Below are 57,671 nucleotides of genomic sequence, written 5' to 3'. Positions count from 1 at the left end.
CATCATGGCGGTAACGCTCGGATTATTAACCGTCAAAGAGGGATTCGGCGAATTCGCCAATCCGATTATTTTCCTGTTCCTCGGCGGTTTCGCGCTGGCTTCTGCGCTACATAAGCAACAAGTAGATCGCGCCATCGCCGCCAAGGTGCTGCGTCTGACTCGCGGGAAGATCAGTCATGCATTGATTTTACTGTGCGCGCTCAGCGCTCTACTGTCTATGTGGATCAGCAATACCGCCACCACGGCGATCATGATGCCGCTGGTGCTGGGTCTGCTCAGTCAGGAAGATGACCGCCCGGACAATCCGCGCGTATTCGCACTGCTGGCGGTCGCATACTCAGCCAGTATTGGCGGCGTCGCCACCTTGGTTGGCAGTCCGCCCAACGCCATTGTCGCCGCCCAGTTGAATATGACGTTCAGCGATTGGATTCAACTGGGCCTGCCCATCACACTGATGTTATGGCCGGTCATGTTGCTGATTCTCCGCAAAACCTTGCAGCCGGACCTCAGCGGGCGCGCCCAGAGCGCAATGTCCGCCGACTTCACCTGGACCCGCGAGCGTATGCTGCTGCTTGGCGTGTTTATCGGTACAGTCGCGATGTGGCTACTAAGTAAGCCGTTGGGGGAGTTGATTGGCATAGAGAAGGACTTGGATAGCTGGATTGCGATCCTCGCCCTGGCCGCACTGACCATCACCAAGGTCGTCAACTGGAAGGATATCAGCGCGACAACAGACTGGGGCGTGCTGTTGTTATTCGGAGGGGGGCTGACCCTGAGCGTCGTGCTGAAAAGCTCAGGCGCCAGCCAGTTGCTGGGAGAGTCGTTAGCGACGCTGGTCTCCGCCTGGCCTGCGTTTTTACTGCTGCTGGCGATTACCGCCTTCGTCATTTTTCTGACCGAGCTGTCCAGCAACACCGCCACCGCCGCATTACTGGTTCCAATTTTTCTGGCGTTGCCGACGGGCCAGTTAGGCCCCAGCCAGACCGCCCTGACCATCGGAGTGGCCGCCTCCTGCGCCTTCATGCTTCCGGTGGCGACGCCCCCCAACGCCATTGTGCACGGGACCGGATTAGTTCCCCAGAGAACCATGGTTAGAGTGGGCTTTTATCTTAATCTCACCTGCGCATTGTTGATCAGTACATTTATTTTCTTCATTGCTTAACGGCAAAACCACCGCTGGTTCGCTAATAGGCCGCAACCAGCGCAACGCCTTGCGCGGCAGATCGAAATACAAAGCCAGACCAACCAGAATAAGACAGCCGCCCAGCAATACCGTGGGGTGGATGGTCTCATCATTCAGCGTCACCCCCAGCATCAGCGCCAATACCGGCGTCACCAGCGTCGCCATGGCGACGGTGGAAGGCTGTAGCTTCTGCAGCACGTAATAATAGGAGAAGAAACCCAACACCGAGCCAATCAACGCTAGATACACTACCGCCCACAGGCCGCGATCATTCAGTGTAATGTGAGGCGTCTCTCCGTCCATCAACGCCCAAAGAATAAAGTAGCCAGGTAGCGCCAGCAGAATAGAACCCAAGGTCAGCGCCAGCGGATGCGGGGTTGCTTTCTGCTTCTTCAGCAGCACTCCGCTGAGGCTGAACAGCATGACAGCCCCCAAAACCAGCATCAGGCCAAACACGATAGAGCCGGTGGCGTGCAGATCCTTGCCAAATACCGTCACCAAGCCGCTTATGGCCAGGGCGAGCGCCAGCCACTGGCTCTTCTGAAAGCGAGCGCCGTCCAGCAGATAGACGCCAAGCAAACCGGACATAATCGGCGACAGCCCGTACATCACGGAAATCAATCCGGAAGGCACGGTTTTCGAAGCGAAGTAGGTCAGCATCATCGCCCCAAACACCCCCATGGTTCCGCACAGGTAGCTATAGAGCGAATCTCTGTCCCAGTGCAGAGGAATTCGATACAAGCGAATGATGACGCCGGTGACGACCGCCGCGATCGTCATGCGCAGGCCCACCGCCACCGTCGGGTGAAAAGACTGACTGCTCCATACGACTCCCAAAGGCGTCGTAGCCCAAACCAAAATCACCATCGCATAAGCAAGAATAACCACCGCCAACCTCCGCGCCTTTCCTTAAACACAGTCGCATCGCCAATACAGAACTATCGCAGTCGGGGATATTTAGATCGGGCCCTGAGGGCAAAAAAAAGCCGCAGGGGAAGAACCGCTGCGGCGTCAAGAACTGTTACGATCCCGCTATTTCACCACCGCCGCATGCGCACATCGCAGAATGGACGCGCAAGACATTGCGGGCAAAGTGAAATAATGAAAACGCACTGTCGTATACATCCGCGTATGGTGGTCTTCCGGCCTTATACCGACAATACGCAATAACCACATAAGCGCCCGCCGCCGGGGCGTATACGGTGAACGGACGCTGACTTTCCGAAGCGATATTTGCTAAAGTCTGATGTAACTGCGTCCAGGGAGCCAAGACTCCATATAACCAAAAATTCATGACCGGCGTATGAACCGGCCAATAATGGACGACATTAGCGCTGAAACATAATTAGGGTCGCCGATGACAACTACAATAAAGCCCGAGTCTTTAACTTTGATAAAAGCCAAGATACTGCCGCCGCCGAGGCCTGCGCATCTGTTGGAGCGGGAAAAGTTCGACGATCTGTTGCACGAGATCGACCCGGTCAACCTGACTCTGGTGCAGGCTCCTGCGGGTTACGGCAAAACCACAATGATCGACGACCGCTTGAGCGCGCTGGGCGCCAACGCCGCCTGGTTCCGCCTCGACGCCCAGGATAATCTGAGCGAACAATTCGCTTTCTATGTCGCCCATTCACTGAATGAGGCCACCCGAGGCGCCTGTCCGGAAACCCTGCGCACCCTGAACCAACAAGGCTATCCGACCTTGCAGACGTTTCTCACAGACCTGCTGTCTGAACTGCCTTTGGAAGGGGATCCTTTACATCTGGTTCTAGATGACTACCACCTGATCAGCAATCCAGAGATCCACAGCGGAGTGATGTTCCTGCTGCGTCACCTGCCTCCTTATATCACCCTGGTGTTATTGTCCCGCACCACGCCGCCTATTGGCGTAGCGCAGCTACGCATGCAGGGGCGGATGCTGGAAATCACCGCCAAGGACCTTTCCTTCAGCGCCGACGAGGCGCAGGCGTATTTTGAGCAACGCCTGCGATTTGAAGTGTCCCGGGAAAGCATCGAACGCGCCAACCGCCGCGTCGAGGGCTGGGTATCGGCCTTGCAGCTATTGGCGGCGACCGCCTCCACTGGGGTGGAATTCAACGAGTATGTGGAGCAATTACACAGCGGCAACCACTATATATTCGACTACTTTGACGAACTGACCCGCACCAGCATCGACAACGAGCAGCGCCTGTTCCTGCTGCGCACCAGCGTGCTGGAGCGTTTCAACGCGCTGATGGTCATGCGCCTGGCGCAACAACAGGATGGCCAGTTCCTGTTGAACTCGCTATTGAACCTGGGATTATTCATCGTGCCGCTGGACAGCAGCGGCCTGTGGTTTCGTTATCATCCGTTGTTTTCCGCTTACCTGAGGCATATGCAAGTCTGCGTGCTGCCAGACGAAACCGCCCAGCTCCACCAGCGCGCCAGCGACGCTTGGCGTGAGATGGGCTTTTTCGAGGACGCCGCCCGTCACGCAGTACTGGCCAAAGACCAGCAGCGCATTAAGAACATCCTACTGAGCTGCGGACGCGACTTTTTCACCGAAGGCCAGTTCAACCTGCTGCAACGCTGTTTCGACGCGCTGAATAAAGAAGTCATCGCCGATCACCCTATTCTCACCCTGCTGCGCGCCTGGGTGGCGCAAGGCCAGTACCAATGGTCTGAAGTGGAATCCTGGCTGAAAGCGGCGGAGCAGCATTTGAAAACCCACTGCAGCGAAGAAGAATGGGAAGCCATTACCGGAGAATTCAACGCCGTACGCGCCCAGGTGGCCATGAACGTTGGGGACGCGGAGCGGGCGCAAACCTTCGCAAAATCCGCGCTGGCCCATGATCCTGTGTATCTGCCCACCTCTCGCACCGCGGCGTCTTCGGTTATTGGCGAATCCTTGTTTGTGCAGGGCCACCTCAAGGAAGCCATTAGCCGCATGCAGGACACAGAACAACTGGCGTTGGCGGAACATGCGCACCAGAACGTGATTTGGGCCTTGTGTCAGCAATCAGAGATCAGCGTCGCCCAGGGCTATCTGCAGAAAGCCTACAACATCCAGGAGAAGGCGCTGCAATATGCGGAAGACCACAGCCTGGAGCGTCTGCCCATTCTGGAGTTCCTGTACCGCATACGCAGTCAGATCATGTGGGAGTGGCACCACCTGGAAAGCGCGGAGCGATGCGCACTAAAAGGCATCGAGATTCTGGAAAGCCAGGGTGAGCGCTGGTTCATCCAAAGTTACGTGATGCTGGCGAAGATCGCCCAGGCGCGGGGGCGTCAGTCGTTATGCGCTGACTACGTGCAGAAGATTCACAAGATGCTGGCCTCCGGCGAATACCATATCGACTGGACCGCCAACGCGCACGCCGCCATGCTCTCTTATTGGGACGCGGTGCGCGATAAAGAATCCATTCAACGCTGGTTGACCGCGGCGCCGGAGCCCACGCCGGAACAGGCCACCAACCACTTTACCCAATGCAATATCCGCAACTGGGCGCGGGCCTACGTCAGTCTGGGAGATTTCGACAAGGCGCTGCCGCTGTTGGAAGGCATCCAAAGCATGGCGGAGCAGTTTGGCCTGAAAACCGATATCAACCGCAACCATATCCATTTATCGCAGCTTTACTGGCTCAACGAGCAACGTGAAGACGCCCTGCGCCACATGGCCATTGCACTCAAACTCGCCAGCACCACCGGCGCGGTGGGCAGTTTCCTGCGCATCGGCAAGGTGCTGATCAACATTCTCAAAGCCTTGATCAGCGAAGAGCAGTTGGATGAGATGGAAAAACAGCGGGCGGAACGCCTGATCCAACTGGCGCAACAACAACGGGACTTCAGCCGCGCGATTCGCATTTCGCTGGACGAAGCCATCATCCAGGATATTATCGACCGCCCTGACGTGCCGGAACTCATCCGCACCTCTCCCCTCACCCGCCGGGAGTGGCAAGTGCTCAGCCTTATCCATGCAGGTCTGTCCAACGACCAGATCGCCGAGCACATGAAAGTGGCTCCCACCACCGTGAAAACCCACATCCGCAGCCTCTACCAGAAGCAGAACATCACCCACCGCTCCGAAGCCATCAATCTGGCGCGGGATCTGTTGAGTAAGATACAGGGGGAGTGAGCGCAGCTCCCCCTCATACCCACCCTCCGCCTCCTCCTCCCCCCTCATCCCCACTACTACGCCAAGAAAAAAGAGGGAGGGAGGATGTTCGGCCGGTTCGCCGCAGGCACCATCTCCATAACTGTAAAAATAACAACGTCTTCCACTTTTCTGTGGGTGCAAGTGCGTTACCTGGTTTGGAGTTGTTAAGAGAGGCGACATGCAGGTTGATCGTGATTGGTGGCGCGGCGCAGTCATCTACCAAATTTATCCCCGTAGTTTTTTTGATTCCAACGGCGACGGCATCGGCGACCTGCCGGGCGTCACCGCAAAGCTGGACTATGTCGCCAGCCTGGGAGTGGACGCCATCTGGTTGTCTCCTTTCTTCACTTCCCCCATGAAGGATTTTGGTTACGACGTTTCCGACTATCGCAACGTCGATCCTATTTTCGGAACCCTGGAAGATTTCGAGACGATGGTGGCGGAAGCACACAAGCGCGGCCTGAAAATCATCATTGACCAGGTGCTCAGCCACACTTCCGACCAGCACGCCTGGTTCAAGGAAAGCCGCAGCAGTCGCAACAATGCAAAAGCGGACTGGTATGTGTGGGCGGAAGCGAAACCCGATGGCACGCCACCGAACAACTGGGTATCCGTGTTTGGCGGTTCCGCCTGGGCGTGGGACAGCCGTCGTCGTCAGTACTATTTGCACAACTTCCTGACCAGCCAGCCTGACCTGAACTTCCACAATCCTGACGTGGTTGAACAAGTGCTCAGCGATGTCGAGTTCTGGCTGCAAAGAGGCGTGGACGGCTTCCGTCTCGACGCCATCAACTTCTGCTATCACGATAAGCTGCTGCGGGATAACCCAGCCAACACCGAGGTGGCGGAAGGCTCTATCGGCGTGCGTAAAGAAAACCCCTACGCCTATCAGCGTCATCTTTACGACAAAACACAACCTGAGAACCTGCCGTTCCTGCAACGGGTGCGCGCCCTGTTAGAGAAATACCCGGGTACAACCACCGTGGGCGAAATCGGCGACGACAACTCCCTGGACACCATGGCCGCTTACACCTCCGACGGCGACAAGTTGCACATGGCGTACTCCTTCGATTTCCTGACCGAACAGTGCGACGCCAAGTTTCTGCGCAAGACTGTAGAAACCATCGAGTCAAAACTGGTGGATGGCTGGCCTTGCTGGGCGATCGGCAACCACGATGTCGCCCGCGTCGCCACGCGCTGGTGCGGACAGGAAGCGCCGCTGGCGTTGAACAAAGTCTTCATGACGATGCTGCTGACTCTGCGCGGCAGCGTCTGCCTCTATCAGGGTGAAGAACTCGGTCTGGTGGAAGCGGAACTGGAGTATGAGGATCTGGTCGATCCCTACGGCATCGCCTTCTGGCCGGAATATAAAGGTCGCGATGGCTGCCGCACGCCCATGCCCTGGAGAGCGGAGCAAGAGCATGCAGGCTTCACGAGTGGAAAGCCCTGGCTGCCGGTGTATCCAGAACATGTCGCCGCGGCGGTGGCTGAGCAAGAAGATGCGGAAGATTCGCTGCTGCACATCTATCGTGAATTCCTGCATTGGCGCAAAGCGCAACCTGTACTGCATAAAGGCGACGTCCGCTTCCTGCCAAGCCCGTCGGACACGCTTCTCTACGAGCGCAGCCATAACGGCGAACGCATGATGGTGGCGTTGAATCTGTCCGGGCAAAGCGTGGACATTGAGCTGCCCGCCGGCGCCAAAACGGTAGTGAGCGAACTCAGCGTACTTAACGCGGAATGGAGCGACGCCCGCGTCCACCTTCCCGCTTACGGAATCGGTATTTGTCAGCTGGCGTAAGCAACGCCGGCAATCAAGTTAAGAGGGTCCAGCCATGGCCAGCGTCACGCTAAGAAATGTCTGCAAAAGTTATGACACGGTAGAAATATCCAAAGACATCAATCTGGATATCGAGGACGGCGAATTCGTCGTCTTCGTCGGTCCGTCCGGCTGCGGTAAGTCCACCTTGCTGCGCATGATCGCGGGTCTGGAGGAAATCACCTCCGGCGACCTGTTCATCGGCGAAGAGCGCATGAACGAAAAGGCGCCCATGCAACGCGAAGTGGGCATGGTATTCCAATCCTACGCCCTTTATCCCCACATGAACGTGGCGGAAAACATGGCGTTCGGTTTGAAACTGGCGAAGACCGCCAAGCCCGAGATCGACAAGCGTGTGGAAAACGCTGCGCGCATTCTGCAATTGGAGCACCTGCTGCAACGCAAGCCGAAAGACCTGTCTGGCGGACAGCGTCAGCGGGTGGCCATTGGCCGGACCATGGTGCGCGAGCCCAAGGTGTTCCTGTTCGACGAGCCGCTCTCCAACCTCGACGCCGCTCTGCGCGTACAGATGCGTATTGAGATATCCAAGCTGCACAAACGTTTGCAGAGCACCATGATCTACGTCACCCACGACCAAGTGGAAGCCATGACCATGGCGGACAAAATCGTCGCGCTGGATCACGGACGCATTGCGCAGGTCGGCAAACCACTGGAGCTGTACCACTACCCTTCCAACAAATTTGTCGCCGGGTTTATCGGCTCGCCCAAAATGAACTTCGTCACCTGCACGGTGTTGGAAGCTGGCGCTCAGTCCGTCAAAGTCTCCCTGCCCGGAGCCATCGACGTTGTCGTCCCGGTCAATGGGGCGGGACTGAAAACCGGAGATAAAGCGACCCTGGGTATCCGCCCCGAGCATTTCGTCAGCGCGGAAGAAGGCGAAGTCATTCTCAACGGCGTGGTCAATGTGGTTGAGCGCCTCGGCTATCAGACTCTGGTGCACGCCGACGTAGAAGGCTTCGACAGCACCCTGACCTTGCGCACGCCAGGCGCCAATCCCGTGCGGGAAAACAACCCGATTGCTTTGGGACTTAAGGCGCACAACTGTCATCTGTTCAAAGAAGACGGCAGCGCCTGTCCACGTCTTTATGTGGAGCCCGGCGTAGAGCTGTAGGCGCACACAGGAACAAACGCCAAAGAATTACTGCGACCGCAGTGATGCGACGGATTAAGCGATTCCTGTGTCGCCCACTCCGTCTATGTAAGCACCTCGACCCTGAGTGTTTACTCAGCGCTTTGCCCGGCCTTCGCCGGGTTTTTTTCGTCTGCGGTATGTGTTTCCGGAGGGTCGTCGCCAGCCTCCAACGCCACCTGCTCCTTGAGCAAGTCGGCGGCCCCGGAAAAATCAAACCCCGTCTCTTCATCCAGTTGCTCCGGGTCGAAGCGCACGCCGCACCCCGCCTTGACTAACTCAGCCGGTTTGCTCCGCCCTGTTTTCTTCGACATTACCTCTCCTCAGCCCATCAGGATCTTGGAATGGAATAAAGCAACACCTGCTTTTGCTGGATTTCCAGCTTTTTACAGGCTTTCCCGCCCAACTTCTCCGCCACGCGCCGCGAGCGGGCGTTCATTGGGTGGATCAGGCTGACCAGAGAGGACGCGCCCACATGGGAGTACGCCACGTCCCTGATCGCTTGCGCCGCTTCATAGGCATACCCCTGCCCCCAAGAGGCGCGGCGCAATAACCAGCCGATCTCCATGCCCGGCCATCCCTGCGGATAATAGAGTCCCGCGCGGCCCAGCAAACGCCCGCTCTCAATCTCCTCCAACGCCCACAAACCGTATCCCCGCAAACGCCAATGCCCGAGCATCAGCGCGAGGCTTTTCCAGGCTGCATCCAAATCATATCCCTGGCCGTTCGCCATGTACCGCATCACTTCGTCGTCAGCCAGCATCCTGGCGTAATCCGGCAAGTCCGCTTCCGTGAACTGGCGCAACCTTAAGCGCTCCGTCATCAGCGTAAGCGGCGCTTTAATCTCAATACTTTGCATAGGTTTCGCGTCTTTCCATAGAGTCTGTACAGATAATGGCTTTATTCAGCTTTCTACTACACTTGAATGAAGTTAATTAATTATATGCATCCTGGGTTAAGTCAGTTATTTATTATAGATATATCAACAAATTGATTTATAAACATATTTCCTAAAAGTGAGTGATAACAGACAGATTTAACTAGACTTAAAAGTGGAACACCTGCAATTGGGACAGCAATGAACGCACTGGAACAAGAGTTCGGTTTTCAAGATATCGTAGAGAACGCCGCTGATGGCGTATTGGTCACCAAAGCCTCGCCCCTGGACGATCCCGGCCCAGAAATCGTTTACGCCAACAGCGCCATGGAGGAATTGTCCGGATACAGCAGAGACGAACTGATCGGTTCCACTCCTAGAATGCTGCAGGGTCCACTCACGGATGCAAGCGCCTGCCGACGCATTCGTCGCGCCCTGCAGGAAAAATCACAAGTGCGTTGCCGGCTGCTGAACTATCGCAAAGACGGCGGTCAGTATTGGATCGAAATCAGCATAATGCCCTTATTGGACAAAAGCGGCTCGGTCAGCCATTTCGCCGCCATACAGCGGGATATCAGCGCCTACGTAAAACTGGAAGAGCATTTCTCCAAAGCCGCCGGCAAGGACGAAACCACGCTGCTCTCCAATAAAGATAATTTCCTTGATGGACTGGACAAAGAGTGGCGGCGCGCTTACCGGCATCACTCACTGTTCTCGCTTCTCACTTTTCAAGTTGACCAGTTCAACGCATCCCTCACGCGTGACTCAGAGCAAAGTCAGCAAATGCTGGCGCTGATCGGCGCGACCTGCAAAGCCGTATTCCGCCGCGAAGACACGCTTGGTCGTATCGGCGAAAACGAATTCGCCGTTCTGATGCCGGAGACAGACTTGCGCCAGGCCGGACTCGCCGCAGAGAGACTACGCAGTAAACTCTCTGCGCTGGTGGATCGTCACCCCAGCATTCGGCCGCCATTTACAGTCAGTATTGGCATTACACAGAATCAATTATTGGATGAGCGCCCGGAAAGTGTCCTTAACCGCGCCCGCCAGGGCCTGATCAAAGCCGGCGCTCAGGGCGACCGGGTGACGGTGGTGGAAATCTGACAGGCGAAACAGGGCGTAAGATCAGAACAAACAATAGAGGCAAACGGATGAGCAAGGCAGAAACACCTATGGAACTGAGCGAAGAACAGTGGCTGCACATCAACGAAACCATCACCATGCTCACGCTGGCGGTGGCGCAAATCGAAGCCTCCATTTTGGAAAGCGAGAAGTCATTCAGCCGCCTGACTCAGTCCTTCACTACCATTGTGGAAACCGTCAACGCCGCCCCCGATCCCTCTACACAGGCCAATGAACTGAAACTGCAATTGGACGGACTGAGAAAAGACGTCCATAACGCCGTGGTCGACTTCCAGTTTTTCGACCGCCTGGCGCAACGCCTTAGCCACGTAAAGGAAAGCCTCGGCGAACTGGGCGGACTCCTGCAGACGCGCGAACGTCTGGACAAGCCGGAAGAATGGAAAAACCTGCAACAGGATCTCAAAGGCCGCTACACCATGGCCTGTGAGAGAGAGATGTTCGATATGATTCTCAACGGCGTCGCCATTGAAACCGCGCTGGCTCACTTCAAAGCCAACTATCTGGATGAAATGGCTCAGCAAAACGAAGACGATGGAGAGATCGACCTGTTTTAAACATTTAAATCCCCGCACTCTACAGCGCTATTTTCTCCTTTTTCATGATGGGTGTTAGTCCTAAAGGACGATTGATCAAAAAACAGACACAAATACAATAACGCCAATATTATTTCTGTTTGTAACCCGGCCTCTTCTCATAGCAATTCAGGTTCCCCGACCCCGATTTACCTGAGCCTTCGTACGTCCAGAAGCGGCCTCTAACAAGGGATGTTTCCTGCATGCATTACCCCCGTCGCTTCCAAGTCAAACATCACTTGGATATCGTCGCCGATGAGCTGACGCGCATTGAGTCGCCCACCACCGCCATTGGCTATATCGAGAAGTGTCTGAACGACGGAGACGGGCGCGGTAAAGATTTCGACGCCTTTATCGCCTCGCTGCAGGGAAGTCATTTCCAGTCCACCTCCAACAAGTTTCCCGGCCGCACCGCAGCGGCGTTCAATAGCTGGCGCAACACCCTGATTCGCGAAGCGCGCCATGGCAATGTGCTGCTGGTGGTGGATAGCGCGGAAAAACCTTTCCATCCACTGATTATTGAGAAAGACAAAACGCTGACGCCGGGGCAGTCCAACACCCACGTCGCCACCCAGTTGCTGAATCGCCTGAAGCCGGTGAAAACGCCGTCGCCGAAACGTCCGGCGGGGACCGCCGCAGGGGGCGCGGCCGCCTCCAATCCCATGGCGGAAAGCCATCCGTCGTTCAACGGCAATGTAGGCTGGGCCAGTGAAAAGAGCCCAAAAACCAGCTACGGCGCGCCGCCGCCTCCTGCTTCGTCAGCGCCCAGTCCTGAAGAGACGTCCGTCAGCGACGCCAGCGGCCACAACGACAATGGCGACACGCAAACCGCCAACGACGAAGCCTGCGTCAGCGGCGATCCTGTGAGCATGATCACCGGCGAGGAGCTGCTGGATCTGGTGGACTTCACCTTACCTGGTCCCATGCCTTTAGCATGGAAGCGCACCTACAAGTCGTCCAACAACCATCAGCGCGGCCTGGGCGTGGGCTGGACGCACCTGTTGTGTCAGACCCTGGAAGAGGACAACGGCCGCATCACCTTCACCACCGACGAAGGCCGTTATATCGACTTCCCGCGTCCCCTGATCGAACAGTCCAGCCGCAACGCGGCGGAGCGCATGACCCTGCACCGATTGGACGAGAACACCTACGCGCTGCAGCAGATGGGACAACCGGATAAAGTCTTTGTCGGCGGCAACGGCGCCTACCGCCTGGAAGCCCTGGTGGACGCCCTGGGCAATCGCATCGACATTGCTTACTGGCAGGACGTGGAAGGTTATGCGCGTCCCATCACCATCCTGCAAGCCAGTTGGGGACCGCGCCTGCATATTCTGCATAACGCCCAGGGGCTGATGTGCGAAATCCAGTCGATCCAGTCCAACGGCGCCGTCGTTACCTTGGCCACCTACGACTATGACGAGCAGCAGGACCTGATTCGCGCCGCAGATCGAGCCGGCGCCAGCGAAACCTACGCCTACCGCCATCACGTCATCACCCGCCGCACTCTGAAGACCGGCTTCAGCTTCTATTTCGAATGGAGTCAGTACAGCCCGAGCGGCAAGTGTCTGCGTCAGTGGGGCGATCGCGGCATTTACGATTACCGTTTTGAATGGGATATCGCCAATAAAGTCTCCCACGCCTTCGACAGCAACGGCGGCAAAACCACTTACTACTACGACCACCGCGGCAAGATCATTAAGGAAATCGATCCCGAAGGCGGGGTCACGCGCATGGCCTACAACAAACAGGGCCAGTTGATCGAGCACATTGACCCGGAAGGCGGCGTCACCCGTTACGTCTACGACGAGCAGGGATTACTGACGCAACTGACCGACGCCACTGGCGCGTCTTACAAAATCCGCTACAACCACCGCGGCCAGCCCGTGGAGATGATCAATCCCCTGGGCCACAGCTGGCGTCGCGAGTACAACGGCCAAGGGCTGCTGACCTGCGTCACCGATCCCCTGGGCAACCAGGCCCACTACGCCTATAACGAACGCGGCCTGCCGCAGACCATCACCGACGCCGCCGGCAACGAAAAAACCTTCGTCTGGAATGCGCTGGCGCAATTAGTCAGCGAGAGCGTCAACGGCCGCCGCACCGAGTACCTGCTGAACGAAGACGGCGATATTAGCGCGGTTGTGGACGCGGACCAGCGCACAACCGAATACGAATACGACCTGCTCGGCAACGTCACTCGCGTACAGCATCCGGACGGCTCCGCCGTGCAGTTGCGCTACAACGCCAACAGTCAACTGACCCACTTTATCGACGCCGCCGGTCGCTGTACGGAATACGTATACGACGGCCTGTCCCAGGTGCGCAAAAAGATCGACCCCAACGGACAGGTGTTTGAATACCTGTACGACAAAGAACGCAACCTGATCGGTCTGATCAATGAAAAGGGCGAGCGCTACAAACTGGGCTACGACCGCAATGAACGCCTCATTCGGGAAATCGGCTTCGATGGGCGGATTCAGGAATACCAGTACAACCGCGCCGGGCATTTGGTCTCTCATCTGGAAGGCGTCCACATCGACCTGCCGTCGGAACAGGCCAACACCACCCGCTTCAGCCGCGACCCGTTGGGCCGGCTGCGGGAAAAACACAGCCCGGACGGCGAGGTCAGCCAGTTCCACTACGATGTGGCGGGACGGCTCACTGAGGCGAGCAACCCTCACCGACAATTGCGCTTCGCCTACAACGCCCTGGGGCAGTTAACGGAAGAGCGTCAGGACCAGCATGTGCTGCGCCATGATTACGATCCCCTGGGCCTGCGCACGCAAACCCAGTTAGCGGACGGAACCCGGCTTAACTTCGCCTACGATCAGCATGGCCTGTTCAGCGAAGCCCGCTACAACGACAACCTGCTGACGCAAATCACCCGGGATGAGCAGGGGCGGGAAATCACACGCCAGCAGGGCGCACTGCAATCCCAGTACGAATACGACCTGATGGGCCGCCTGAGCCGCCATCGCGTCGGCCATGAAGCCAACAAAACGCAACTGATCGACCGTCATTATCAGTACGACCACCATGGCAATCTGGCGTTGATCGACGATCTGCAAAAAGGCGCGACACGCTACCATTACGACGCCCTGGACCGTCTCAAGCAGGTGGAGAGTTACTGCAACGAGCAGTTCGACTTCGACCCGGCGGGCAACATCCTGAGCGGAGAAAGCGATAGCGCGGTGAAAAAAGGCAACCGCCTGCAATTCCATGGCGACCGCCACTTTGACTATGACGACGCCGGCAACCTGATCCGCGAACGTCGCGGCAAAGGCGGCAAACTGGAAACCCGCTACCTCTACAACAAGCAGAACCAGCTGATCGCGGTGGAGAAAGACGGGCAGCGCACCGAATACCGTTACGACGCCCTGGGCCGCCGTATCTCAAAACAGGACGCCTTCGGGCAGACGGAATTCCTGTGGAACGGCGACGTGCTGCTGTCCGAACAACGACAGCACCTGCGCAAGCTATATATCTACGAACCCGACTCATTCCGCCCGCTGGCGTTCATCCAGGACGAAAAAGTCTATCACTACCACCTGGATCACCTGGGCACGCCCCAGGAAATGACTGACGCCGAAGGAACCCTGGTCTGGTCCGCCCGCTACAAAGCCTACGGCGCCCTGGCGTTACAAGACGTAGAAAGCGTCCACAACCCGCTACGCTTCCAGGGGCAATACTTTGACGAAGAAACCGGCTTCCATTACAACCGCCACCGGTACTATGATCCCCAAAGCGGCCGCTTCATCAACCAAGACCCCATCGGCCTCCTGGGCGGCGCCAATGCCTACCAATATGCGCCAAATCCGGTGGGATGGGTTGACCCGTTGGGGTTGACGGCGAAGCCGGGAGATTGTCCTCCGACTTCTCCTGCACTCAAGGACAGTGTTTACAGTGCTGAAAATATCGCACAGCGTGCAGCTGAGTTTAACTACCTGCGAGAGTTGGATATAAAGAATAACGCCATGTTATCAGCTCAACAAAGGGCTAAGCTGATCATGGAAGATATAGCGCAAATGCCTGCGCTAAAATCAATCATTGCAAAAGTCAAAGAAATGGACCCTAGCGCCAAAGTTGGCTTTAGAGGAAGTATGACCACAGGTATGAAAGGACCACACAAGCTGGGCCAGGCGAAGCAGAGAGTAAAATTCGATGAAAGCGTTGCTTTCAAAAATGATAAACCCTATACAGATGAGCAGGGTTGGGATGTCGACTTTTTTGTTGTTAGTGACGCAATGAGAAGTAATCGCAATAGATGGCAAGGACTGAGGTCTTTAGCTTCTGATGATTTAATAAGTGACATAGACGATCTAAACCTTCAATTAAAAAGCAAGTATCCGAAAGGTCAATCGATAAAAAATAGATCATACAAAAATGAACACGATGACCCAACTGGATTTAGAACGGAGGAAAAAATAGATTTTAGAATATGGAATAGTGAAGAAATATCAAAAAACATGAAAGACGGAGACACTCCCTCTTTCATAGACAGCCAATAACTATCTGGAGCCACAAGTGAAACACCCTGGATTTATAGGAATGATATGTATTGAACCAGAGTTCGAAATACATACAGTTTTTGAAAAGATAAAAAATACGTTTAACTTTATAGAATTCAAAGAGATTCAAAGAGATGACGTTATCTCCTTTATTGCAGAGGATAGTAATTTTAGAGTTGCCCTATACGGAGCCCCTCAAGACACCCCTAATGCATTATATGGGCTTGATTATGTAAGCTACACAGACTCGTTACTGCCTTCAGACCTTGAAAAAGAAATAAAAGAAAAAAATGATTTCGAAATACATGTTTTCTCCAAAAGATATGAAATATCATCTCAATTAGCAAGCTGGATAAAAAGAAAAACAAATCTTAATGCATTCAAATAAAAACAATGCAAAGCTCAAATAGTCAAAAAGCAGAAGCCAGTATAATCACAAACAGCACCAATGGAATTCTAAGCATCACTGTCATTTTTAGTAACATAGGAGAAACAAGCTACTTCCTGGACAAAAAGCTTACCTTCCATAATGGCATATACACAATTTCATGCTTGTCATTAAATGCAGAAGGAAAAGAGATAAAAAGAAGGATAAATATAAAAATAAAGCCGTCTTCGTTTCCTGATGACTATATAGAAATCAAGCCTCATAGTTCATACAGGGGCAGCCTTGTTCTAAATGAGTACTTCAATCTACCTGAGTCCGGAAGCATTTCGATACAGTACCAGGCTTCGGCCAGAAACCCTGTAACAGGGGATATTGACGTCATTAAGTCAGCCATAACAGAAATAGAAATTGGAGACTAAGGCATCTCTGATGCAGCGAGTATTATCATTCAGTCACTAAGAGTGATCTGAAATACTCCATATAAACTATCCCAAAACTGCCCCTGCACTACTCCGCCTATTAAAATCCCAGATTTCCACCATTACGCTTACTGCCCCGAAATGCACGGCGACTCAAACGTTCGGACGATTGGCTGGTTGGGGGATTCTGTTCCGAGTATTGGACCCAATCCTGATTTCGTGTTGGAGATTCTGCAGCATTTCTGGCAATGTCATTTTGCCCATGATGGTGAGTTGGGCAAACATGCGTGTGAGATGTGTGATGCTGACGAGAGGTTCCACGGGGAGTTCTGGGTTGAGATAGGCGATATTCGCTATGTTCTGCCTTTGGCGGTTTTTCATTATATAAACGCCCATGACTATCAATTACCTCCTCAGTTTGTAGAGGATTTACTCCTGCACTGGCGCTCCGAGGCGTCGTTATCCTGCCGGGATGGAAGTTGCGCTGCGAGAAATCAGGACAGAAAGGGCTTTGAATGGCGTAGTGAGGTCAGTTGTATTCCCCATGGGCCTGTGAAAAAGTGGTGGCGTTTCTGGCGCCAATAATTCTGTGATACGGATAGCACTTAGCAGCTTAGGGTATTCGCCTTCCATTCACTGCCTACAGGACACCGATATGAAATTGCCAAAAGCCTTTCTTCCCTTCGTCGCGCTGGTCGCCGCCTCTTCCCTATCGTTCGCGTCCGATGAGGCGCCGGGTTGGGTGACGGAGGGTCCTTACGTCGCGGAGAAGGCGTTCTCTTTTGAACTCCCTCTGGAGGTTCTGGCTAACAAGTTATTTGTTGAAGTGGAAGTTGGCGGCGCGCCTCGGCGTTTTGTTTTTGACACCGGTTCGCCGTCGATGATGAGTGCGAAGCTTGCGCAGGAGTTGGGGCTTAAAGCCATCGACAAACGGCAAGGGCGAGATTCTCACGGGGCGATCGTGGAGAGTGAGATAGTGCAGGCGGATTTGAATGTCGGGGGAACGGTTTTTCATAAAACGCCGCTCTTCGTAGCGGATTTTCCAAAGACGGCGCAGTGCTTGTTTGATGGCGTACTCGGCTCTGAAGTGCTGCCGCTTTGCGCCTGGCAGATTGATTTATCCTCCTCCGTACTGCGTTGTCATTCCGAGTTATCGAAGCTCAACCACCTCGATAAAGCCAAAAAGCAGACTCTGTATGATTTTGGTTATCCGCATGCGCCGATATTCGATATTCAGTTCGCGGACAAGGCCAAAAGCAAGGCAATGTTTGATACCGGTTCGCCTGAGTATCTGGCGGTTTCTCCTCCTGATTTTGAGGGCGCAAAGCGCAACGGCGGCGTTGGAGCCAGCCTCTCGGGCGCAGGCTCTCTCGGCGGTTCGTTGGGCGGCGCAGCGCCAAACAAAGAACAACTGCAGATGCAATTTAAAAACCTGGCGATCGGCAATGTTGAGCTGGGACGGGTCGGCGCGCTGTTGCGGGAATCGCCGCCCAGTCTGATTGGCGCATCCGTGCTGGAGCACTTCATCGTCACGCTGGATTCACGGTCTTCCTCTGCTTACTTTCTCCCGTATCGCGATGGGCCTTTCTCGCGCTCGTCGTATGGATTTGCCATGAGCTTCGAAGAGACGCCAAGGGTTTCCCTGGTTTGGAACGATTCACCCGCCAAGGCTGCGGGCTTGCAGGTCGGTCAACCCATCACGTCCATTAACGGAGAGCCGGCCAACGCCTCTTGCGAAGGCATTCGTAGCGCCATGCGCGCGATGTCGGAAGGCGACGTTATTGAACTCACGTGGGAAGGCGGCGCAGCCAGGCTAAAAAGGGAAAGAACGTTAACGGACTGATCCCCGTTAACGTTCGAATGTAGAGGCAATGCAGAAGCGCGGCTTTCCGCACTCCCCTCAGTAATACAAAAACAGCTTCAAATCATCAAAGTACACGTCGTTGTCGTTACCGGCTTTGCGTAAGCCTCCCATGCTCACGCGCAGGGTGCGGGCGCCGCTGGGAAGTTGGCCGGAAACTTGGCGGGCTTCCCAGGATTGTGACCTGTTGCTGGTTAGGACGTCATCTCCCGCCCAGGCCAATTCAGCGCCGCCAGCGTCCAAGGCGATCAGTTGCAGGCGCGGCTCATCGTTTCCGCTCCAAGTGGAGAGCATGGCGCTGAATTCCGCGTAGGCGTCGCCAGTATCTATTTCCGTGGCGTAGGCGGACAGGTCAATTTCCTGTATGACCTGTTCCTCGCAGCAGTCGGAGGGCGCGCCTTTGCCGAAGCCGCGTCCGGCGAAATAATAGGTTCCTTCAGCGGGACCAAAACCACCGTTGTCGTTGGCGGTGATGGCGTTCATCATGCCTTTTTGCAGATTCCATCCGCTCATGTCCCCGGCTTCCGCATCGCCATTGAGAATCAGGTTATCGGTGCGGGTTCCGGCGATATCGAAACTGGCGACGTCACTCCAGGCGGACCAGTTCATATGTTCATCCCGCACTCGGGCGCGCCAATACCAGGTCGTCCCCGGACGCAACGCCAGCTCCGGCCGACTTTGGCCTGCGTAGGCGTCATAGCTGGAAGTATGCGTATTCTGCTCGCTGTAGCGCTTGTTCCAGCGATAGTAGTCATCGCCGCCGACGCGCACGGGACCGACGCTCAACATGTCGCTCAGCTGCAGATTAAAAATATCCGCATCCGCCTGCGTATCGATAGCGACATAGCCGCTTTCATGATCGCCCTCGACCTCATCGGCGGGACCGTAGTACAGGTTCTGACGGCGCGTGCGGTTGCCCCAGATATCGTAAACCGCGCCGTCAAACTCGGGACTTTCCGACACTTGCCAATGAACCGCGCGCACCACATCCGGCATAGCCACCTGCACACCCAGCTCCACGGCGCTGGCGTCCTGCTCGCCAGTTCCCGCCGTGACCAGAGGAAGATTGATATTGTCCTCGACGGAGAAGGTCAGGCTGTCCACCACAGAGAATTCCGTGTCGCCGTCAAAGCCGCCTTTCTTGCGCTCCAGCGTCATCGTCGGCGCGTCGCCGAAATGGAAGGTCAGCAGGTTGTAGCCGAACTCGCTGCGGCTGATTTCGAAGGTGTCGTAATCGCGGACCTGCTTGGCCTGATGATCCGCATCGTCCAGCGGTTCGATGTAGCCGGAAGCGCTGGCGGCGTTGAGCCACAGGTGATTCACATCCCGCGACTGTCCGCGGGAGTAAGCGTGAGTGTGCCCGAAAAGATGCCCGGTCACGGCGCCAGTACGGGCGCTATACTGCTCCAGCTCCGCCACCATTTCGCAACTGCCGATGCTCTCGCCAACGTTCCACATTTCCGAAAGACAACCATGATGGAACATTCCCAACACAAACTGCCTGCCCTGTACTTCCGCGTCATTCAGGGTTTCTTTCAGCCACTGCCGTTGCACCGCCAGGGTATCCCGGTTGAACGCGCCATGGGCGCCGGAGATCGTGTAGCTGTCCAGCCCGACCAGACGCAGGTCCAAATAGTCGAGGTAGTACCACTTGTCTTCGTAGCCGATAGAGCCGTTTTCCGGCGGCGCCATGTAGCTGCGGTACAGACGTAATTCCGCATCGCTATAGTAGTCATGATTACCGGGTACGGTTACCAGCGGCACATAAGGCGTAATGGCGGCGAGGCTGCCGAACAACTGCTCGCGCCAGTGCTGGCGATTGCCGCCCACTTGCACCACATCGCCGGAAATCGTGATGGCGGCGATATTTTCCGCGCAGGTCTGCGGTTGCGCGGCGTCACATTCATGCTGTAGAAAACCCTGGTTCACCACATTGGTGAGCACCTTGGCGTACTCATCCCGATCCAACTGGGTGTCGCTCAACGCGATGATGCGCGCCTGCTCCACGCCATCCCCCGCCTGGGGCCAGGTTTTGAAAGCGTAACGCGGCGTCGCCCGCTGTTCTCCCAACACCTTGGTGACCACGTAGTACTCATACAACGTATTGGAGCTGAGCTGATGTATCGGCGCTTTGCGCACCAAGCCGTCAAGGGAATGGGACTCCGCGCTGACGCGAGTGAATTCGCCCTTGCCGTCGAAGGGGCGCACCCATACTTCCGCATTGCTTTCTCCGGTTTCGAACATCACCGTCATTTGGTCAGATGCGGGAGCCTGCAGATAGGGTTGCACGATAAAATCCGGCGCGGTGGCGCTGCTCGGCGGCTCGACATCAGAGCCAGGCGGGTCGGTGGGGTCCTGGTCGCCGGAACAGCCGGCCAGAGCGAAGGCGAGACCGCAGGCCAACCAAGCAAGTCGTTTATGAAGCATGAGATATTCCTTGTAGGTTATGAATCCGGCAGCCAAACAGCGTCCCTCTGTTTGTCTGAAGCGACAGGGCCTGCATGTATCAGGTCCTGCCTTCGCGGCTTGCCGCCCCGCAGGCGCTTCCCTGCGCCCGGTTACCAACACGTCAATATCAGCGTCGTGTTAATAACTGGCGAATCATCTGGTTCGGACCAAGATAAGGTTGGAATATTTCATTGGAATTTCCATAAAATTTCATAAACAAGGCAGTTTTATGACCGCTGGTGCGAACCAGATTGTCATATTTATGTCACGCCGATTCGCTGTAATGCGCCAAAGCCAACACCGGACGCGGGTCCGCGCCGGAAAAGACGTAAGGAATGAATTGTGAATCAGGCAGCCGCTTATCTGTCTCTCGCCGCCAAACTGCAGCAGCGCATTCTCAACGGCGAATTGCCCGCCGGCAGCAAGCTTCCCTCGGAACGCGCCTTATGCGCCCTATTCGAAGTCTCCCGCGTCAGCGCCCGCGACGCTCTGCATGCGCTGGAGTCACAGGGATTGATCTATCGTTTGAATCGTATGGGCTGGTTCGTGGCGCCGCCGGTGTTTATTTACGATCCCACCCGCAGCAGCAGTATTCAGGAAGAGGCGATCAACCAGCATCGAGCGCTGACCACGGAACTGCTCAGCGCCGGGCGGGAGACGCCCCCGATTCAGGTCAACAAAGCGCTGAAACAGGCGCCGACGCAGAGCGCCTTTGTCGTCACCCGTCGCCGCGCGGTGGACCAACGCTGGGTACTGCTGGAAGTCTGCTACTTTCGGGAATCCGCCTTCCCTGATCTGCTCTCCCATGATCTGGCCGGGTCCCTCACCGCACTGGTGCGGGAACAATACGGCTATCGGGCCAGAGAGCTGGACGTCAGCATCTCCTCCTCGCCTCTCAGCCACAGCCATGCGCAACATTTGCAGGTGCGGGAGGGCAGCCCTTCTCTAAAACTGGAGCGTCAGGTTAAAGTCGCTGGCGAACCTATCGCGCTGGAGCGAGAATTCTGGCTGCACGACGCCATTGAAATGCGAGTGAAAGGACAAGGTAGCTGAGGCATGCGCGAAGACACCGACGTAAGATTTATCTCTCTCAAGACACACCAGCTCAGCGAGGCGTTCGCCGCTTACAAAGCGGGGCTCTATACGTCCATCGACACCGCATTCGGGTGGGATGAGGACTATCAAACTCAGCGCTTTTACAGCCACTACGCCGTGGAGGATCTTTATTGGATCGTCAGGGCGGACTGCCGGATCGGCCTGCTCTGCTATCGCTTGCATGAAGACGCGCTGCATCTGCATTTGGCGTTAATCTTTAGAGAGGCGCAAAGTCAGGGACTGGGGTCGCAAGTGATGGCGCAGTTACATCGTCTGGCGCAAGAGACGCAGCGCCGAATCACCCTTTCCAGCTTCAAAGACAACCATGGGGCGATTCGCTTCTACCATCGCCATGGCTACCGGACCACCGGGGAAGACGCGCATTTTGTGGAGCTGGAGCGCGGCTGGGATTAGCGCGCCTAGCCAGGGTTCTCCGCATACCAGCGCTTCACCGAGGCGGCGATTTTTTCCAGGGGTAACACGTCATCGGCGGCGTTGAGTTTCACCGCCGCGCCGGGCATGCCCCACACCACGCTGGAGGCTTCATCCTGGGCGATAGTGTAGGCGCCCGCTTCGTGCAGGCGCAGCAGTCCGGCGGCGCCGTCTTTGCCCATGCCGGTCAATAGCACCGCCATGGCGTTGGCGCCGGCGGCGTTGACCACGGAATCAAATAACACATCCACGCTGGGGCGATGTCGATTCACCGGCGGGGTTTCACTGAGTCGACACACGTACTTGGCCCCGGTGCGCACCACTTCCAGGTGATACTCGCCAGGCGCGATGTATACGCGTCCCACGGTGATGGGGGCGTTGTCGTAAGCCTCCTCCACTTTCATGGGCAAACGTCGGTCCAGACGCTCCGCAAAGGAGCGCGAGAAAGCGCCGGGAATATGCTGGGTGATGACGATGCCCGGCAGATCCATGGTCAATCCATCCAGCAGGTCGCGAATGGCGTCCAGACCGCCGGTGGAGGCGCCGACGGCGATCAGCTTATCCGTGGTGGCGAAAACCGGTTGCGGCTTCTCGCCGGCGGCGACTTTCTGGTGCTGCGCCTGCAGTCGCTGCTGCTTGAGCAACAGTTTTTCCTGAGAGATGCGCGCAGCGGTGATGACCTTATCGATGATTTCCTGGGCCTTTTCCTCAATGCCTTCGCGCAGGTCGATCTTGGGTTTGGCGATGAAGTCCACCGCGCCGCACTCCATGGCGTCCAGCGTCACCGCCGCGCCCTGCTCCGTCAGGCTGGAAATCATCACTACCGGCATGGGACGCAGCCGCATGAGGTTACGCAGAAACGTGAGTCCATCCATGCGCGGCATCTCCACATCCAGGGTGATGACATCCGGGTTGAGCGCCTTGATCTTCTCCCGCGCCTGATAAGGGTCGCCAGCGGTATCCACCACTTCCAGGTGTGGCGACTGGTTGAGGATTTCCACCAGAATTTTGCGCATCAGCGCTGAATCGTCCACCACCAGGACTTTGTACACCTTCCCCGCTCCGCTGCTCATAATGTTCCTCGTCATTATTCGTTCAAATGCGCCGGGAACCTCTATCCCGGTCAGAACAGGTCCACATCTCCCGCTACCTTGGTGTGGCTCAGCTCGTCCATATAATGTTCTTCACGTTGAATCACCGTGTCGTTGTGCAAAGACTTCAGGCGCTTCATCATGACTTTGCCGTTGGTGGGGTCATACAGAATCTTGCGGGGGTAATCGCCGCCCACGTCCTCCGACATAATCTTGAAACCGTCCACTTCCAGGTAGCGGCGCACAAAGTCGATATTCTTCTCCCCTACGCTGCTCATGCCGCGGATCACATTGGCGCCGCCGAATATTTTCACCTCCAGCGTGCTGCGTTTACCGGTGAGCTTCATGACGTCATTGATCAGATGCTCCATGGCGTAGTTGCCGTAACGAAAGGCGTCGCTGAGGATATCCATGCGGCCGCCGCCGGCGTTTTGCGGCAGCATAAAGTGATTCATGCCGCCGACGCCGGAGGCCGGGTCGCGCACGCAGGCCGAAATACAGGAGCCGAGCACAGTGCCGATCAGCTCCTGCTGATTGGTGACGTAATATTCTCCAGGCATGATCTTGGCCATGAAGCGGCCCTGATTCTGCACCCAAAAGCGGTTCACGCCTTGAAACCAGGGCAGACTCAGCGGCGGCGGTTGCGGTTTTTTCTGTGCGGAGTTCACGCTAGGTCACCTTCTGATAAATGGTTTGCCCCAGTGATACGAACTGGCTGGATACGCCATGCAAGGATTCAGAGTGCCCCATGATGAGATAACCTTTGTCCACCAGGCTGTCCGCATAGCGCGCGATGAGCTTCTGTTTAGTTTCGCGATCGAAATAGATCACCACGTTACGGCAAAAAATCACGTGGTATTTGTGCTGGAAGGAAAATGGCTTGTTCAGGTTCACCTGCATGAACTCGATATTCTTTTGCAGTTCCGACGACACCCGCGCCATCCCTGAGTTGGCGCCCTTGCCGCGCAAAAACCAGCGTTTCTTGACCGGAGCGGGAATCGAGTCGACGCGTTCCAGGGGATAAACGCCGCGCTGGGCTTTGCCCAGCACCTCGGTGTCGATATCGGACGCGGTGATCCGCCAATTCATCTTGGTGGCTTCCGTGGCCTCCGCCAGGGTCATTGCGATAGAGTAGGTTTCCTCGCCGGTGGAGCAGCCCGCCGACCACACCCGGAGCTCCTTGACGCCGGCCTTGGCGTATTCCGGAACCACTTTTTCGCGCAGAAACGCAAAATGGTGGTTTTCCCGGAAAAAGGACGTGAGGTTAGTGGTCAATGCATTGATGAAATGGGTGAACTCTTCATCCTTGTGGCGCTCCAGGTAAGCCACGTACTGGTCGAAGTTACTCAGCTTCAGCGCACGCACCCGCTTGGCCAGACGGGAGTAGAACATTTCATACTTATTGTCCTGCACCACAATTCCGGTGTGGTCGTAACTCATGGCGCTGAGCTTGGCGAAATGCTCCTGCGTAAAATTGAACTCCCGCGCCCGTTCGCCGGTGTGCAGCCTATCGTTCATAAGCCGCCTTCCTTCAGTCCGCAAGCCCGGGAAGCTGTGACTGCAGAGACAGCGTGCGCACCATCTGTTTCATGTAGTCCGAGGCCTCCAGCCAGTCGACGCCGCCGCCATGGCTGGCCTGCCGCTTTTGCGCCGCCAGCAGGAGCTGCAGCGCCGCCGCGTCCATAACCTCCACTTCGCCGCAATAAAATTTGATGCGTTGCGTCGCAGGCGCGCCATTCACTTGCTCATAGATTTTTTCCACCGAACTGATGGAAAAGGCCCCGGGCAATTTGATGACCCCGGGTTCATTCACTTCATGTTGATCGCTCATTCCTTGCTCCAGGTTTCCATCTGCGTAAAGGTTTCCGGGTCGAGCAGTTTATCCACATCGATCAGCACCACCATGCCTTCATTGCGATTGACGACGCCGGTCAGATAACGGGTGTCGAGCTTGGAGCCGAGTTGCGGACGCGCCTTGATGTCCTTCTCCGCCACATCCATGACGTCCGCCACCCGGTCCACCACCATGCCCATGGTGTGATGCTCCGCCCCATCGGCTTTGTCCAACTCCACGGAGACGATGATCACCACGGTCTCACGGTCGTAATCCGCCTTGGGCAGCGCAAAACGCACCCGTAAGTCGACAATCGGCACGATGCCGCCGCGAAAGTCGATGACGCCCTTGATGTACCTCGGCACGTTGGGGATTTCACGAGGCTTGTTCCAGCCTCGAATTTCCCTCACCCGCAGGATATCGAGCCCATAGGACTCCTCACCCAGCCAGAAGGTCAGAAATTGCAGGTTATTGTCCGCGCTCTGCTGCGCATTCTGTCGCTTGTCCATCAGAACACTTCCCAGTCTTCGTCTGTTTGCGTTTTATCCGATTGCGGTCGCGTCGCCGCCTTAGCGGTTTTCTTGACTTGCTGCGCCTGCGTTTTTGCTGGTGTTGACTTCGCGGCGACCGCCCCTCCGGTGGTTCCTTCCATTTTAAAGAAGGACATCAACTGCACCATTTGCTGGACGCTTTCCAGAGAAGACTCCGCGGAAGACGCAGTTTCTTCCGCCAACGCCGCGTTCTGCTGGGTGATTTCGTCCAGTTCCATCACCGCCCGATTGACCTGCTCGATGCCGGAACTCTGTTCCTCCGTCGCCGAGGCGATATCGGAAATCAGGTCGCTCGCCTTTTTGACATGCTGAATAATCTCATCCAGATTTTTGCCGGACTCATCCACCAGATGGGAGCCCGTCTGCACCTTCTTCACGCTGTCCTCGATCAGGTCTTTAATTTCCCGCGCCGAGGTGGCGCTGCGCTGCGCCAGATTACGCACTTCCGTCGCCACTACCGCGAAACCGCGCCCTTGATCGCCTGCGCGCGCCGCCTCGACCGAGGCGTTCAGGGCCAACAGGTTAGTCTGAAACGCGATGTCGTCGATGACGCCGATAATCTCCACAATCTTGCGGCTGGCTTCGTTGATGTCGCCCATGGAGGCAACCGTACGCTGCGTCACCTCGCCGCCTTTGGCGGCGGCGCTACGGGCCATGTTGGCGAGTTGGTCCGCCTGCCGGGCGTTATCCGCGGTGTTGCGCACGTTGCTGGATAGCTCTTCAATGCTGGAGGCGGTTTCCTCCAGGCTGGAACTTTGTTTTTCCGTTCGTTCAGAGAGCTGGTTGTTGCCGGTGGAGATCTCCTGATTGGACGAGCGCACGTTTTCACTGCTCTGCGTCAATTGCGAAATGATATCGTCCAGACGCGCCATGCTGCTGTTGACCGCTTCCGCCAGGCCCGCGTACTGGCCCTCATAATCCTGCCGCATGCGCCCCTGCAAGTCGCCATCCGACAGCGCTTCCATCACTGAACTGATATCCTCCAGTACCGAGTCCATCACCGCGATCAGTTCGTTCAACCCTTGCGCCAGGGTCTGGAAGAAGCCGGCCTTGCCCTTCATCGACACTTTTACTTTCAATTCCCCCTTTCTGGCGCTTTCTACGATATGTTGAACTTCCCTTTCGGTCACGACCTGGTTGGTGACGTCACGCCATTCCACAACAAAGCCAATGATCCCGTCCCTCTCATTGCGGATAGCCCCCGCCGTCAGGTCAAAATAGGCGTCCCCTAATTGCAGCTTCGCATCGTGGGGATGGCGCAGCCCGGAAAGTAAATTGCGTTGATGGCTCGGGTTCTGGTGGAAAAAATCAATGCATTGCCCGTCCAGTTTATCTGCGTCGAATTGTGGAAGGCGCTTTTTGATTTCAGTTTCGGCGTCCTTCAGCACCTTTCTGACGGCGGGGTTCATGTAGACAATATTGAACTTTTCGTCAGCGACCATGATGGCCGTGGAAGTCGTGTCCACCGCCTGCTTCAGGCGAGTAGTAACAACAAGCTGCTCACGATCCCGTTCTAGTTGCTCTTTTAGCTGATCGCGCATAACGCGCAACTGGCCATATACGCCAGCGCGCTCTCCCAGCTTTTGCTCCAACCGGCCCGCCGCGATATCCTGCGCAATAGATTCCAGCTCCGCCGGCTCGCCCCCGAGCCCGCCCGTAATTGTACGCACAATAAAATATCCACACGCCAGCAGCGCCAGAATAATCAGTGCGCCCGAGATAATGGCGAGGTTGCGGGCGATGGTCGCTTCAGAGATATCCGTCTCAATCGCCTGCGCCAACGCCTCCAAAGAGTTGTCCCATAACGCAAAGGAGTGGGACAGCGCAGCCGTCGCCTCCGCAAAAAACTGCTTTCCGGCGGCCTCTGAGATAGTCTCTCGACGGTCAATGACGGCAGTCAGATCACGGGCTTTCGTCACTACGCTACGGGAGTTATTCAGCGCCTTTTCCAGCAAAGGGGGCAGCTGTTCGTATCGCTCCGCCACCAGCCCCACATTGTGTTCAATGTCCGCCAGGCGCTGCATGACGGCGTTGCCCAACCCTACCGCTTGAGAGAGCACTGAGAGGTCCGTATCACCAGTTGCGGCATAGCGCGCCAGCTGTCCCGAGAAACCACCGCGGAGTTTGCCCATATTCTCAACCATCACAGGGAGATTCGCAGTGTTGATAGTGGTCAGAAACCGGATATCGACATCATGACTAATCGCCAGGGCGGAGTTCTCCGCCACATGCTTAAACAGATCAATCAGTCCCAGGATAATGTCAGTATGACGCGCAAAGCTGTCCGGCCCACTCAAAGCGCCATAGCCCGCCTTCAGGCGCGCCCAGTCATTGGCGAGGGATTGCACTTCCTGTGCGGCGCTTACCTGCCCATCCAATCTGACTGTCGCCTCCAGCAGCGTTTTCCAGGCGGCGTCCAGCTTATCTTCGTTGACCCGCAAAGCGCCCGCGACGCTGGTCTCGCCATTTTTCAGCAACGCGGTGGTTCCCCGATGCTCCGCCGTCAGCTTTTGCACCGGTATCACCAGACGTATGATCTCTAACCCCTGCTCTCCCAGCTTCTCTTCATTCAGCCTTTTTTGTGCGTCTACAACACTTTTTCCCAGCAAAAAAGCCAGTGGGAGAGAGAAGACCAGCGCGAATATTAACAGTTGCTGCCAGATTTTTAGTTTTTTGAACATGCCATCACCATTTCAGAAAGCGTCCTTTAATCCTTGTGCTGGTTTTGAACAAGTCTTCCTCCAAATCTCGAGGTCAGAGTCAGATGGAAGTAAGAGTCAGAATACCTCCCAGTCCTCTTGATCTCCCGAGCCCGTTTTAGATGCAGGCTTTGCTGCGGGCTTAGGCGCTTTTCTAGCCGTTGGTTCAGCCGCTTTTCTAGCCGTTGGTTCAGTCGCTTTTCTGGCTGTGGGTTCAGACGCCGGTTTCGATCGCGCAGCCGCCTTTGGCGCACTCACCGCCGCCTCCTGACCGCCCTCGACCTTAAAGAACGACATCAGCTGCGCCATTTGCTCCACACTTTCCAGGGAGGACTCCGCAGAGGATGCGGTTTCTTCCGCCAGCGCGGCGTTTTGCTGAGTGATTTCGTCCAGCTCCATCACCGCATTGTTGACCTGCGCCAAGCCAGAACTTTGCTCCTCCGTCGCTGCGGCGATATCAGAAATCAGGTCGCTGACTTTTTTCACATGCTGGATGATTTCATCCAGGTTCTTGCCGGATTCATCCACCAGCTTCGAGCCAACCTGCACTTTTTTTACGCTGTCTTCGATCAGGTCTTTGATTTCCCGCGCAGAGGTAGCGCTGCGCTGCGCCAGATTACGCACTTCCGTCGCCACCACGGCGAATCCGCGCCCTTGCTCTCCCGCGCGAGCGGCTTCCACCGAGGCGTTCAGGGCTAACAAGTTAGTCTGGAAGGCGATGTCGTCAATGACGCCTATGATTTCCGCAATCTTGCGGCTGGCTTCGTTGATTTCACCCATGGACGCCACAGTGCGTTTGGTGACGTCGCCTCCGGTCGCCGCCGCATTTCTCGCCAGATTAGCGAGCTGATCCGCCTGCCGGGCGTTGTCCGCCGTGTTGCGCACATTGCTGGACAGCTCTTCGATGCTGGAGGCGGTTTCCTCCAGGCTGGAGCTTTGTTTTTCGGTGCGTTCCGACAGCTGATTGTTGCCGCTGGAGATTTCCTGATTGGCCGAACTCACGCTGTCGCTGCTGTCGATCAGTTGGCGCATGATGCTGTCCAGCCTCTCCATGCTGGAGTTGGCCGCTTGCGCCAGGTCGTCATAACCGCCTTTGTAATCGTCGCGCATGCGCCCTTGCACTTCGCCTTCCGCCAGGCTCTGCATCAGGTTGCGGACATCCTCCAGCACCAGGTCGATCACGCCGATCAGCTCATTCAGGCCCTCCGCCAGAGTGCGCACGAAGCCCTCCTTGCCTTCCAGTTCAATACGTCCCTTCAGGTCGCCCAGCTTGGCTTTGTCGACCATTTCCTGCACTTCGCGCTCGATGCCGATTTGCGCGCTGATATCGCTCCACTGAACCACGAAACCAAGAATGCCTCCCTGCTCGTCACGAATGGTTCCCGCAGTCAGGTCAAAAAAGGCGTCGCCGAGTTGCAGTCTGGCGTCATGAGGTTTTTTTAGCTGGGTCAGCAAGCGCCGCTGATGCTCAGGATCTTTATGAAATACATCAATGCATTCTCCGATCAGGTTGTCGGCGTTGAATTGCGGTAATCGCTTACGAATTTCCGGCTCCGCGTCCTTCAATACTCTCGTCACAGTGGGGTTCATATATGAGATCTTGAATTCTTCGTTGGCCACCATCAGTCCCACGCTGGCGGTCTCCATGGCCTGCTGCAAACGCGTCATGCGCACCATCTGAACCCGATCCCGTTCCTTTTGCTCCCGCAACATATTGCGCATCGCGTGCAAGCGACCATAGACCCCTGGCCGCTCTTCCATCCGCTCCTCCAGACGCCCTTCTGATACGGCGGTGGCGATGTTTTGTAACTCCAGAGGCTCGCCGCCGAGCACGTTGTAAAGCCACTTGTGTAAACGCCAGACGCCAAACGCGCAACCAAACAAGCCAGCCACCACTACTGCTACTACGACCGCAAAAGTGCGGTTGATTTCCGCATGGCTCAAATCGCCAGCATTGACGGAGCTGCGTTCAATCAACTCGCTCAAAGCGCCGAACTTCACTTCCAGCACATCAAACGCTTTCTGAAACTCCCCTGCGTTTACTTCAATATTGGCGATCGTCGCGCTGGCCAAGACCGCCTTCGCCGTAGAGAAATAGCGCTCTACATCGACTTTTGCGGATGTTATCGCGTCATTCACCTCTTTGGAGACATCCAACGCCAATATCACATCCATATCCTTACGCATGGCCGCTTCGTGTTCAGCGAAGTCATTCCTGGCGACTTGCCTCTGATTTTCGATGTCTTCCGCCACGCCATAGGCATAGCGATAAACGACCCCTTGAATGCCGTCATGACGCATATCCAGATCTCCCGCCGCGCGGACAGCGCTGACGACCGCTTCCATTTGTTCTTGATTCGCGTTCGTCGATGATCTTTGCGCCACCACGACAGCGACAATGACAGCGAATATCAGAGTAAGAACAGCTAAAGCCAGCCACAGAATACGCTTTAAAGACATGTTTCTGTCCTCCAAGTAGCGTCTGTCACTCTGGAGTTATCGTTTAATTTGGCGCTGTCTGGCTCGTTTCCGTGCTTCATGGAGAAACGGGTCCGTTAAAACACCTCCCAATCGTCTTCCCCGCCTTCCGCTTTCGGCTTGCCGGCGGGTTTAGACGGCTGTCTCGCCGCCGGCTCGGAAATCGAGGCCAGCTTGGGTTTGGGCGCTTTGGCAGGCTGGCGTCCGGTCGCTTGACGCACCTTGAAAAAGGACATGAGCTGCGTCATCTGCTCCACGCTTTCCAGGGAAGACTCCGCAGAAGACGCCGTTTCTTCCGCCAGGGCGGCGTTTTGCTGGGTGATTTCATCCAGTTCCATCACCGCCCGGTTAACCTGATCCAGACCGGAACTCTGTTCTTCCGTCGCCGCAGCAATGTCGGAAATCAAATCCGCCACTTTTTTCACGTTGCCGATAATTTCTTCCAGTTTCTTGCCGGACTCGTCCACCAGACTGGAACCCGCCTGCACCTTCTTGACGCTGTCTTCAATCAGGTCTTTAATCTCTTTCGCCGAGGTGGCGCTGCGCTGCGCCAGATTACGCACTTCCGTCGCCACCACCGCGAACCCTCTTCCCTGCTCGCCGGCCCGCGCCGCCTCCACCGAAGCGTTGAGAGCGAGCAGATTGGTCTGAAAGGCGATATCGTCGATGACGCCGATAATTTCGGCGATCTTGCGGCTGGCTTCGTTGATTTCCCGCATTGACGTCACCGCCCGCTGCGTGACTTCTCCGCCTTCCGAGGCTGTATTGCGGGTAAGGCCGGACAATTGATCCGCCTGCCGTGCGTTGTCCGCCGTATTGCTGACGTTACTGGATAGTTCCTCAATACTGGAGGCGGTCTCCTCCAGGCTGGAGCTTTGCTTTTCCGTTCTTTCGGAGAGCTGGTTATTACCGGTGGAAATTTCCTGATTGGACGCCTTCACGGAATCACTGCTCTGAATCAGTTGAGTGACGATATTATCCAGGCGCACCATGCTGCCGTTCACAGCCTCCGCCAAGGCAGCGAAGCGTCCTTCATGGTCGTCCCGCATACGTCTCTGCAGCTCGCCTTCCGACAACGCCTCCATGACTTGACCGATATCGCCGAGGACATCATCCATCACATCCACCAGGGCGTTCAGGCCTTCTCCCAGCGATAGAAAAAAGCCTTTCTTGCCTTCCAGCTCCACTTTCATGCTCAGGTCGCCTTTGCGCGCCGACTCCACAAGGCGCTGCACTTCCCTCTCGGTGTTCACCTGCACGGTCATGTCGCGCCATTCCACCACAAAGCCCAGAATCTCTCCGGCTTCATTGCGGATTGCGCCTGCGGTCAGGTCAAAATAGGCGTCGCCCAGCTGCAGACTGGCGTCATAGGGCTGACGCAACCCCCTGAGTATGCGGTGTTGATGGGACGGGTCCCGGTGAAACGTATCGATACAAACGCCTTCCAGTTTGTCGGCGTTGAAGTTAGGCAGCTTCTTCTTGATCTGCGCTTCCGCATTCTTCAGCACTTTTTTCACGGAGGGATTGGCGTAGACGATATTGAAACCTTCATCCGCCACCATCAGCGCAGTGGACGTAGTTTCTATGGCCTGTTTAAGGCGGGTGGTGGTGATCAATTGCAGACGGTCCCGCTCAATGCGTTCTTTCAGTTCATCACGCATCTCCCGCAGTTTGCCGTAGACCCCGCCCGCTTTAGTCATCTGCGCGTCCATATCCCCAGCGGTAATGGCGGCGGCGGCGCTTTCCAGCACGACCGGTTCTTCGCCCAGGGTCGCCAGCAGATTATGTCCGAATCGCCAAAGGCCGGCGCCGATGATGACCAGACCGACGATGACGATACCCAATACTGTTGCGAACGAAGTTCTGATTTCCTGATGATTGCCCTGCAGTATTCGGTCGCGCTCCGCCTTCAGCAGATCCTTCATCGCCAGCGTACGAGTCTCCAGCACGCTAAACTCCTGGGCGAACGTCGGCGTATTGGCGTGCAGCGTGGTGACGTTATTGCTTTGCATCACCTGATTGGCGGCATCAAGGAAAGCCTCCACGCCGGGGACGGCGTCCCTCATCGCGCCGGAGACTTTTTCGGAAACGTGAGTGTTGAGCAGGGTCTCCACGTTTCTGCGTATCGCCGCCTCAAAATTCGCATAATCCTTGCGCGCCCCCTCCTGTATGGATTGATTGAAGGTCTCCACGCCATAGGCATAGTTATAAGTGGCGCCGCGCACGCCTTCCCTTCGCATGTCCAGATTACCCATCACCCTGACCACTTCCGTCAGGCGCTCCATTTGCTGCTGGTTGTTGACGGTGGAGCTGTTTTGCACCACCAATACCGTCATTATCACAGCGAAGATAACAACAACGGCCGCCCCCGCGAGCCATAAAGTACGCTTTAACGTCATGTCCTTCCCCGATATCCCAATGTTATTCTTGTGTGTGAATTGCACTCACGCGCTTTTCTCGACATCCATGCCCAACGCCCGCATCAAATCCAGCATGACAATCATGCGGCCGTCATACTCGACAACGCCTTGGGCGAACTGAGTCGCTTTGCGTTTACGCAGTTCCGGCGAGGGCTGGATTTTGCGAGTGGGAAAGCGGACCACATCGTTAAGCGCGTCGATGACGGCCCCCCGCACCCGCTCCCGCCCGCCTGAGTCGAAGGCGAACATCACCACCACGGTGTGTTTGTTGTATTCCAGCTTGGTCAAGCCGATGCGTTTGCGCAGGTCGATGATCGGCACGATGGCGCCGCGTACGTTGATGAGACCGCATTCCCAGGGCTCCGCATAGGGCACCCGCGTCACCGGCTCCCAGGCGCGAATTTCCTTCACCAGCATGATCGGCGCGGCGTACTCTTCATCCGCCAGACTAAACGTCAGATATTCATCTTCCTTTTCCGTCTGATGCTCCGCATCCTGCTCTCCCTCAAGGGGTTGTTTAACCTGCATCTGCATAGCTGATTTCCGAATCTTTTTGCAGTTGCGACAGGCCGCCGACATCCAGAATCAGCGCGACTCTGCCGTCTCCGAGAATAGTGGCCGCCGATACGCCCGGTATCAGGCGGTAATTCTCTTCGAGAGATTTGATGACGATTTGCTGCTGGCTGAGCAGCTCATCCACAAATAGACCAAAACGCCGGCTTTCATGCTCGACGATCACAATAATTCCTTCAGTAAGCGGCTTGGGCTTTTCGCCTTCGTTCTGCGTCGCATCCAACGCCTCCGATAACCGTAGCACTGGCAGATAGGCGCCGCGCAGTTTGATGGTCTCATGGGTGCCCGCCACCCGGTTAATCATGGTGGGATCAGGCTGCAGGGACTCGATAATGGTGACCAGGGGAATCACGTAGAGTTCCTCGCCCAGGGAGATAAGCTGGCCGTCCATGATGGCGAGGGTCAAGGGCAGGCGAATGGTGAAGCGGGTGCGCCGGTTCAACTCCGACTCCACCTGAATGCTGCCGCCGAGGCTTTGTACATTGCGTTTCACCACGTCCATACCGACGCCGCGTCCAGACAGGTCGCTGGCTTCTTCCTTGGTGGAAAATCCGGGTAGAAAGATCAGCTCGAAAATCTGCGCTTCGCTGAGAATGGCGTCGCCAGCGATCAACCCTTTGCGTTTGGCCTTGGACAACAGCACTTGCGGGTCCAGTCCCTTGCCGTCATCCTCCACCTCAATCACGATATTGCCAACCTGGTGGTAGGCCCGCAGATACACAGAGCCATGCTCTGACTTGCCTTTGGCGGCGCGGTCCGCCGGTTTCTCAATACCATGATCGACACTGTTGCGCACCAGATGCACCAGGGGATCGGTGATCTTTTCTATAACCGTTTTGTCGACCTCGGTATTTTCTCCACTGAGCATCAGTTCAATATCTTTGCCCAGTTGCCGGCTCAGATCCCGCACCATGCGCGGAAAGCGATTGAAACAGAAAGAAATCGGCAACATGCGGATCTGCATGACGCCTTCCTGCAGCGCCCGGGTCTGGCGCTTCAACTGGGTCAGTCCCTGCAGCAGCTTTTCCATGCCCTGCAAGGCTTCGTCCTCACTCAGCATATTCAGCATGGACTGAGTGATCACCAGTTCGCCCACCATATTGATCAGCGCATCCACTTTGTCCAGGTCGACGCGGATGGACTGGCTCTCCGTCCCCATGGTCGGTTTGTTTTGCTTCACGGCGGCGCTGGCGCTTTTCTCCGCCGCCTGCGCCGGCTCAACCGCTGTAGCGGCTGGCTCAGAGGACGCTTCCACCACGGTCTGCGATGGCTCTGACTGCGCTTTGGGGATGGGCACGATGGCCATGTCGCACTCATCTTCCACCCAGGCGAAAGCGTCGTCGATCAGGCCTTTTTCCACGGGGCGCCGCAGCCTGACAGTCCAGCCCAGATAGCTGTTAAGCGGCTCGAAGTGCTCCCAGTCCGGCAATGTGCTGAGATCACATTCGATCTCCGCATCGCCTTCCGCCAGCGTTGCGACTTCTCTGGCCAGACGCAGGGGGTCGTTGCCTCGTTGCATCATTTCCTTGTGAGGCGTAAATACGACGCGCCAACCGGCGACGCCATCGCCCGGGTCAGACGTTTCCCCTGTCGACGCAGGCTTGTTGTCCGCGGTCGGCGCACTGGATGTCGTCAGCGAGGTCTGGTCCTTGGAAATCGCTTCCAGCTTGGATTTATGCTGGGCGAATTCTTCTTCTGGAATGTCTTCACCGGCCTTGGCGGAGGAGAGCAACAAACGCAGCGCGTCCACAGACTCCAACAGCACATCCACAATAGGCTGGGTCAGACGGCGTTTGCCGGCGCGGATTTCATCGAGCAGGTTTTCCATCACATGGGTGTAAGCCGCCACCTGGGAAAACCCGAAGGTGGCGCTGCCGCCCTTTATGGAGTGAGCGGCGCGAAAAATATTGTTGATCGATTCAGGGTCAGGCTCGTCAAGATCCACTTCCAGGAGGCTCGCCTCTATCGTGTTGACGGCTTCGAAACTTTCTTCAAAAAAAACATCATGAAATCGAGAGAGGTCCATGCTCATGCGTCTCTCCTAAGCCGGCGGGGCCGGTTATCCCAAGACTTTTTTTACCGTGGCGACCAGTTGATCGGGGTTGAACGGCTTGACGATCCAACCGGTCGCTCCCGCCGCCTTGCCTTCCGCTTTTTTGTCTGCGCCGGACTCGGTAGTCAGCATCAGCAACGGGGTAAACTTATAGGCCCCTTCCGAACGAAGGTTTTTGATCAGGGAGATGCCGTCCATGACGGGCATATTGACGTCGGTGATCACCAGGTCGTATTTGCCGGACTTCGCTTTGCTCAGCGCTTCCTGACCATTGGCGGCCTCATCCACCTGATGCCCGGCCCCCTTGAGTGTGAACGTCACCATCTGGCGCATGGAAGCGGAATCATCCACTGCGAGTATCTTTGCCATATAGTCCCCAACACTTTTTGATTGTGCGCAATAAACCGGTCAGGTTTCCCAAACTAACCCAGATTACTGTCTTATACGGCTCAAACAGAATGACGGCTCAAAACTTAACCGGAACCTGAAATAAAAGCATAGCAGCATATTTAAAATTCACAGGGGCAAAGAACGCGACGAGCAACGGTTTCGCAAAATGCTCGCGAAAGGCTTCGTTATCAGGTTCTGCAAGTTGTAAAAGCCAAAACTTCCGCTTTAATTGAAGAAAAGATCAGGAACGGATGATCCGCGATAATGGCTGAACTCAATGTGCTGAGACAGGAAGACATTGACGATCTCGTGCGCAAGTACGACGGCCGCTCCATTCCCCGGTTCGTCGCGTCCGCGACCCTGGCCAGCGAGCTTAAAAGCACCATTCACTACGCCAAGCTCATCGCCATCTCATCCAAGAACGCACAGGCCATCACCGCCCGCGCCGGCGAATGGGGACAAGGCTTCAGCGGCATCACCCAGTTCATCGAGGAAATCGCCTCTCGCAGCATGGCCTGCGCCGCCGACATCGGCGCCGCCTCCAAAGAGCTGTCCCGCAGCGCCGTCAAACTAATGAACCAGCAGAAATTCGCCTCCGCATTGAATAAAGCCATACGCACTAACGAGGCGAAGTCGGAGGAATTGCGGGACATTCTGCAGCGCAACCTGAAAGGACAGGCGCAACTGGAAGAAGAAACCAACGGCTACTATCGCAGCGTACGCAAACTGCTGACCGAAATCCGGGACTGCACCCGCGCGCTCAAGTCCATCGTCGCCAACTGCCGTATCGAGGCGTCCCGGGCAGGCCCGTTTCAGGAGTCCCTGTTCACGATCGCGGAAAATATTGAAAACGCAGCCGAACGCATCAGTGAGCGCATTGCGATCGGTCTGCGTCTGATGGGCCTGCTGACCTGACGCCAGTCCGCTCCGGCGCGCAGCAGACCTTAAACGCTAACAATCCGGAAACACAGTCCGTCTTAAAACTAGTCCGTCTTGAAACTAGTCGGTCTTGAAAAACAGTCAGTATTAGGTTTCCTACAGCAGACAGGTGGAGAACAGCGTCCATGCATTCCGAAGCACTATGGCAGGGCAAACGCCATAAATGGATTATTTGCGGTCGAGACACAGGCAAACCCCAGAAAATTATCGACACCAACCAGTACATGGTGCGCACCGACCGCCGTTTACTGATCCTGGAGCCCGGCGGCATCGAGCTGTTTTCCGCCATGCTGGCCTGCGCGCTGGACTGGGCTCCGATTCATGAAATCACGGATTTGTTCGCGTCACACCAGGACCCGGACATCATTTCCTCTCTGGGGCTCTGGGACCAGGCGCTGCCGAAAGCGCGACTGCACGCGCCCTGGCTCTGGGAAGGTTTTATCCGCCATTTCGGCATGAGTCACATCGAATATGTCTCGCTACCGGATGACGGCGGCGTCATGGAGCTGGACAGCGTCAATCTGCAGCTTATTCCCGCCCACTATCTACACTCATCCGGCAACTTCAACGTCTATGATCCCGAACTCAAGATTCTGATGAGCGGCGACATCGGCGCCTCGCTGGAGCCGGGACAGCCCCCGCTGTATGTAGAGAATTTCAAGGAGCATACCCGGTTTATGGAGCTGTTCCACAAGCGCTGGATGCCCTCCAACACCGCCAAGAACGACTGGATCAGCCGCGTACGCCGACTGGATATCAAGTACATGGCGCCCCAGCACGGACGCATCTTCAAAGACGATGACGTAGGGCGATTTCTGGACTGGTTCGAGCAGTTGGAAGTCGGTTCGGCGTTACGCACCGCCAGCCGCTGAGGCGACCTAACCGTCGCCCCGGCTGGCTCACTCCAGTTCGATCTGCGCTTTCACCGTGGAGTTTTCACCGTCCAGCTCAAACTGGGAACACAAGGCCTTGATGAGAGGCAAGCCGCGGCCGAAGGACTCATCGTTGTAATCCAGTTCCTCCACATTAATGCAGAAGCCGGGACCGCTGTCGCTGACCATCATCATCATGCGCGCCGGGCGGGTGTTGGATAAGTGCACTTGCAGGCAGACATAACCGTCCTCAAGTTTCTCCAGGCGGACGGCGCGCTCCTGATAATAGCGGTCAAAACCTTCGTCGCCGTCTTTCAGCGATGAAGACAGTCCCAAAACGCCATGCTCCAGCGCGTTATTAAACAGTTCCGCGAGCACCATAAACACGACTTCTTTGCTATTGCGCACCACGGCATGGCTCCCCAGCCATTGGCGCAAGATCATCAGTGGGTCGGAGTCGCGCAACTGATCCGGTCCCCAGTGCAGCTCCAGGTGAAACTCCGGCAGATTGGATTTGGGCGGAGCGTCTTCTTTCTTCACCTCCTGCACCGGCTCTGCTTCCTTTTCAGCCATGGGCGGCGGCGCGCACTTCAGCTCCACCAGAGACAGGTCATCCTGTAAATCCGGATCATCATTGAACTCATGCACCGCGGCGATCAGGCCGTCGAACAGATCGTCCGCTCCGGATTCAAGCGCCTCTCGCAGACGTTCCTCTCCGAACATCTCGTTGGCGACGTTGGGGCACTCGGTAATGCCATCCGTATAGAGATACAGGCGGTCCTCAGGGGTGACGGAGATGGTTTCAGTCCAGGACTCGAACTCATCCATATCCATAACGCCCAGCGGCATATGGGCGGAATGAATAATGCGCCGAATCTTGTTGTTTCCCCCCACGATGAACGCATCTGGAAGGCCCCCGGCCCACACCTCAATCTTGCTGCGAGTGGGGTTGATCTCAAGCAGGCAAGCCGCGAAAAACATGGTGGGAGGCAAGAAACGCTTGAGGATCTTGTTCAGTTCCAGAGAAATCTCACTCACCGAGAGGTTGCGTTCGCACATCGTACTGAAAGCCTGCGCGACAGGAATGGAGCCCACGGAAGCCGCCAGCCCGTGGCCAGTGAAGTCGCCCACCAGCACATAGGCCCCGCCATCCCGTTTCTCTTTTAATAACACCAGATCGCCATTAAAGGTGGAGCGTGCGGTGCAGTGGTAGCGGACGCCATACACATCTTTGGCGCTGAGTTTAAGCGCCGCGGTCATGATGTGTTGGGTCATCTCGTGTTCGGCCTGCACCTTGGTGTGGAAATAGGCAAGCTCCCGATTCTGCTCCACTACCTTACGGTTCAGCGCCAGAGTGCGTGAATGGGCGCGTATTTTCGCCTGCAAGGTGACGAAATTAACAGGCTTGCCCAGAAAGTCGTCGCCAATGGACAGGCACTCCACCAAAGCCCTGTCGTCATCCAGGGCGGTCAAAAATACAATGGGAATATGATCCTGACCTGCTTCCTCTTTGATGATGCGCGCCGCTTCATAACCGTTCATACCGGGCATCAGCACATCCATCAGCACCACATCCGCGCCCTGCTTGCGCCAGATCTCCAGCGCCTGTTCGCCAGATTCAGCAAACTCGCATTTGTGGCCGCCCTCCTCCAGCACGAACCCCATGAGCTGACGGCTGTACATGTCGTCATCCACGACCAGAATATTCATCTCGATCCCCCTTCACAAAGCCATAGCGGCTCAGCTGATGGCGAACTTCTTGTCAAATTTCGCAATCTCCAGAATTTTGCGAATGCCAGGGGAGCAGTTGACGATTTCAATTTTGACCGCGTCGGAGCCCAGATAGCTGCGCATATTCAGCAACATGCCCAGCGCCGAGCTGTCCATGTGCTCGGTCTGCCGCATGTCGATGTAGAAATGGTTCTTTTGCTTGTGAGCCTCATAGGCTTCCCGGAACTGATTCACCACGCTGAAATCGAAGCGTCCGCGGATGTAGATGGTGACGGCGCCGCCGTCTGAGTTGACTTTGGTTTCTATAGTCATAACGCCCTGTTCCCTGAGATTGATCTGACTGTTTATTAACTTGGCGACGTATTACCGAGGCGCCCGCCGGACGCTCCTGTACGCGCTTCCCCACGCTCAGGCCTGGTCGCCAAGGGCCTGCTGCCGGTTTTATGTATTAAAACAGCTCGATGTCAGAGCCGGATTCCGCCGCTTTGTTCGAGCCATGTTTGCTGTTGTCGTTATGCAGGGAGTCCAGCCGCGCTCTGACCCTGGCGATGTCCGTATACTTGTCGCTCTTGCCGCAGACTTCCTTCTGTAATTGCAAGGCGTTGTTCAGCGTTTCCAGACGGCTCATCATGCGACCGCAAGTCTGCATGGCGATATCGCCGAACTGCAGGCCGCGTACGCTGGAGTCCACGGATTGCTTAATCTCCTTGGTGAGTTGAGTCATACGACCCACAGCGCCGTTCACTTCTTCATTGACGTCACGCATGGTATGCAGCATCTGATCGATGTAGCTGCGCGCATTAAGCGCGTCTTTCATATCCAGGGAAGCCACGTCCCCGACAATCGTCCGCACTTTACTGATGGCGTCTTTGGTTTCGTTGGCCTTGCCTTTGATCTGAGTGTTGAGGTCGCTGGAGGTGCGCGACAGACGCCGCACTTCATCCGCCACCACCGCAAAGCCGCGCCCGGCCTCTCCCGCCCGCGCGGCTTCGATGGCCGCGTTAAGCGCCAACAGGTCTGTCTGGTCAGCAATCTCCTGAATATTGCCCAGCAAAGAGAACATCTGGTCAATATGAGTGACCATGTCCTCAATGCGATGCACCGCATTGACGCTTTTCTCACTCACGCTCACCAGCAGCTCAACATAAGTGCCAATTACCTGGTCCAGCGATTTGGCGAAGAACTCTATGCTGATGTTATCTTCTACTTTCTCTTTTTTGACCGGAGTCTTGGCCCCGTTCTTTTTCCCCTTCATCCGTTCAAAAATTTCCTTGGCCAACTCGTTCTGATGATTGGTCAACTCGCTCAAAGAAACAAACGCCTGTCCCAGCAATTCAATATTGTTGCTAATGGTGTCGGCCAGATCGCGGTTGTCAGCGCTGATGGCGGTCAACTGTCCATTGGCGTAGTTGTCGACCTCTTTTACTGCACTCTGAAAATCCCGCTCGCTGCTTTGTCGCTGCCGCTCCTGCTCCCCATTCGTTTCGTTCTGCTTGCCGTCAGTAATCAGGCAGGATGCGAAAAACGACAAACTGGAGACGGTGAACAATCCGGCGGAGAGCAGTCCCGATGTCAGCCAGCCGGCGCAAAGCGTCGCCAATCCTGTTCCCAGCGCCGCCAATACGATGGGGTCTTTCGCCATAAGGTTCTGAGTCGTTGCAAGCATAGAGTTCCTGAAAAGCTGTTAGAGGTGGACTTAATAACTATAGAACAACCTGCCGCCGCCGTTTAAAAAATAGACTCTAATCAAATTAAACCAGGGTTACCGCCGTCAGCGCCGCCACTGAGAAACCAACCCTGAAAAATGCGCTATGCTTCTGAGAGAACCATGCGAAAAAGCGGAATACGGATCATCGGCAAGGAGTTTCATATGGGTTTGAAATACGCCGGTCTGGTCATAGGCGAGCTGCCCGAACCTCTGCAAACAGCCAGCCTGAACCTACTGGAACTGCAATACAGCGACTTGCATGACGCCATTGAAAAGATTAACGGTGGCCAGTGGCACGCCATCATTCTCTGCATTGAACAACCGCTGAAGGAAGCGCAAATCACACTCGGCATGTTGCGCCAGGATACGCAGATCGCCGACACGCCCCTGATATGCCTGACTTCGGACAATAGCGTGGAGGACACTATCGCGCTGTTCAACGCTGGCGCGGACGACGTCATTCCCACCAATACGCCGTCGGAAGAATTCATCGCCCGCATCAACAAGGCCATCATCAACCTGATCGCCAACCGGCAGCTTAAAACCCAGTTGCAGTTCACCCATGACGTCGCCATGTCCGCCATGACCGACAGCGGCGACATGGGGGTCAACATCAATTTTCTGCTGGACTCCGCTAACTGCAACAACTTTGATGAATTAGGCCAGCGACTGTTTCAAGCCTTGAACAACTATGACGTCAAATGCAGTTTGCAGATCCGCGGTCGCTTTGAAGAAAAAAACATGGAGCCTAACGGCCTTTCCCGTGACCTGGAAAGCCGTCTGCTGCGACATTTCCAGGATGCAGGACGTCTGCACTCCGCCGGACGCCGACTGTTCATCAACTTCGACCAGGTATCCCTGCTGGTGAAAAACATGCCGCTGGGAGACGACAAGCGCTGCGGCCGCCTGCGGGACAACCTGTTCTATCTCGTGCAGGGTATGGACAGCAGGGTGAAGGCGCTGGATGATCGCCGCACCAATGAGTTGCAAATGGAGATTCTCAAGCAACTGACATCGAAGGCGGAAACCGTGCTGGAGGAAATCGACAAGCGCTATGCGGACGTAGCCGACAATATCATCAGCGCCACCGAAAACGCCGCAGAGCAAATGGTGTTCGCCTTAAATACCTTAGGGCTGTCGGAAGATCAGGAACACTCCATCATGTCGATCATCGACAACGCTATTTTTACCACCAACGACATATTTCATCAGGGGCTAAAGGTTAATCCCGGCGACCGCCAACTGATTAAACTGGTATCCGAGATTATGAAGCTGCCTCCTGAAGAACTGAACCGCGCTTTGGAGCAGTTCAGTTCTGAATAATCAGATGTTTGGGCAATCAGAAGCTTGAGTAAGCGGAAACGATAGCTGGGGGAATGTTTATTCGGACTTGCTGGCGCAACTGACGCACAATTCTGCAAAAGGCAATACCTGCAGGCGGGACTCGGGAATCTCCTCGCCGCACATGACGCAAACGCCATATTCTCCCTGCTGTAACCGTTGCAGGGCCTTTTTCACCTGATTGATCTCGATCTCCGTCTCGACTTTAAGCGCATTCAGCACGTCGTCGTTCTCCCGCTCCTGCGCCTGCTCCGCCGAGTCTGCGGAATGCTCTGACGTGAGGTCGCGGGTGATGTCCTCCAAACGCGTAATGAGTTCGGACAGCTGTTCGGACAATCGGTTTTTGATATGGGACTGCTGCATAATCTCTCCTTCGCGATGCTTACGATAATATCCCAGGCTGGTATTGCTCTCCCTGGCAAGAATGTCATTAAACAGAATATATGGCTTGATTCGCCGCAAACCAACAAGTTTTAATTGCGATTTTGTTTCAACAGAGAGCTGTCTATGGAAGTCGTCGTCGCCTCCGTCAACCCCGTCAAAGTCAATGCCGCGCGTAACGCCTTCAACCGATGCTTCCCCGACGGCCGGATTCACTGCATCGGGACCGAAACTGAATCCGGCGTGGCCTCCCAGCCCCTCACCGACGAAGAAACCCTGCAAGGAGCGCTAAACCGAGTGCAAGCGGTGCGGGAAGTGTTTTCCTCCGCCGATTACTGGGTAAGTTTCGAAGGCGGCGTCGACCGGATTCGCTCACAACTGTTCGCCGTCGCCTGGGTCGCGGTCGGACATGGCGAAGAAGTCAGCTACGCGCGCTCCGCTGCGCTGCCATTACCGCAAGCCGTGGTCAAAATGATGGAACAGGGAATGGAGCTGGGAGAAGCCAATGACCGTTTATTCGGAACGCAAAACAGCAAGCAACAGACAGGCGCAATCGGCTTGCTGACCCGGGAGTTGCTCAGCCGTGAAAGCCTGTATGCAGATACGCTCATTCTGGCGCTGACCCGCTTCACGCTTCCAGTAGTACAACTATAAGCCCCGTTGAACATTGTCCGTCGACGCTGTCAGTCCTCTGAAAAGACGATCAATAGCAGGCGATCTACAACCGCCCAGACGCATAACTACGCCTGCACGAAATTAACCGCCAAAACCCGACGCAAAGTCGGGTTTGGAAGCTAAAAGGCGCGCTTGGGGCGCATCCTCCCACCAATATAAGCAGGAGCGGCTGCTACAAGGCGTCGCTCAATAAGGAATGAACCTGTCCGCCCGGCCAGGCCGATGGACGCTTTCTTTCCTTACAATGACAAATTTAGTGGCGAGGTCTGAAATTACGCTTTGGCTTTTCTTCCCGGGGACGGGCCTCGTTAACTTTCATGTTACGGCCTTTCAGGTTGCTTTCATTAAGCTTCTGAATCGCCTCTTCCGCCTGCCCGTTGTCGGACATTTCTACGAAACCGAATCCTTTGGATTGGCCGGTATCTCTGTCGCGGATGATATTGACGTTGCTGATATCGCCATAGGCCGCAAACGCTTCCCGCAAATCGTCTTCTGTTACCTGATAGGACAGGTTTCCAACATAAATATTCATCTCACCATCTCATTATTTGTCACGAGCGCCTGTAGCAATCACACCGACGAAAACCAAACGCTCCAATTATCGTCAGTGACTAGCCAACCGCTGGCTAATTCGGTTGCAGGCCCGCTCTCGCGCCTGCGCACAATGCATACAAATCTGGAACAAAAGTGGCAAAACGTCAAATGATTTAACTATGGAACATTCCCATTTCCAATTGATGACAATTCGCCGCCATCCGCCCCCTGGCCAACTCATGTCGCATGCATCAACGTCAGCTTGCGTCGCGCCCATCTCCTGGGGCTTCCAGATCCTTCAGCAACTTAATTTTGAGTAAGCACTTCCTGACCTCAAAGGTGCGGGTATAACCGGGGAAGTTGGGTTCATCCACCGGCACCGATACCGGACCCGCCGCCGAAGTAAGAGTGACGGTGCGTCCGGATGCGCTCTGCTCTGGAACCTGATCGAACTGAAACTCCTTGAAGCACAGGGTATTCTCGACATCAAACCCCTTGGCTCCCTGCTCCACAGACAGCTCAGCGGCGCGCCGGATCGCCAGTTCCTCGACGTGGAGCAATTCATACTTTTTATAAGTTTCGTAACTGACCTGATAGCCCCCTTCCGGCAACGCAACCTCGGAATAACCATGGGGACGACCGTCTTCCTTCGCCATATAGTCCGGCAGTTTGGAAAACGCGGAGCAGCCGCCCAATCCGGCGGTCAGGGATAAAGCTGCGATAATTAACGAAATTCGCGGAAACATGAGGGAATCTCCTTATCAGGAAATTCAATTTATCATAGCGAGAGAGGAATACTCAGACCCAGTTCGAAATTCTCGACTGGCGCACAAAAAAAGACCCGGCCATCAGGCCGGGTACGCGCAAGGAATAATTTGGAAGACGAGAGGATGATTGCGCGATTACCCTTTCACCCCACCTGCAGTGAGTCCACCCACAATCCATTTCTGGCAATAAAGAAAAATCAACGTAATGGGAAGGCCCGACAACACTGCCGCCGCCGCAAAGTCTCCCCACAAATAGTTCTGCTCATAGAGATATTGCTGAGCGCCCACCGCCAAGGTCAGGTTGTTCACATCCAACAGCAGGATTGAGGCGATCGGGTACTCCATGATGTTCATCACGAAAGCGAGGATGAACACCACCGCCAGAATCGGCACCGACAGCGGCAGCAGAATGTAGCGGAACGCCTGCCAGGTGCTGGCGCCATCGACAATGGCGGCTTCCTCCAGCGAGCGATCAATGGATTCGAAATACCCCTTGATGGTCCAGATATGCAGCGCCATGCCGCCAAGCGAGGCCAGAATCACCGCGCCATGGGTATCGATCCCGAGCCAGCTGACGTGGTTGCCGATCTGATCGAACAAGGCGTACAGCGCGACCAGCGACAACACCGGCGGAAACATCTGGAAGATCAGCATGGACTTCAGAATCACGCCCTTGAACTTGAAACGCAGACGGGCGAACGCATATGCGCTGGTGGTGGACAGTAGCAGGATCAAGGCGGAGGAGATCACCGCGATCTTGACGGAGTTCCACAGCCACAGCAGCACCGGAAACGGCGGCTGCAATACAGTCCCGTCCGCCTGGGTATAGGGAATGCCCAGCGCCAGCGCCCAGTGTTCCAGAGACGGATTCTCCGGCAGCAGGCTGCCGGTTGCGAAGTTGCCGGTGCGGAAGGAAATCGACACCACCATCAGCAACGGGAACAGGATGATCCCGATAAAGCACAGCAGACCGAAGTGGGTCGCCCAGACCCGGTAGCGCACTGAACGCGGCTGCACCATCGCCATAATAACGTCTCCTATACCTTAATCTTGGACAACTTGAGGTTGATCAGCGACAACGAGCCCACCAGGATGAAGATCACTGTGGCGATCGCCGCCGCCAGACCGAAATTCTGCCCGGAATCCTGGAAAGCGATACGGTAGGTATAGCTGACCAGCAGGTCGGTGGTGCCCGCCGGCGTCGTGGCGCCGATAATATCCGGCGCGCCGCCGGTCAACAGGGCGATCAACACAAAGTTGTTGAAATTGAATGCAAAGCTGGCGATCAGCAAAGGCATCAGCGGCTTGATGATCTGCGGCAGAGTGATGCGGAACAGATTATCCAGCGGCGTGGCTCCATCCATGGCGGAAGCTTCGTACAGATCGCGGGGAATCGCCTGCAGCAGTCCCATACACAGCAGCATCATGTAGGGATAGCCCAACCAGGTGTTGACGATCAGAATCATGGTGCGCGCCAGCGCGGGATCGCTGAACCAGTCCGGACGCACGCCGAACAGATTCTCCAGCACCAGGTTAATCTCGCCGAAATTCTGATTAAACAGCCCTTTGAACACCAGAATGGAAATAAAGGCGGGCACCGCGTAGGGCAGGATCAACATCATGCGGTAGAAGCCTTTGCCCTTGAGCTGATCCCATTGCAGGATATTCGCCAGCACCAGACCTACCGCCAGCGTAAACAACACCGTCATGGTGGCGAACGCCAGCGTCCACACGAAGATCTCAATGAATGGGCCGCGAATGCTGGGGTCAGTAACCACCTGCAGGTAATTGTCCCAGCCAATAGTGACAGTCCAGCCTGGCGACAGGGTTTCACCCTGAGGGCCCTCGTAAAATCCGATATCCTGGTTCGGAGCATAAATCACGCCAGTCTGCTGATTCACTAAACCGCCGTCATCACGCAGGCCGTACAGCGACTGCATAGGCGCGAAATTACGCAGCCCGGCGAGGCTTAACGAAGCGCCGCCTTCCAGATTGACGGACAGACTTTTCAGGTCTTCTTTCAGCTTGATGACGTCTTTAATCCCCAGCGGTTGAGTATCCGGGGCCGCCTGTTCAACCGGAGCCACCGCCAACGCGCTATTCTGCAGTTCACTGAAGCTGAATGGCGCGGACGCCCAGCTTTGTCCCGCAGGGCTCTCCAGGCGCATGACAAATTTGTCGTCCGAGGGATAGAGCTTGAAATCGTATCTTTCTTCGCCAGTCTGGAAACGCTGGCTGAGCAGTTGCTCAAGCACCCGTTCCTGAGACAACAGGTTACTGGCGCTGTAATTAGTGAAGCCTATGCCGACGGTGTACAACAGGGGGAAAATAATAAACACCACCATGCCGGCGATGGCGGGATAAATATAGCGGTGCGCATATGCTTTCGGGCTGCTGAAGATATAAGCGGCCGATCCGATTACCACCAGAAACAGCAACGCGAAGGCCGTCTGGTTCTGGGCGTATAGTGCGACAGTCAGATAAAGAGCCAATAACAGTACGGCTCCGACCGCCGCCCACTTGAAAACTGCTTTTGTCATGGGTCGCTTGTTATCTACAACAGGTGACGAAAGGGCGTGAGTAAGCATGTATATAGCCCCTATTGCTACGTCTGATCAATGATGGCGGCGCCTGTTCCGGCGTAGCCGAAATGCGTTTGCGTCGAACGCGGGCTCATCCATGAACCCGATTGTCAGCCTTAGCGAATAATACGCTTGGCCGCCATGTCCAACGCTTCATCCACGGTCTGTCTGCCAGACGTGATGTTCTGCAAAGCAGGTCCCATGGAGGACCAGAAGGCGCCCATTTCAGGAACATTCGGCATGGGCTCGCCCATTTCCGCATTCTTGAAGGTGGCGGCGATATTCGGGTCAGCGGACAGTTCCTTCATGAAGGCCTTGTTGGCCACCGCGCCCAGGGGCACGTCGTCGTTCACCATCTTCAGACCTTTCAGGTTCAGCATGTAGTTCTCGATGAACTCTATCGCCAGTTCTTTGTTGGGGCTGGCGGAGTTGACCGCCGCAGCCAGAACGCCGGTGAAGGGTTTGCCGGGCTCGCCGTTGACAGAAGGAATCGTGGCCACGCCAAAGTTGATGCCGCTCTTCTTCAGGTTGCCCCAGGCCCAGGGCCCATTAATCATCATGGCCACTTCGCCCTTGTTGAATTTGGACTCCATAACGCCGTAGTCAGCGCCTTTCGGCATCATGCCCTGATCGATCAACTGCTTGATCAGGTTCGCCGCGGACTTGGAGCCTGCGTTGTTCACGCCGGTGTCCTTGACGTCATAGCCTGCGCCGTTCTTTTTAAAGGGATAGCCGCCATTGGAGGCGAACAGAGGCCAGGAGAAGTAGGTGTTGTTGTAATCCCAAAGAATGGCGCGCTTGCCGTCCGCCGCCAGTTTCTTGTCCAGCGCCATGACGTCTTCAAATGTCGCGGGTGGCGCAGGAACCAGATCTTTGTTGTAGATCAGGCCAACCGCTTCCAGCGCGATAGGATAACCATAGACTTTGCCGTTCCAGCTCACCGCGTCCCAAGTGAAATCGACGGTTTCGTCTTTGATTTTCTTGGAAGGATTCAGCGGAGAGATCAAACCGGACTTCGCCCATTCGCCGAAACGGTCGTGGGCCCAGATGAAAATATCAGGCCCGTTGCCGGTCGCGGCGGCCTGTTGAAATTTATCGGTGACATTATCAGGGTGGGCGACGCTCACCTCAATGCCGGTGTCTTTCGCAAACCAATCGCCGACCTGCTGTAATCCGTTATAACCTTTGTCGCCATTTATCCAGACAACCAGTTTCCCTTCTTCTATACCGGCCTGCGCGCTCGAAACCGCTCCGGCCGACACGAGCAATGAGGCTGCGACTGAGCCGACAAGCTTATGCCAAGCTTTCATTGTATTACCTCTCTGTGGGTTATTGTTGTTGTCCACAAGCCATGTGGGGGCATTATGTGTCTAGGGATACTCCGCCATATGAGTAAGATCCGCATCATCCCTATTTTTAATCCCATAGGCGTATAGGGGGGGAGTAGACTCATCCCCCTAATTCCACCTACTCTCCCGCCGCCTATTCTGCTTCCATTAGGGTCTGTTGAAGACGCCTTATCGTCACCTGGTCCGCCCATCCAAGAATAAAACAAGAGGTTTCCCAACATGGCCAGACCCCCTGTGCTGTTACCCGCTCTGTATCTATCGACGCTCCTCACCGCTTGCGCCGGCCAACCGCACACCGCCGCTCCGACAAGTTGGGTGAAAATTAACGGCGCAGCGCCAGTGCGGTTGCATTTCGAGACGCCCCGCCCTGACCAAAAGCTGGCCTACGGCGAATTCGAGCCCGGAGAATACCGCTTACGATTCGGCTCCGCCGACACCACGGCGGAGCCCGTCAAACTTTACCGCAAGATGGATCTGCAGCCGGATATGCATGGGGACTACATCCTGCAAATAGAAACTGCCGGCGTCTACCAGATTTTGCTGAATCAGGGGGATGAGCCGCATTTTCGCGTCAGTAAACGCGCCGCCCTCGACCAGGCTGAAACGAAAAGCACGACCGCCAAAGCCACATCAGACGGGGTTTGCGCTCCCGCAACTGAAGAGCAAACTATTCAGGTCGCGCCAGTTTTCAAGGATGGAGAATGGGTGCGGGACTTCTACTCCGGCCAGCGCGCCCAAGTCATCGGCGGCAAGATCAGTTTGACGCCCGCCGCCGACAGCGAGGGCCTGATGCTGCTGGAGGCGGACACTGCGACGCCACAACCCTTCACCTGGGATAACGCCACCGTCTACTTCGCTCTTACTGACCGTTTCGCCAACGGACGTACGGATAACGATCACAGTTACGGACGCCAGGCGGACGGCGCTGAGGAAATCGGAACCTTCCATGGCGGCGACTTCGCCGGGCTTATCGGCAAACTCGACTACCTGCAAGCACTTGGCGTGAACGCGCTTTGGGTGTCGCCCCCCTTCGAACAGATCCACGGCTGGGTCGGCGGCGGCGATCGCGGCGATTTCCCCCACTACGGCTATCACGGCTACTACATCCTTGATTTCACCCGCCTGGACGCCAACATGGGCACAGAGGCGGAGCTGAAGACATTGATTGAACAGGCCCACAAACGGGGCATTCGAGTGCTGTTCGACGTCGTGATGAACCACCCCGGCTACGCCACCCTGCAGGATATGCAGGATTTCGGCTTCGGCGGCCTGTTCGACGGTTTTGAACAGTACCTTCCGCCACGCTGGAGCGACTGGAAACCCAGCGGCAATGAAAACTTCCACGGCTATCACGCCAACATCAATTACGACCACGCCAAATGGGCGGACTGGTGGGGGCGCGACTGGGTGCGGGCGGGCATTTATAACTACGACAGCCCACCCAACGCTGGCGTCGATCCGATCAAAGGATCGCTGGCGTTCCTGCCGGACTTTAAAACCGAGTCAGACCAGACTGTCGCCCTGCCGGCCTTTTTGCGCAATAAGCCCGACACTGGGGCCCGCGACCTTCCCAACGCCAGGGTTCGGGACTATCTGATCAGCTGGCTCACGCAGTGGGTGCGCGACTACGGCCTTGATGGATTTCGGGTAGACACCGTCAAGCATGTAGAGCCGGCGTCCTGGTTGGCGTTAAAGCAGAAGGCGACGGACGCTTTGGCGGAATACCGCAATCAGCGCGGCGCTCCCGAGGGATTTAACGCCCCCTTCTGGATGGTGGGCGAAGTGTTTCCTCATGACGTCAGCAAGAGCGCCTATTTCGACGCCGGTTTCGACGCGGTGATCAACTTCGACTTCCAACGCAAATTCGCCCGCCAGGGCGCTGACTGTCTATCCAACCTGGAGCCGGTTTACCGCGATTACGCTGAGAAACTGAACAGTGATTCTGACTTCAACGTCATGAGTTATATCTCCTCTCATGACACCAAATTGTTCAGCACCCTGGCCAAACAATCGCCGGAGCTGCAAAAGCGTGTCGCCGCCGCGTTGTTGTTGACGCCAGGCGCCGTGCAGATTTACTACGGCGACGAAAGCCTGCGGCGTTTCGGGCCCACCGGCTCTGATCCCAGCCAGGGGACCCGTTCCGATATGAACTGGACGGATATCGACGCCGGCGCCGTGGACGCAATGCTCTCCCATTGGCGTAAGATTGGCCAGTTCCGCCACCGGCACGCCGCCATTGGCGCGGGCCGGCACCAGCAGCTCAGCGACGCGCCCTATGCGTTCGCCCGCACTCACGGCGAGGATCGCGTCGTCATCGTCTCCGCAGAAAGGAGGCGTTAGCGCTTCACGCTTCTACCAGCTCCGACGGAAGACCTGGCCTCCGTCGGAGCGGCTAAATATCCTTACAAATTACCGCTGATTAATAACCAAGTCGTAATCCCCAGGGGGGGGATTATGGTCTAGAATGACCATTACCCCCCGCCGATTCCCAATTTACTTATCGGGCGTATTTGCAGTATCAACAGAGCCTAAGGAGCGCAGTTATGCAATTAAGCGATAAAACCCCTACCCGATTGGTCCAGGTTTCATTATTTTTCTCCGCCGCCCATTTCCTGTTTGGCGGCGTGACTTGGTCGAACATCCTGTTGTTCCTGATCTTCACAGGAACCGTCTATATCTCCACCAAGTTGTTCATCATTATTCAGCAGCTACAGATGGCCACCGTGACAGACCTCAGCGAGCTCAAGCTATATCTGATGGGCGCCGCCGTGCTGTTCATCGGCATCGCCACATTCGCTTATTCCTATATGTTCGGCGTCTTCTATCTGTTCATTACTGGCGTCTACTTTATTTCGCCTTATGATCGCGCCTGGTTGGCGGGCAAATCACGCATGGTGGTTTACGACAACAAAGTGGAATACCGCGAAGTCTGATACTGACGCGCCCGCCCCTCGCTGAAACGCGCCTTTCGCCACAGCGTCGGCGGGCTCTCCGCCTCTTGCCAGGGAATGCTTCACGCGTTAGTTTGATGAGTCATTTTCATATAAATCATCAGCATACGCCGACAAGGAACGATACATGAAAACCCTAGGCATTCTGGGCGGAATGAGTTGGGAGTCGACCCAGAGCTACTACCGCCACATCAATCAAGGCATCAAGAACTCCCTGGGCGGTCTGCACTCCGCCAAGATCCTGATGCACAGCTTTGATTTTGCAGAGATTGAGCGCCTGCAGGCGCAACAGGACTGGGACAGCCTCGCCGAGATGCTGGCGGAAGCCGCCGCTGGCCTGGAGCGAGCCGGCGCCCAAGCCATGTTGATCGCCACCAACACCATGCATAAAGTAGCGCCGGAAGTAGAAAGACGTCTCACTATTCCTCTGTTGCACATAGCCGATGCCGCGGCTGACGAGCTACAGCGCAACGGTCATAAAAAAGTGGCGCTGCTGGGCACCCGCTACACCATGCAGTTAGACTTCTATAAAACGCGCATTTATGACGCCACCGGCATTGCAGTGATCACACCGGAGTCGGCGCAGCAGGAAGAAATCAACCGCATCATCTATGAAGAACTGTGCCGAGGCGAACTGCTTCCTTCATCCAGAGATTTCTATTATCGCGTCATTGAAGGCCTCGCCAACCAAGGCGCAGAAGGCGTGATACTGGGCTGCACCGAAATCGGCTTGCTGGTCAGCCCAGAAGACTGCGCCGTTCCGCTCTATGACACCACGGACCTGCATTGCGCCATGGCGGTGAAATGGGCGACTGCATAAAACCCGCCATCGCTCTGACGCTAGCCTTGTCATTGAGCGGCTGTGCAGCATTGCGCGATGATCCCAGCGACTGGCTGGGGAAAGACAAGATTGCGCACTTCACCGCCTCCGCCGCCATCGCCGCGGCGGCGGCCGATCAACTGGACAGCGGCTCTCGCAGCGACTGTGGAAGCGCGGCGTTAAGCGTAGGAGTGGCCATGACATTCGGCGCGGGAAAAGAGTATTACGATGAAAACCAGGCAGGGAAGTATTGGAGTTACAAGGATATGGCGGTCAACTTGTTAGGCGCCTTGACGGGCTCGCTGGCCGCATCAAGATGCCTGTGAGCCTCACGCCAGATTGACATAAGGCGCTGAATCAGGCGACACAGTGGCCGCGAGCGGCTTCCAGCAACGCATACCAATCAGTTCGAGACATCTCATGGCCAACCCCGGCCAAAGCGTCGTTGATACGGGATTCGCGCAAAGATCCCAGCACCGGGAGAGGACTTCCGGGAATACGCTTCAGCCAGGATAACGCCAACCCCGTTTCAGAAACGCCAGTTTGGGCCGACATCTTGGCCAGGGCCTCACTCAATGCAGGTATCCGCGATAATCCGCCGCCGCCCAATGGAGACCACGCCATCGTCTGTACCTGATCCCGCCGCAGAGCGTCCATGGTTCCATCAAACAGGGATTGGTTCGCCAACAGGGAAAGCTCTATCTGGTTGCAAAGCAAAGGCGCATTCAGGTGATCCGCCAGCAGACGCCAGTGTTCGGGCAGAAAGTTAGACACCCCGATGGACCTGATCTTGCCGGCCATCAGCAGGTCTTCCAGTACCCGCGCCGTATTCTCCATCGGCATCAAGGGGTCTGGTCGATGCAGTAGGAAACAGTCGATGCTGTCCACTTGCAGACGACGCAAAGAGTCATCCACACACGCCATCACATAGGCGGCTTCCGTGTTGTAATGCTTCACGAAATCAGACGAGCCGTCCTCAGCGGGAGGAACGATATCGCACTTGGAAATCAGGCGCACATGCTCCTTCAATTCTGGAGCGGCCTGCAACGCCAGACCAAACAGGCGCTCGCATTCGCCGCCGCCGTAGATATTAGCGTGATCGAATACCTGCAGCCCCTGATCCAGACGCGCCTCAATCCACCCCGCCAACGCTGGCGCAGGACAGAGTTCCGGGTAATCCAACAGGCGCATCATCCCCAGCGCCAAGGGCGCCTCTTGCAGCTTGGCCCTCACTTGATCCACTAATGCACCTCTTGGTTTTTCAATGCTTCCGCAGCGCCGAGCAAGCCCGTGTAGGTCTCCGTCACCACGTAGACCGGAATGCCGCCCAGATAGTCGCGCATCCGCCCTTTGTCTTCAAAACACTGGCGAAAATCGCTGTCGCGGAAAAAATCAATAAAGCGGGGAATAATGCCGCCGCACACATAAACGCCGCCAAGCGCGCCCAACGTCAGCGCCGCATTGCCCGCCACGCGTCCGAATATGGCGCAGAACAGTTTTAAGGTTTTATGGGCGATCAGGTCGCTGTTCGCCAGCGCAGCTTCCGTAACCTGTGAAGGTTGCGTGTGCGCCGGCTCCACGCCGTCGATCTCGCACAGGCTGCGATACAGGTTCAACAAGCCTTCGCCGCACAGAATCCGCTCAACGGACACCCGCCCGAAACGTTCTTTCAGGATTCGCAGCACGCTGATTTCCACTTCATCCGTCGGCGCGAAATCGACATGGCCGCCTTCGGTGGACAATGGAGCCCAATCGGTCATGGTGCGCACCAGACCAGACACGCCTAATCCTGTACCAGGGCCAATCACCAGTCTGGCTGCGCCGTCTTTGCCTTCACCGCCGCCAACTTTCTGCAAGCGCTCGTCCGCCACGTGCAGAGTGCCAAGCGCCATAGCGGTGAAATCATTAACGTACTTGAACGTATCAAAGCCCAAACGGGCCTGCATGTCCGCCTTGTTGAAAGTCCAGTGATTGTTGGTCATTTTGATGGTGTCGCCATGCACCGGGCAGGCGAACGCCATACAGGCTTCATGCACTTCAGCTTCTGGATGATGGGCCAGGTAATCCCGCACCGCTTCATCCAGATTGGCGTAATCATTACAAGGAAGCACCTGGATGTGCTCCAGTTCGAAACTATCCCGGGCCACCAGCGCGAAACGCGCATTGGTGCCGCCAATATCGCCCACCAGGGCGTATTGCGCTTTACTCATCGACGCTACTCCAGAAACTAGACGCGCCAGCTTCCGCATGGCTGGCTTGACGGCGCATCATACCGAACAACTCGCGGCCATAGTCAAGCTCATTCGCGCTCAGATTCGCCGTCGCCAACGGACGGGCGTCAAACTCTTCCGCAGAGGTCAATATTTCCAACACGCCGTTGCGCGCGTCCAGGCGGATCATATCGCCATCGCGCACTTTCGCCAGCGGACCGCCGTTGGCCGCTTCCGGGTATACGTGAATGGCCGCCGGCACCTTGCCGGAAGCCCCAGACATGCGTCCGTCCGTCACCAGCGCCACTTTGAAGCCACGGTCCTGCAATACCCCCAGGTAGGGCGTCAGCTTGTGCAGCTCCGGCATACCATTGGCTTTCGGGCCCTGGAAGCGCACGACCACAATGCAGTCCTTATTCAGTTTGCCGCTGCTGAAAGCGTCGCCCAGGTCATTTTGGTCGTCAAACACCACCGCCGGCGCTTCCACCACCCAGTGCTCTTCCGCAACGGCGGACACTTTGATAACGCCGCGTCCCAGATTGCCGGACAGCACTTTCAAACCGCCATTGGGAGAGAACGGCTCCGCCGCCGAACTCAGTACGGCGGGGTTGAGTGTTTCCGCTGGAGCGTCTTTCCATACCAGTTCATTGTTCTGCAACACAGGGCCTTGGGCATAGCGGCTCAGGCCTTTGCCCACTACCGTTTCCACATCGTCATGCAACAGACCCGCGCCCAGCAGTTCCTTAATAAGGAAGGGCGTGCCGCCGGCCTCATGAAATGCATTCACGTCCGCCTGACCGTTCGGGTAGATCCGGGTCAACGAAGGGACGACGTCGGAAAGTTCCGAGAAATCGTCCCAGTTGATAATCACACCCGCCGCCCGAGCGATCGCCACCCAGTGCATGGTGTGGTTGGTGGAGCCGCCAGTAGCCAGCAAGGCCACCAACGCGTTGACGATGGTTTTCTCGTCCACCATATCCGCCATACCCAGAGTCCCGCCATTGGGCGCGGACAAACGCACCGCCTGCTGCGCCGCTTCTCTAGTCAACGCTTCCCGCAGCGGGGTGTTGGGATGCGTGAACGCCGCACCGGGCAGGTGCAGGCCCATCACTTCAACCAGCAACTGGTTGCTGTTGGCGGTGCCGTAGAAAGTACAGGTGCCCGGACTGTGGTAAGACTGGCTTTCCGATTCCAGCAGTTCGTCTTTGCCCACTTTGCCTTCGGCGTAAAGCTGACGAATGCGCTGCTTCTCTTTATTAGGCAGACCTGATGGCATCGGACCGGCGGGAATCAATATAGAAGGAAGGTAACCGAAGCTCAGCGCGCCGATCAGCAGGCCGGGCACGATTTTGTCGCAAATCCCTAATAAAAGGACGGAGTCGAACATATTGTGGCTGAGCGCAATCGCCGTGCTCATGGCGATGGTGTCGCGGGAGAACAGACTCAGCTCCATGCCTGGTTGCCCTTGCGTCACGCCGTCGCACATGGCGGGCACGCCGCCGGCGAACTGCGCCACGGAGCCCATATCCCGCACCGCATTGCGAATCACTTCTGGATAGGTTTCGTAGGGCTGATGCGCGGAGAGCATGTCGTTGTAGGCGGAAACAATTGCGACGTTGGCCTCATTCATCAAACGCAGCACATTTTTATCCGACTGTGTACAGGCCGCAAAACCATGCGCCAGATTGCCGCAAGCCAGCGTTTTACGCTGCGGCTTGTTGTTTTTCAGGTTCTCCATGCGCTGCAAGTAGGATGCTCGGGAGGCTTTGCTGCGCTCGATAATGCGTCGGGTAACTCTGTCTACAGTCGGGTGCATAGCTGATCGCTCTTTTATATGTTCGTCTGTTTGTCCCAATTGAACGCCGGGCGGCTGCGCTGATAAGCGGATAACTCTCTGCCCGACGAGGAAAAAACCAATTATTTGGTAATATTACAAGATTAATTGATCAAAATCACGACATGACCGTACCATTCCGGAATTTATTTTGTTATATTTACTACATGTGAAAACAAAAAATTCCCCACCTGGAGGATTGGCATGACGATTCGAGTTGCTATTAATGGTTTTGGTCGCATTGGACGCAACGTTCTCCGCGCCCTTTATGAAAACAACTATCGCAAAGACATTCAGGTAGTCGCTATCAACGATTTAGGCGACTCCGCCATCAACGCTCACCTGTTCAAGTATGACACAGTTCATGGGCGGTTCTCCGGTGAAGTCAGCCATGACGAAGAGTCCATGACCGTCAATGGCGACCGCATCTCCATCAGCGCGCAAAGAGACCCCAAGCTGCTGCCCTGGAAAGCCCTGAACGTAGACGTAGTCTACGAGTGCACAGGTTTCTTCACCAGCAAACCCAAGGCCATGGCTCATATTGAAGCCGGCGCCAAGAAAGTGATTATTTCCGCTCCAGGAACTGAAGTAGACGCCACGGTGGTTTTCGGCGTTAACGAAAATGTTCTCAGCGCGGACCATCAGGTTATCTCCAACGCATCATGCACCACCAACTGTCTGGCGCCGGTCGCTCAGGCTCTGCAGGCGGCGGTAGGCATTGAAAGCGGTTTGATGACCACGATTCATTCTTATACTAACGATCAAAAACTCACTGACGTATACCACTCGGACCTGTACCGCGCGCGTTCCGCCACTCAGTCCATGATCCCCACCAAAACCGGCGCCGCAGCGGCGATT

The 57,671-nt window shown here is 56.0% G+C and carries 49 protein-coding genes (2 of these 49 only partly in view); 22 read left to right on the top strand and 27 right to left on the bottom strand.

Annotation, left to right across the window (positions count from 1 at the left end; genetic code table 11):
* Nucleotides 1-1,162 carry the 3' portion of an SLC13 family permease gene (locus AC2IBB_RS03895; RefSeq protein ID WP_486331603.1) on the top strand. It extends 167 nt beyond the left edge of the window, so the window shows 1,162 of its 1,329 coding nt (coding positions 168-1,329); its start codon lies off the left edge, out of view; the stop codon is at nucleotides 1,160-1,162.
* Here the strand turns inward: AC2IBB_RS03895 and AC2IBB_RS03890 are convergent.
* Nucleotides 1,070-2,071 (bottom strand): DMT family transporter, encoded by a 1,002-nt coding sequence (locus AC2IBB_RS03890; RefSeq protein WP_486331602.1) that lies wholly within the window; start codon nucleotides 2,069-2,071, stop codon nucleotides 1,070-1,072. The genes AC2IBB_RS03895 and AC2IBB_RS03890 overlap by 93 nt on opposite strands.
* Before the next feature lie 469 nt (nucleotides 2,072-2,540).
* Between AC2IBB_RS03890 and malT the strand changes: the two genes are divergently transcribed.
* The 3 genes from malT to malK all read left to right on the top strand — a co-directional run bounded on the left by malT (nucleotide 2,541) and on the right by malK (nucleotide 8,269).
* A complete protein-coding gene (gene malT / locus AC2IBB_RS03885) occupies nucleotides 2,541-5,297 on the top strand; it encodes an HTH-type transcriptional regulator MalT (protein ID WP_486331601.1) in 2,757 nt (918 codons plus the stop codon).
* A 199-nt stretch (nucleotides 5,298-5,496) separates the two neighbouring features.
* Complete coding sequence (locus AC2IBB_RS03880; RefSeq protein WP_486331600.1) at nucleotides 5,497-7,119, top strand: alpha-glucosidase family protein; 1,623 nt, start codon at nucleotides 5,497-5,499, stop codon at nucleotides 7,117-7,119.
* 34 nt (nucleotides 7,120-7,153) lie between these two features.
* Nucleotides 7,154-8,269 (top strand): maltose/maltodextrin ABC transporter ATP-binding protein MalK, encoded by a 1,116-nt coding sequence (gene malK / locus AC2IBB_RS03875; RefSeq protein WP_486331599.1) that lies wholly within the window; start codon nucleotides 7,154-7,156, stop codon nucleotides 8,267-8,269.
* Between the two features lie 110 nt (nucleotides 8,270-8,379).
* Here malK and AC2IBB_RS03870 read toward each other — a convergent pair whose 3' ends face one another.
* Nucleotides 8,380-8,601: a hypothetical protein gene (locus AC2IBB_RS03870; RefSeq protein WP_486331598.1), complete on the bottom strand. Its 222-nt coding sequence runs from the start codon at nucleotides 8,599-8,601 to the stop codon at nucleotides 8,380-8,382.
* Nucleotides 8,602-8,618: 17 nt separating this feature from the next.
* The gene (locus AC2IBB_RS03865; RefSeq protein WP_486331597.1) at nucleotides 8,619-9,146 is read right to left on the bottom strand and encodes a GNAT family N-acetyltransferase; all 528 of its coding nucleotides are present in this window, start codon (nucleotides 9,144-9,146) and stop codon (nucleotides 8,619-8,621) included.
* 219 nt (nucleotides 9,147-9,365) lie between these two features.
* Here AC2IBB_RS03865 and AC2IBB_RS03860 point away from each other — a divergent pair, with 219 nt between their 5' ends.
* The 7 genes from AC2IBB_RS03860 (at nucleotide 9,366) to AC2IBB_RS03830 (ending at nucleotide 18,037) form a co-directional block, all read left to right on the top strand.
* Complete coding sequence (locus AC2IBB_RS03860; protein ID WP_486331596.1) at nucleotides 9,366-10,268, top strand: diguanylate cyclase domain-containing protein; 903 nt, start codon at nucleotides 9,366-9,368, stop codon at nucleotides 10,266-10,268.
* Nucleotides 10,269-10,315: 47 nt separating this feature from the next.
* Nucleotides 10,316-10,861 (top strand): hypothetical protein, encoded by a 546-nt coding sequence (locus tag AC2IBB_RS03855; RefSeq protein ID WP_486331595.1) that lies wholly within the window; start codon nucleotides 10,316-10,318, stop codon nucleotides 10,859-10,861.
* A gap of 221 nt (nucleotides 10,862-11,082) precedes the next feature.
* Complete coding sequence (locus tag AC2IBB_RS03850) at nucleotides 11,083-15,387, top strand: RHS repeat-associated core domain-containing protein (protein ID WP_486331594.1); 4,305 nt, start codon at nucleotides 11,083-11,085, stop codon at nucleotides 15,385-15,387.
* 16 nt (nucleotides 15,388-15,403) lie between these two features.
* Entirely contained in the window at nucleotides 15,404-15,775 is a 372-nt protein-coding gene (locus tag AC2IBB_RS03845) for a hypothetical protein (protein WP_486331593.1), read from the top strand.
* 5 nt (nucleotides 15,776-15,780) lie between these two features.
* The gene (locus AC2IBB_RS03840) at nucleotides 15,781-16,194 is read left to right on the top strand and encodes a hypothetical protein (protein ID WP_486331592.1); all 414 of its coding nucleotides are present in this window, start codon (nucleotides 15,781-15,783) and stop codon (nucleotides 16,192-16,194) included.
* 141 nt (nucleotides 16,195-16,335) lie between these two features.
* Nucleotides 16,336-16,779: a DUF7919 family protein gene (locus AC2IBB_RS03835; protein WP_486331591.1), complete on the top strand. Its 444-nt coding sequence runs from the start codon at nucleotides 16,336-16,338 to the stop codon at nucleotides 16,777-16,779.
* A gap of 70 nt (nucleotides 16,780-16,849) precedes the next feature.
* Entirely contained in the window at nucleotides 16,850-18,037 is a 1,188-nt protein-coding gene (locus AC2IBB_RS03830) for a retropepsin-like aspartic protease (protein ID WP_486331590.1), read from the top strand.
* Nucleotides 18,038-18,094: 57 nt separating this feature from the next.
* Here the strand turns inward: AC2IBB_RS03830 and AC2IBB_RS03825 are convergent, their stop codons facing one another.
* Entirely contained in the window at nucleotides 18,095-20,482 is a 2,388-nt protein-coding gene (locus AC2IBB_RS03825) for a purple acid phosphatase family protein (protein WP_486331589.1), read from the bottom strand.
* Nucleotides 20,483-20,845: 363 nt separating this feature from the next.
* Between AC2IBB_RS03825 and AC2IBB_RS03820 the strand changes: the two genes are divergently transcribed.
* On the top strand, nucleotides 20,846-21,556 hold the full coding sequence (locus AC2IBB_RS03820) for a UTRA domain-containing protein (RefSeq protein ID WP_486331588.1): 711 nt from the start codon (nucleotides 20,846-20,848) through the stop codon (nucleotides 21,554-21,556).
* 3 nt (nucleotides 21,557-21,559) lie between these two features.
* Nucleotides 21,560-22,012, top strand: coding sequence for a GNAT family N-acetyltransferase (locus tag AC2IBB_RS03815; RefSeq protein WP_486331587.1), 453 nt, complete (start codon nucleotides 21,560-21,562; stop codon nucleotides 22,010-22,012).
* A gap of 5 nt (nucleotides 22,013-22,017) precedes the next feature.
* Here the strand turns inward: AC2IBB_RS03815 and AC2IBB_RS03810 are convergent, their stop codons facing one another.
* The 11 genes from AC2IBB_RS03810 to AC2IBB_RS03760 form a co-directional block, all read right to left on the bottom strand.
* Nucleotides 22,018-23,103 (bottom strand): protein-glutamate methylesterase/protein-glutamine glutaminase, encoded by a 1,086-nt coding sequence (locus AC2IBB_RS03810; protein ID WP_486331586.1) that lies wholly within the window; start codon nucleotides 23,101-23,103, stop codon nucleotides 22,018-22,020.
* Nucleotides 23,104-23,153: 50 nt separating this feature from the next.
* Nucleotides 23,154-23,789: a chemoreceptor glutamine deamidase CheD gene (gene cheD / locus AC2IBB_RS03805; protein WP_486331585.1), complete on the bottom strand. Its 636-nt coding sequence runs from the start codon at nucleotides 23,787-23,789 to the stop codon at nucleotides 23,154-23,156.
* Between the two features lies 1 nt (nucleotide 23,790).
* A complete protein-coding gene (locus AC2IBB_RS03800) occupies nucleotides 23,791-24,639 on the bottom strand; it encodes a CheR family methyltransferase (protein ID WP_486331584.1) in 849 nt (282 codons plus the stop codon).
* A gap of 13 nt (nucleotides 24,640-24,652) precedes the next feature.
* Nucleotides 24,653-24,952 carry an STAS domain-containing protein gene (locus AC2IBB_RS03795; RefSeq protein ID WP_486331583.1) on the bottom strand — a complete coding sequence of 100 codons (300 nt, stop codon included), beginning with the start codon at nucleotides 24,950-24,952 and terminating at the stop codon, nucleotides 24,653-24,655.
* On the bottom strand, nucleotides 24,949-25,464 hold the full coding sequence (locus tag AC2IBB_RS03790) for a chemotaxis protein CheW (protein ID WP_486331582.1): 516 nt from the start codon (nucleotides 25,462-25,464) through the stop codon (nucleotides 24,949-24,951). Before AC2IBB_RS03790 ends, AC2IBB_RS03795 begins: the two co-directional genes overlap by 4 nt.
* Complete coding sequence (locus AC2IBB_RS03785; RefSeq protein WP_486331581.1) at nucleotides 25,464-28,187, bottom strand: methyl-accepting chemotaxis protein; 2,724 nt, start codon at nucleotides 28,185-28,187, stop codon at nucleotides 25,464-25,466. Before AC2IBB_RS03785 ends, AC2IBB_RS03790 begins: the two co-directional genes overlap by 1 nt.
* A gap of 96 nt (nucleotides 28,188-28,283) precedes the next feature.
* The gene (locus AC2IBB_RS03780; RefSeq protein ID WP_486331580.1) at nucleotides 28,284-30,665 is read right to left on the bottom strand and encodes a methyl-accepting chemotaxis protein; all 2,382 of its coding nucleotides are present in this window, start codon (nucleotides 30,663-30,665) and stop codon (nucleotides 28,284-28,286) included.
* A 95-nt stretch (nucleotides 30,666-30,760) separates the two neighbouring features.
* Entirely contained in the window at nucleotides 30,761-33,082 is a 2,322-nt protein-coding gene (locus AC2IBB_RS03775) for a methyl-accepting chemotaxis protein (RefSeq protein ID WP_486331579.1), read from the bottom strand.
* A gap of 45 nt (nucleotides 33,083-33,127) precedes the next feature.
* The gene (locus AC2IBB_RS03770; protein WP_486331578.1) at nucleotides 33,128-33,637 is read right to left on the bottom strand and encodes a chemotaxis protein CheW; all 510 of its coding nucleotides are present in this window, start codon (nucleotides 33,635-33,637) and stop codon (nucleotides 33,128-33,130) included.
* Nucleotides 33,621-35,708, bottom strand: a complete 2,088-nt coding sequence (locus AC2IBB_RS03765) for a chemotaxis protein CheA (protein WP_486331577.1) — start codon at nucleotides 35,706-35,708, stop codon at nucleotides 33,621-33,623. The genes AC2IBB_RS03770 and AC2IBB_RS03765 overlap by 17 nt, the downstream gene beginning before the upstream one ends.
* Nucleotides 35,709-35,735: 27 nt before the next feature.
* Nucleotides 35,736-36,098, bottom strand: coding sequence for a response regulator (locus tag AC2IBB_RS03760; RefSeq protein ID WP_486331576.1), 363 nt, complete (start codon nucleotides 36,096-36,098; stop codon nucleotides 35,736-35,738).
* Nucleotides 36,099-36,383: 285 nt separating this feature from the next.
* Between AC2IBB_RS03760 and AC2IBB_RS03755 the strand changes: the two genes are divergently transcribed.
* Complete coding sequence (locus AC2IBB_RS03755) at nucleotides 36,384-37,034, top strand: hypothetical protein (RefSeq protein ID WP_486331575.1); 651 nt, start codon at nucleotides 36,384-36,386, stop codon at nucleotides 37,032-37,034.
* A 149-nt stretch (nucleotides 37,035-37,183) separates the two neighbouring features.
* Nucleotides 37,184-37,930, top strand: coding sequence for an oxygen-binding di-iron domain-containing protein (locus AC2IBB_RS03750; protein ID WP_486331574.1), 747 nt, complete (start codon nucleotides 37,184-37,186; stop codon nucleotides 37,928-37,930).
* Between the two features lie 27 nt (nucleotides 37,931-37,957).
* On the opposite strand, the gene AC2IBB_RS03745 is transcribed toward AC2IBB_RS03750, so the two are convergent.
* From AC2IBB_RS03745 to AC2IBB_RS03735, 3 genes are all read right to left on the bottom strand, one after another.
* Nucleotides 37,958-39,640, bottom strand: a complete 1,683-nt coding sequence (locus AC2IBB_RS03745; protein ID WP_486331573.1) for a SpoIIE family protein phosphatase — start codon at nucleotides 39,638-39,640, stop codon at nucleotides 37,958-37,960.
* 30 nt (nucleotides 39,641-39,670) lie between these two features.
* Nucleotides 39,671-39,973 carry an STAS domain-containing protein gene (locus tag AC2IBB_RS03740; protein ID WP_486331572.1) on the bottom strand — a complete coding sequence of 101 codons (303 nt, stop codon included), beginning with the start codon at nucleotides 39,971-39,973 and terminating at the stop codon, nucleotides 39,671-39,673.
* Between the two features lie 136 nt (nucleotides 39,974-40,109).
* The gene (locus AC2IBB_RS03735; protein WP_486331571.1) at nucleotides 40,110-41,327 is read right to left on the bottom strand and encodes a methyl-accepting chemotaxis protein; all 1,218 of its coding nucleotides are present in this window, start codon (nucleotides 41,325-41,327) and stop codon (nucleotides 40,110-40,112) included.
* 204 nt (nucleotides 41,328-41,531) lie between these two features.
* Between AC2IBB_RS03735 and AC2IBB_RS03730 the strand changes: the two genes are divergently transcribed.
* A complete protein-coding gene (locus AC2IBB_RS03730; protein ID WP_486331570.1) occupies nucleotides 41,532-42,692 on the top strand; it encodes a response regulator in 1,161 nt (386 codons plus the stop codon).
* A 57-nt stretch (nucleotides 42,693-42,749) separates the two neighbouring features.
* Here the strand turns inward: AC2IBB_RS03730 and AC2IBB_RS03725 are convergent, their stop codons facing one another.
* Entirely contained in the window at nucleotides 42,750-43,073 is a 324-nt protein-coding gene (locus AC2IBB_RS03725; RefSeq protein ID WP_486331569.1) for a TraR/DksA family transcriptional regulator, read from the bottom strand.
* Between the two features lie 144 nt (nucleotides 43,074-43,217).
* On the opposite strand from AC2IBB_RS03725, the gene yjjX reads away from it, so the two are divergent.
* Nucleotides 43,218-43,745 (top strand): inosine/xanthosine triphosphatase, encoded by a 528-nt coding sequence (gene yjjX / locus AC2IBB_RS03720; protein ID WP_486331568.1) that lies wholly within the window; start codon nucleotides 43,218-43,220, stop codon nucleotides 43,743-43,745.
* 274 nt (nucleotides 43,746-44,019) lie between these two features.
* Here the strand turns inward: yjjX and AC2IBB_RS03715 are convergent, their stop codons facing one another.
* From AC2IBB_RS03715 to malE, 5 genes are all read right to left on the bottom strand, one after another.
* Entirely contained in the window at nucleotides 44,020-44,298 is a 279-nt protein-coding gene (locus tag AC2IBB_RS03715; RefSeq protein ID WP_011394431.1) for an RNA recognition motif domain-containing protein, read from the bottom strand.
* 259 nt (nucleotides 44,299-44,557) lie between these two features.
* The gene (locus AC2IBB_RS03710) at nucleotides 44,558-45,046 is read right to left on the bottom strand and encodes a CC0125/CC1285 family lipoprotein (protein ID WP_486331567.1); all 489 of its coding nucleotides are present in this window, start codon (nucleotides 45,044-45,046) and stop codon (nucleotides 44,558-44,560) included.
* A gap of 156 nt (nucleotides 45,047-45,202) precedes the next feature.
* Entirely contained in the window at nucleotides 45,203-46,093 is an 891-nt protein-coding gene (gene malG, locus AC2IBB_RS03705) for a maltose ABC transporter permease MalG (protein ID WP_486331566.1), read from the bottom strand.
* Between the two features lie 11 nt (nucleotides 46,094-46,104).
* On the bottom strand, nucleotides 46,105-47,655 hold the full coding sequence (malF, locus tag AC2IBB_RS03700; protein WP_486331565.1) for a maltose ABC transporter permease MalF: 1,551 nt from the start codon (nucleotides 47,653-47,655) through the stop codon (nucleotides 46,105-46,107).
* Nucleotides 47,656-47,765: 110 nt separating this feature from the next.
* Nucleotides 47,766-48,959, bottom strand: coding sequence for a maltose/maltodextrin ABC transporter substrate-binding protein MalE (gene malE / locus AC2IBB_RS03695; protein WP_486331564.1), 1,194 nt, complete (start codon nucleotides 48,957-48,959; stop codon nucleotides 47,766-47,768).
* 258 nt (nucleotides 48,960-49,217) lie between these two features.
* Between malE and AC2IBB_RS03690 the strand changes: the two genes are divergently transcribed.
* From AC2IBB_RS03690 to AC2IBB_RS03675, 4 genes are all read left to right on the top strand, one after another.
* Nucleotides 49,218-51,338: an alpha-amylase gene (locus AC2IBB_RS03690; RefSeq protein WP_486331563.1), complete on the top strand. Its 2,121-nt coding sequence runs from the start codon at nucleotides 49,218-49,220 to the stop codon at nucleotides 51,336-51,338.
* A gap of 203 nt (nucleotides 51,339-51,541) precedes the next feature.
* The gene (locus AC2IBB_RS03685) at nucleotides 51,542-51,931 is read left to right on the top strand and encodes a hypothetical protein (RefSeq protein WP_486331562.1); all 390 of its coding nucleotides are present in this window, start codon (nucleotides 51,542-51,544) and stop codon (nucleotides 51,929-51,931) included.
* Between the two features lie 145 nt (nucleotides 51,932-52,076).
* Complete coding sequence (locus AC2IBB_RS03680; protein WP_486331561.1) at nucleotides 52,077-52,769, top strand: aspartate/glutamate racemase family protein; 693 nt, start codon at nucleotides 52,077-52,079, stop codon at nucleotides 52,767-52,769.
* A complete protein-coding gene (locus AC2IBB_RS03675; RefSeq protein WP_486331560.1) occupies nucleotides 52,754-53,095 on the top strand; it encodes a YfiM family lipoprotein in 342 nt (113 codons plus the stop codon). Before AC2IBB_RS03680 ends, AC2IBB_RS03675 begins: the two co-directional genes overlap by 16 nt.
* A 31-nt stretch (nucleotides 53,096-53,126) precedes the next feature.
* Here the strand turns inward: AC2IBB_RS03675 and AC2IBB_RS03670 are convergent, their stop codons facing one another.
* From AC2IBB_RS03670 to edd, 3 genes are read right to left on the bottom strand one after another with little or no spacing between them, the layout of a single operon-like run.
* Complete coding sequence (locus tag AC2IBB_RS03670) at nucleotides 53,127-54,011, bottom strand: aldo/keto reductase (protein WP_486331559.1); 885 nt, start codon at nucleotides 54,009-54,011, stop codon at nucleotides 53,127-53,129.
* Complete coding sequence (locus AC2IBB_RS03665; RefSeq protein ID WP_486331558.1) at nucleotides 54,011-54,979, bottom strand: glucokinase; 969 nt, start codon at nucleotides 54,977-54,979, stop codon at nucleotides 54,011-54,013. Before AC2IBB_RS03665 ends, AC2IBB_RS03670 begins: the two co-directional genes overlap by 1 nt.
* Complete coding sequence (edd, locus tag AC2IBB_RS03660; RefSeq protein ID WP_486331557.1) at nucleotides 54,972-56,795, bottom strand: phosphogluconate dehydratase; 1,824 nt, start codon at nucleotides 56,793-56,795, stop codon at nucleotides 54,972-54,974. Before edd ends, AC2IBB_RS03665 begins: the two co-directional genes overlap by 8 nt.
* Nucleotides 56,796-57,017: 222 nt before the next feature.
* Here edd and gap point away from each other — a divergent pair, with 222 nt between their 5' ends.
* On the top strand, nucleotides 57,018-57,671 hold the 5' portion of the coding sequence (gap, locus tag AC2IBB_RS03655; RefSeq protein ID WP_486331556.1) for a type I glyceraldehyde-3-phosphate dehydrogenase. It continues 351 nt past the right edge of the window; the window shows 654 of its 1,005 coding nt (coding positions 1-654); it begins with the start codon at nucleotides 57,018-57,020; its stop codon lies beyond the right edge, outside the window.

The organism is Hahella sp. NS-SX17, assembly GCF_057367735.1.
The sequence above is the reverse complement of the archived record's forward strand: the minus strand, read 5'-3'. Positions and strand labels throughout refer to the sequence as shown.

Coding starts and splice junctions, on each gene's coding strand:
- malT (WP_486331601.1), top strand. CDS start 2,541: ATGACAACTACAATAAAGCCCGAGTCTTTAACTTTGATAAAAGCCAAG.
- AC2IBB_RS03880 (WP_486331600.1), top strand. CDS start 5,497: ATGCAGGTTGATCGTGATTGGTGGCGCGGCGCAGTCATCTACCAAATT.
- malK (WP_486331599.1), top strand. CDS start 7,154: ATGGCCAGCGTCACGCTAAGAAATGTCTGCAAAAGTTATGACACGGTA.
- AC2IBB_RS03870 (WP_486331598.1), bottom strand. CDS start 8,601: ATGTCGAAGAAAACAGGGCGGAGCAAACCGGCTGAGTTAGTCAAGGCG.
- AC2IBB_RS03865 (WP_486331597.1), bottom strand. CDS start 9,146: ATGCAAAGTATTGAGATTAAAGCGCCGCTTACGCTGATGACGGAGCGC.
- AC2IBB_RS03860 (WP_486331596.1), top strand. CDS start 9,366: ATGAACGCACTGGAACAAGAGTTCGGTTTTCAAGATATCGTAGAGAAC.
- AC2IBB_RS03855 (WP_486331595.1), top strand. CDS start 10,316: ATGAGCAAGGCAGAAACACCTATGGAACTGAGCGAAGAACAGTGGCTG.
- AC2IBB_RS03850 (WP_486331594.1), top strand. CDS start 11,083: ATGCATTACCCCCGTCGCTTCCAAGTCAAACATCACTTGGATATCGTC.
- AC2IBB_RS03840 (WP_486331592.1), top strand. CDS start 15,781: ATGCAAAGCTCAAATAGTCAAAAAGCAGAAGCCAGTATAATCACAAAC.
- AC2IBB_RS03835 (WP_486331591.1), top strand. CDS start 16,336: ATGCACGGCGACTCAAACGTTCGGACGATTGGCTGGTTGGGGGATTCT.
- AC2IBB_RS03830 (WP_486331590.1), top strand. CDS start 16,850: ATGAAATTGCCAAAAGCCTTTCTTCCCTTCGTCGCGCTGGTCGCCGCC.
- AC2IBB_RS03825 (WP_486331589.1), bottom strand. CDS start 20,482: ATGCTTCATAAACGACTTGCTTGGTTGGCCTGCGGTCTCGCCTTCGCT.
- AC2IBB_RS03815 (WP_486331587.1), top strand. CDS start 21,560: ATGCGCGAAGACACCGACGTAAGATTTATCTCTCTCAAGACACACCAG.
- AC2IBB_RS03810 (WP_486331586.1), bottom strand. CDS start 23,103: ATGAGCAGCGGAGCGGGGAAGGTGTACAAAGTCCTGGTGGTGGACGAT.
- AC2IBB_RS03800 (WP_486331584.1), bottom strand. CDS start 24,639: ATGAACGATAGGCTGCACACCGGCGAACGGGCGCGGGAGTTCAATTTT.
- AC2IBB_RS03795 (WP_486331583.1), bottom strand. CDS start 24,952: ATGAGCGATCAACATGAAGTGAATGAACCCGGGGTCATCAAATTGCCC.
- AC2IBB_RS03790 (WP_486331582.1), bottom strand. CDS start 25,464: ATGGACAAGCGACAGAATGCGCAGCAGAGCGCGGACAATAACCTGCAA.
- AC2IBB_RS03785 (WP_486331581.1), bottom strand. CDS start 28,187: ATGTTCAAAAAACTAAAAATCTGGCAGCAACTGTTAATATTCGCGCTG.
- AC2IBB_RS03780 (WP_486331580.1), bottom strand. CDS start 30,665: ATGTCTTTAAAGCGTATTCTGTGGCTGGCTTTAGCTGTTCTTACTCTG.
- AC2IBB_RS03775 (WP_486331579.1), bottom strand. CDS start 33,082: ATGACGTTAAAGCGTACTTTATGGCTCGCGGGGGCGGCCGTTGTTGTT.
- AC2IBB_RS03770 (WP_486331578.1), bottom strand. CDS start 33,637: ATGCAGATGCAGGTTAAACAACCCCTTGAGGGAGAGCAGGATGCGGAG.
- AC2IBB_RS03765 (WP_486331577.1), bottom strand. CDS start 35,708: ATGAGCATGGACCTCTCTCGATTTCATGATGTTTTTTTTGAAGAAAGT.
- AC2IBB_RS03760 (WP_486331576.1), bottom strand. CDS start 36,098: ATGGCAAAGATACTCGCAGTGGATGATTCCGCTTCCATGCGCCAGATG.
- AC2IBB_RS03755 (WP_486331575.1), top strand. CDS start 36,384: ATGGCTGAACTCAATGTGCTGAGACAGGAAGACATTGACGATCTCGTG.
- AC2IBB_RS03750 (WP_486331574.1), top strand. CDS start 37,184: ATGCATTCCGAAGCACTATGGCAGGGCAAACGCCATAAATGGATTATT.
- AC2IBB_RS03745 (WP_486331573.1), bottom strand. CDS start 39,640: ATGAATATTCTGGTCGTGGATGACGACATGTACAGCCGTCAGCTCATG.
- AC2IBB_RS03740 (WP_486331572.1), bottom strand. CDS start 39,973: ATGACTATAGAAACCAAAGTCAACTCAGACGGCGGCGCCGTCACCATC.
- AC2IBB_RS03735 (WP_486331571.1), bottom strand. CDS start 41,327: ATGCTTGCAACGACTCAGAACCTTATGGCGAAAGACCCCATCGTATTG.
- AC2IBB_RS03730 (WP_486331570.1), top strand. CDS start 41,532: ATGGGTTTGAAATACGCCGGTCTGGTCATAGGCGAGCTGCCCGAACCT.
- AC2IBB_RS03725 (WP_486331569.1), bottom strand. CDS start 43,073: ATGCAGCAGTCCCATATCAAAAACCGATTGTCCGAACAGCTGTCCGAA.
- yjjX (WP_486331568.1), top strand. CDS start 43,218: ATGGAAGTCGTCGTCGCCTCCGTCAACCCCGTCAAAGTCAATGCCGCG.
- AC2IBB_RS03715 (WP_011394431.1), bottom strand. CDS start 44,298: ATGAATATTTATGTTGGAAACCTGTCCTATCAGGTAACAGAAGACGAT.
- AC2IBB_RS03710 (WP_486331567.1), bottom strand. CDS start 45,046: ATGTTTCCGCGAATTTCGTTAATTATCGCAGCTTTATCCCTGACCGCC.
- malG (WP_486331566.1), bottom strand. CDS start 46,093: ATGGCGATGGTGCAGCCGCGTTCAGTGCGCTACCGGGTCTGGGCGACC.
- malF (WP_486331565.1), bottom strand. CDS start 47,655: ATGCTTACTCACGCCCTTTCGTCACCTGTTGTAGATAACAAGCGACCC.
- malE (WP_486331564.1), bottom strand. CDS start 48,959: ATGAAAGCTTGGCATAAGCTTGTCGGCTCAGTCGCAGCCTCATTGCTC.
- AC2IBB_RS03690 (WP_486331563.1), top strand. CDS start 49,218: ATGGCCAGACCCCCTGTGCTGTTACCCGCTCTGTATCTATCGACGCTC.
- AC2IBB_RS03685 (WP_486331562.1), top strand. CDS start 51,542: ATGCAATTAAGCGATAAAACCCCTACCCGATTGGTCCAGGTTTCATTA.
- AC2IBB_RS03680 (WP_486331561.1), top strand. CDS start 52,077: ATGAAAACCCTAGGCATTCTGGGCGGAATGAGTTGGGAGTCGACCCAG.
- AC2IBB_RS03675 (WP_486331560.1), top strand. CDS start 52,754: ATGGGCGACTGCATAAAACCCGCCATCGCTCTGACGCTAGCCTTGTCA.
- AC2IBB_RS03665 (WP_486331558.1), bottom strand. CDS start 54,979: ATGAGTAAAGCGCAATACGCCCTGGTGGGCGATATTGGCGGCACCAAT.
- edd (WP_486331557.1), bottom strand. CDS start 56,795: ATGCACCCGACTGTAGACAGAGTTACCCGACGCATTATCGAGCGCAGC.